The sequence below is a fragment of the Miniimonas arenae genome (assembly GCF_006351005.1).
Classification (GTDB): Bacteria; Actinomycetota; Actinomycetes; order Actinomycetales; family Beutenbergiaceae; genus Miniimonas; species Miniimonas arenae.
In genome coordinates this window covers 1-57,671 of record NZ_VENP01000019.1, presented here as the reverse complement: position 1 = coordinate 57,671, position 57,671 = coordinate 1, and the positions used below count along the sequence as shown (strand labels likewise).

At 74.7% G+C, this 57,671-nt stretch carries 50 protein-coding genes and 1 tRNA gene (1 of these 51 running past the window's edge); 27 read left to right on the top strand and 24 right to left on the bottom strand.

Going from position 1 to position 57,671, the window contains the following annotated elements:
• On the top strand, positions 1-751 hold the 3' portion of the coding sequence (locus FH969_RS06920; RefSeq protein WP_139986596.1) for a hypothetical protein. Its footprint begins 161 nt before the window's first position; 751 of the gene's 912 nt are visible here — the last part of the coding sequence; its start codon lies beyond the left edge, outside the window; it ends in the stop codon at positions 749-751.
• Between the two features lie 199 nt (positions 752-950).
• Here FH969_RS06920 and FH969_RS06915 read toward each other — a convergent pair whose 3' ends face one another.
• The 3 genes from FH969_RS06915 to FH969_RS15215 all read right to left on the bottom strand — a co-directional run bounded on the left by FH969_RS06915 (position 951) and on the right by FH969_RS15215 (position 4,283).
• Entirely contained in the window at positions 951-2,531 is a 1,581-nt protein-coding gene (locus FH969_RS06915; protein WP_139986603.1) for a DUF7059 domain-containing protein, read from the bottom strand.
• Between the two features lie 109 nt (positions 2,532-2,640).
• On the bottom strand, positions 2,641-3,909 hold the full coding sequence (locus tag FH969_RS06910) for a hydroxyacid-oxoacid transhydrogenase (protein ID WP_139986595.1): 1,269 nt from the start codon (positions 3,907-3,909) through the stop codon (positions 2,641-2,643).
• The gene (locus FH969_RS15215) at positions 3,906-4,283 is read right to left on the bottom strand and encodes a hypothetical protein (RefSeq protein WP_180359708.1); all 378 of its coding nucleotides are present in this window, start codon (positions 4,281-4,283) and stop codon (positions 3,906-3,908) included. The genes FH969_RS06910 and FH969_RS15215 overlap by 4 nt, the downstream gene beginning before the upstream one ends.
• A gap of 41 nt (positions 4,284-4,324) precedes the next feature.
• Between FH969_RS15215 and FH969_RS06900 the strand changes: the two genes are divergently transcribed.
• Entirely contained in the window at positions 4,325-5,206 is an 882-nt protein-coding gene (locus FH969_RS06900; protein WP_139986594.1) for a PucR family transcriptional regulator, read from the top strand.
• Between the two features lie 71 nt (positions 5,207-5,277).
• On the opposite strand, the gene FH969_RS06895 is transcribed toward FH969_RS06900, so the two are convergent.
• Complete coding sequence (locus tag FH969_RS06895; RefSeq protein ID WP_108719049.1) at positions 5,278-5,817, bottom strand: hypothetical protein; 540 nt, start codon at positions 5,815-5,817, stop codon at positions 5,278-5,280.
• On the bottom strand, positions 5,814-6,596 hold the full coding sequence (locus FH969_RS06890) for a YpsA SLOG family protein (protein WP_139986593.1): 783 nt from the start codon (positions 6,594-6,596) through the stop codon (positions 5,814-5,816). The genes FH969_RS06895 and FH969_RS06890 overlap by 4 nt, the downstream gene beginning before the upstream one ends.
• 95 nt (positions 6,597-6,691) lie before the next feature.
• Here FH969_RS06890 and FH969_RS06885 point away from each other — a divergent pair, with 95 nt between their 5' ends.
• The 6 genes from FH969_RS06885 to FH969_RS06860 all read left to right on the top strand — a co-directional run bounded on the left by FH969_RS06885 (position 6,692) and on the right by FH969_RS06860 (position 12,767).
• On the top strand, positions 6,692-7,819 hold the full coding sequence (locus FH969_RS06885; RefSeq protein WP_139986592.1) for a sigma-70 family RNA polymerase sigma factor: 1,128 nt from the start codon (positions 6,692-6,694) through the stop codon (positions 7,817-7,819).
• 93 nt (positions 7,820-7,912) lie between these two features.
• Complete coding sequence (locus tag FH969_RS06880; protein ID WP_246071748.1) at positions 7,913-9,253, top strand: MFS transporter; 1,341 nt, start codon at positions 7,913-7,915, stop codon at positions 9,251-9,253.
• 200 nt (positions 9,254-9,453) lie between these two features.
• Positions 9,454-10,026 (top strand): hypothetical protein, encoded by a 573-nt coding sequence (locus FH969_RS06875; RefSeq protein ID WP_139986591.1) that lies wholly within the window; start codon positions 9,454-9,456, stop codon positions 10,024-10,026.
• Complete coding sequence (locus tag FH969_RS06870; protein ID WP_139986590.1) at positions 10,019-10,318, top strand: hypothetical protein; 300 nt, start codon at positions 10,019-10,021, stop codon at positions 10,316-10,318. The genes FH969_RS06875 and FH969_RS06870 overlap by 8 nt, the downstream gene beginning before the upstream one ends.
• Positions 10,315-12,105 (top strand): alpha/beta hydrolase, encoded by a 1,791-nt coding sequence (locus tag FH969_RS06865; RefSeq protein WP_139986589.1) that lies wholly within the window; start codon positions 10,315-10,317, stop codon positions 12,103-12,105. The genes FH969_RS06870 and FH969_RS06865 overlap by 4 nt, the downstream gene beginning before the upstream one ends.
• Positions 12,102-12,767 (top strand): hypothetical protein, encoded by a 666-nt coding sequence (locus FH969_RS06860; RefSeq protein WP_139986588.1) that lies wholly within the window; start codon positions 12,102-12,104, stop codon positions 12,765-12,767. The genes FH969_RS06865 and FH969_RS06860 overlap by 4 nt, the downstream gene beginning before the upstream one ends.
• 148 nt (positions 12,768-12,915) lie before the next feature.
• Here the strand turns inward: FH969_RS06860 and FH969_RS06855 are convergent, their stop codons facing one another.
• A complete protein-coding gene (locus tag FH969_RS06855) occupies positions 12,916-15,216 on the bottom strand; it encodes a sodium-translocating pyrophosphatase (RefSeq protein WP_108719042.1) in 2,301 nt (766 codons plus the stop codon).
• A gap of 180 nt (positions 15,217-15,396) precedes the next feature.
• Between FH969_RS06855 and FH969_RS15210 the strand changes: the two genes are divergently transcribed.
• Entirely contained in the window at positions 15,397-16,479 is a 1,083-nt protein-coding gene (locus tag FH969_RS15210; RefSeq protein ID WP_180359707.1) for a hypothetical protein, read from the top strand.
• Between the two features lie 282 nt (positions 16,480-16,761).
• Here the strand turns inward: FH969_RS15210 and argS are convergent, their stop codons facing one another.
• Positions 16,762-18,507 carry an arginine--tRNA ligase gene (gene argS / locus FH969_RS06840; protein ID WP_139986585.1) on the bottom strand — a complete coding sequence of 582 codons (1,746 nt, stop codon included), beginning with the start codon at positions 18,505-18,507 and terminating at the stop codon, positions 16,762-16,764.
• Positions 18,508-18,645: 138 nt separating this feature from the next.
• On the bottom strand, positions 18,646-19,074 hold the full coding sequence (locus FH969_RS06835; RefSeq protein ID WP_139986584.1) for an META domain-containing protein: 429 nt from the start codon (positions 19,072-19,074) through the stop codon (positions 18,646-18,648).
• A 170-nt stretch (positions 19,075-19,244) separates the two neighbouring features.
• Here FH969_RS06835 and FH969_RS06830 point away from each other — a divergent pair, with 170 nt between their 5' ends.
• Complete coding sequence (locus FH969_RS06830) at positions 19,245-21,950, top strand: DEAD/DEAH box helicase (RefSeq protein ID WP_246071747.1); 2,706 nt, start codon at positions 19,245-19,247, stop codon at positions 21,948-21,950.
• A gap of 176 nt (positions 21,951-22,126) precedes the next feature.
• On the opposite strand, the gene FH969_RS06825 is transcribed toward FH969_RS06830, so the two are convergent.
• The 7 genes from FH969_RS06825 to FH969_RS06800 all read right to left on the bottom strand — a co-directional run bounded on the left by FH969_RS06825 (position 22,127) and on the right by FH969_RS06800 (position 27,119).
• The gene (locus FH969_RS06825) at positions 22,127-22,480 is read right to left on the bottom strand and encodes an Rv3654c family TadE-like protein (protein ID WP_108719037.1); all 354 of its coding nucleotides are present in this window, start codon (positions 22,478-22,480) and stop codon (positions 22,127-22,129) included.
• An 83-nt stretch (positions 22,481-22,563) separates the two neighbouring features.
• Entirely contained in the window at positions 22,564-22,878 is a 315-nt protein-coding gene (locus FH969_RS06820) for a TadE family type IV pilus minor pilin (RefSeq protein WP_108720171.1), read from the bottom strand.
• A 26-nt stretch (positions 22,879-22,904) separates the two neighbouring features.
• Positions 22,905-23,147: a DUF4244 domain-containing protein gene (locus FH969_RS06815; RefSeq protein WP_108719036.1), complete on the bottom strand. Its 243-nt coding sequence runs from the start codon at positions 23,145-23,147 to the stop codon at positions 22,905-22,907.
• Between the two features lie 262 nt (positions 23,148-23,409).
• Positions 23,410-23,940: a type II secretion system F family protein gene (locus FH969_RS15205; RefSeq protein WP_180359706.1), complete on the bottom strand. Its 531-nt coding sequence runs from the start codon at positions 23,938-23,940 to the stop codon at positions 23,410-23,412.
• A complete protein-coding gene (locus FH969_RS15200) occupies positions 23,937-24,701 on the bottom strand; it encodes a hypothetical protein (protein WP_180359705.1) in 765 nt (254 codons plus the stop codon). The genes FH969_RS15205 and FH969_RS15200 overlap by 4 nt, the downstream gene beginning before the upstream one ends.
• A 146-nt stretch (positions 24,702-24,847) precedes the next feature.
• Positions 24,848-26,020, bottom strand: a complete 1,173-nt coding sequence (locus FH969_RS06805) for a TadA family conjugal transfer-associated ATPase (RefSeq protein WP_234417482.1) — start codon at positions 26,018-26,020, stop codon at positions 24,848-24,850.
• Positions 26,021-26,105: 85 nt separating this feature from the next.
• The gene (locus tag FH969_RS06800; RefSeq protein WP_139986582.1) at positions 26,106-27,119 is read right to left on the bottom strand and encodes a CpaE-like family protein; all 1,014 of its coding nucleotides are present in this window, start codon (positions 27,117-27,119) and stop codon (positions 26,106-26,108) included.
• A gap of 378 nt (positions 27,120-27,497) precedes the next feature.
• Here FH969_RS06800 and FH969_RS06795 point away from each other — a divergent pair, with 378 nt between their 5' ends.
• The 3 genes from FH969_RS06795 to acs all read left to right on the top strand — a co-directional run bounded on the left by FH969_RS06795 (position 27,498) and on the right by acs (position 32,079).
• Positions 27,498-28,676, top strand: a complete 1,179-nt coding sequence (locus tag FH969_RS06795) for a hypothetical protein (RefSeq protein ID WP_139986581.1) — start codon at positions 27,498-27,500, stop codon at positions 28,674-28,676.
• A 75-nt stretch (positions 28,677-28,751) separates the two neighbouring features.
• Positions 28,752-29,867 (top strand): hypothetical protein, encoded by a 1,116-nt coding sequence (locus FH969_RS06790; RefSeq protein ID WP_139986580.1) that lies wholly within the window; start codon positions 28,752-28,754, stop codon positions 29,865-29,867.
• Between the two features lie 214 nt (positions 29,868-30,081).
• The gene (acs, locus tag FH969_RS06785) at positions 30,082-32,079 is read left to right on the top strand and encodes an acetate--CoA ligase (RefSeq protein ID WP_139986579.1); all 1,998 of its coding nucleotides are present in this window, start codon (positions 30,082-30,084) and stop codon (positions 32,077-32,079) included.
• Positions 32,080-32,162: 83 nt separating this feature from the next.
• On the opposite strand, the gene FH969_RS06780 is transcribed toward acs, so the two are convergent.
• The gene (locus tag FH969_RS06780; protein WP_139986578.1) at positions 32,163-32,972 is read right to left on the bottom strand and encodes a hypothetical protein; all 810 of its coding nucleotides are present in this window, start codon (positions 32,970-32,972) and stop codon (positions 32,163-32,165) included.
• 129 nt (positions 32,973-33,101) lie between these two features.
• Between FH969_RS06780 and FH969_RS06775 the strand changes: the two genes are divergently transcribed.
• Positions 33,102-33,992, top strand: coding sequence for an alpha/beta fold hydrolase (locus tag FH969_RS06775; protein ID WP_139986577.1), 891 nt, complete (start codon positions 33,102-33,104; stop codon positions 33,990-33,992).
• Between the two features lie 40 nt (positions 33,993-34,032).
• On the opposite strand, the gene nth is transcribed toward FH969_RS06775, so the two are convergent.
• Positions 34,033-34,656 carry an endonuclease III gene (gene nth / locus FH969_RS06770; protein ID WP_139986600.1) on the bottom strand — a complete coding sequence of 208 codons (624 nt, stop codon included), beginning with the start codon at positions 34,654-34,656 and terminating at the stop codon, positions 34,033-34,035.
• Between the two features lie 119 nt (positions 34,657-34,775).
• Between nth and FH969_RS06765 the strand changes: the two genes are divergently transcribed.
• A complete protein-coding gene (locus tag FH969_RS06765; RefSeq protein ID WP_218975276.1) occupies positions 34,776-35,453 on the top strand; it encodes a Crp/Fnr family transcriptional regulator in 678 nt (225 codons plus the stop codon).
• A 100-nt stretch (positions 35,454-35,553) separates the two neighbouring features.
• On the opposite strand, the gene FH969_RS06760 is transcribed toward FH969_RS06765, so the two are convergent.
• The 3 genes from FH969_RS06760 to FH969_RS06750 are packed head-to-tail and all read right to left on the bottom strand — an operon-like array spanning position 35,554 to position 36,610.
• Positions 35,554-36,075, bottom strand: a complete 522-nt coding sequence (locus tag FH969_RS06760; protein WP_139986576.1) for a RidA family protein — start codon at positions 36,073-36,075, stop codon at positions 35,554-35,556.
• The gene (gene sp36 / locus FH969_RS06755) at positions 36,075-36,236 is read right to left on the bottom strand and encodes a Sp36 family protein (RefSeq protein ID WP_139986575.1); all 162 of its coding nucleotides are present in this window, start codon (positions 36,234-36,236) and stop codon (positions 36,075-36,077) included. Before sp36 ends, FH969_RS06760 begins: the two co-directional genes overlap by 1 nt.
• Before the next feature lie 29 nt (positions 36,237-36,265).
• Positions 36,266-36,610 carry a WhiB family transcriptional regulator gene (locus FH969_RS06750; protein WP_139986574.1) on the bottom strand — a complete coding sequence of 115 codons (345 nt, stop codon included), beginning with the start codon at positions 36,608-36,610 and terminating at the stop codon, positions 36,266-36,268.
• A gap of 226 nt (positions 36,611-36,836) precedes the next feature.
• On the opposite strand from FH969_RS06750, the gene FH969_RS06745 reads away from it, so the two are divergent.
• Positions 36,837-39,362, top strand: a complete 2,526-nt coding sequence (locus tag FH969_RS06745) for a transglycosylase domain-containing protein (RefSeq protein ID WP_139986573.1) — start codon at positions 36,837-36,839, stop codon at positions 39,360-39,362.
• The gene (locus FH969_RS06740; RefSeq protein ID WP_370445355.1) at positions 39,359-40,306 is read left to right on the top strand and encodes a metallophosphoesterase; all 948 of its coding nucleotides are present in this window, start codon (positions 39,359-39,361) and stop codon (positions 40,304-40,306) included. The genes FH969_RS06745 and FH969_RS06740 overlap by 4 nt, the downstream gene beginning before the upstream one ends.
• A gap of 21 nt (positions 40,307-40,327) precedes the next feature.
• Here the strand turns inward: FH969_RS06740 and FH969_RS06735 are convergent, their stop codons facing one another.
• Positions 40,328-40,768: a methylglyoxal synthase gene (locus FH969_RS06735; protein WP_108719022.1), complete on the bottom strand. Its 441-nt coding sequence runs from the start codon at positions 40,766-40,768 to the stop codon at positions 40,328-40,330.
• 210 nt (positions 40,769-40,978) lie between these two features.
• On the opposite strand from FH969_RS06735, the gene FH969_RS06730 reads away from it, so the two are divergent.
• Positions 40,979-41,052 (top strand) — tRNA-Pro (locus FH969_RS06730).
• A 387-nt stretch (positions 41,053-41,439) separates the two neighbouring features.
• Here the strand turns inward: FH969_RS06730 and FH969_RS06725 are convergent.
• Positions 41,440-42,297: a formate/nitrite transporter family protein gene (locus tag FH969_RS06725; RefSeq protein ID WP_139986572.1), complete on the bottom strand. Its 858-nt coding sequence runs from the start codon at positions 42,295-42,297 to the stop codon at positions 41,440-41,442.
• 109 nt (positions 42,298-42,406) lie between these two features.
• Here FH969_RS06725 and FH969_RS06720 point away from each other — a divergent pair, with 109 nt between their 5' ends.
• Together FH969_RS06720 and FH969_RS06715 are read left to right on the top strand one after the other, a co-directional pair.
• The gene (locus tag FH969_RS06720) at positions 42,407-43,063 is read left to right on the top strand and encodes a copper resistance CopC family protein (RefSeq protein WP_180359704.1); all 657 of its coding nucleotides are present in this window, start codon (positions 42,407-42,409) and stop codon (positions 43,061-43,063) included.
• Positions 43,060-45,081, top strand: coding sequence for a S9 family peptidase (locus tag FH969_RS06715; RefSeq protein ID WP_139986570.1), 2,022 nt, complete (start codon positions 43,060-43,062; stop codon positions 45,079-45,081). Before FH969_RS06720 ends, FH969_RS06715 begins: the two co-directional genes overlap by 4 nt.
• Positions 45,082-45,099: 18 nt before the next feature.
• Here the strand turns inward: FH969_RS06715 and FH969_RS06710 are convergent, their stop codons facing one another.
• Positions 45,100-46,374, bottom strand: coding sequence for an MFS transporter (locus FH969_RS06710; RefSeq protein WP_218975275.1), 1,275 nt, complete (start codon positions 46,372-46,374; stop codon positions 45,100-45,102).
• A gap of 50 nt (positions 46,375-46,424) precedes the next feature.
• Between FH969_RS06710 and FH969_RS06705 the strand changes: the two genes are divergently transcribed.
• Positions 46,425-47,753 (top strand): MFS transporter, encoded by a 1,329-nt coding sequence (locus FH969_RS06705; RefSeq protein WP_246071745.1) that lies wholly within the window; start codon positions 46,425-46,427, stop codon positions 47,751-47,753.
• Between the two features lie 181 nt (positions 47,754-47,934).
• On the opposite strand, the gene FH969_RS06700 is transcribed toward FH969_RS06705, so the two are convergent.
• Positions 47,935-48,507: a GNAT family N-acetyltransferase gene (locus FH969_RS06700; RefSeq protein WP_139986569.1), complete on the bottom strand. Its 573-nt coding sequence runs from the start codon at positions 48,505-48,507 to the stop codon at positions 47,935-47,937.
• Positions 48,508-48,832: 325 nt separating this feature from the next.
• Here FH969_RS06700 and FH969_RS06695 point away from each other — a divergent pair, with 325 nt between their 5' ends.
• The 6 genes from FH969_RS06695 to FH969_RS06670 all read left to right on the top strand — a co-directional run bounded on the left by FH969_RS06695 (position 48,833) and on the right by FH969_RS06670 (position 57,470).
• Positions 48,833-50,230, top strand: coding sequence for an FAD-binding oxidoreductase (locus FH969_RS06695; protein WP_139986568.1), 1,398 nt, complete (start codon positions 48,833-48,835; stop codon positions 50,228-50,230).
• 76 nt (positions 50,231-50,306) lie between these two features.
• Positions 50,307-52,028 (top strand): ABC transporter substrate-binding protein, encoded by a 1,722-nt coding sequence (locus FH969_RS06690; RefSeq protein WP_139986567.1) that lies wholly within the window; start codon positions 50,307-50,309, stop codon positions 52,026-52,028.
• 30 nt (positions 52,029-52,058) lie between these two features.
• On the top strand, positions 52,059-53,195 hold the full coding sequence (locus FH969_RS06685) for an ABC transporter permease (RefSeq protein WP_139986566.1): 1,137 nt from the start codon (positions 52,059-52,061) through the stop codon (positions 53,193-53,195).
• Entirely contained in the window at positions 53,192-54,064 is an 873-nt protein-coding gene (locus FH969_RS06680) for an ABC transporter permease (RefSeq protein WP_139986565.1), read from the top strand. Before FH969_RS06685 ends, FH969_RS06680 begins: the two co-directional genes overlap by 4 nt.
• Positions 54,065-54,078: 14 nt before the next feature.
• Positions 54,079-55,932: a dipeptide ABC transporter ATP-binding protein gene (locus FH969_RS06675; protein WP_139986564.1), complete on the top strand. Its 1,854-nt coding sequence runs from the start codon at positions 54,079-54,081 to the stop codon at positions 55,930-55,932.
• Positions 55,929-57,470: an aminotransferase-like domain-containing protein gene (locus FH969_RS06670; RefSeq protein WP_246071744.1), complete on the top strand. Its 1,542-nt coding sequence runs from the start codon at positions 55,929-55,931 to the stop codon at positions 57,468-57,470. Before FH969_RS06675 ends, FH969_RS06670 begins: the two co-directional genes overlap by 4 nt.
• Positions 57,471-57,671 lie beyond the last annotated feature (201 nt).

Sequence of the window (57,671 nt, the reverse complement as noted above, 5' to 3'; positions counted from 1 at the left end):
CCTCCGAGCGCTCGCGCAGGTCGTCCCGCCACATGCTCTGGTGGCCGACCACACCGCCGCGTGGGGCTACGGCGTCGACACCCGCCCGCCGCACATGCTGCACGACGACCGCCCGATGATCGTCGTGCCGCACGGCCGCGCGCGACCCGTGAACAGCCGAGCGATCGTGCGCCAGTCCACGGTGCCCGACGCGGACACCGTGGAGATCCTCGGGTTGCGCATGACGTCACCGCTCCGCACGGCCGGGGATCTGCTCAGACTCGCGTGGCGGCCCCACGCCCTGGCCGCCGCGGACGCGATGGTCCGCGCGAGGGTCGTCGCCGTCGACGAGGTCGGCGAGCTCGTCGCGACCTTCCGCCGCCTTCCCGGCACGCTTCAGGCACAGGAGCTCGCGCCGCGGATCGACGCGGCCGCCCAGAAGCACGGCGAGTCCTGGATGCGCTGCCGCATCATGGACGCCGGCCTCCCGCGCCCGACCCTGCAGCACGAGGTGGTCCTGCGCGACGGGCGGTGGAAGTACCTCGACGCTGCGTGGCCCGAGAAGCGCGCCGCCGCGGAGTACGACGGTCGCGAGCACCACACCGCCGACCCCGACGTCGAGCGCGATCGCGCACGGCGCGAGGAGGTGACGGAGCAACTCTACTGGACGTTCGCCGTCGCGCGGTATGAGCGCATCTTCGGCACCGACGACTCGTTCGAGCGCGAGCTCGGCGAGACGCTCAAGGTCCAGGTGCGGCCGCGGCGGTGGTGAACGCGAGCACGACGGCGAGCATCACCTCGCGAGCGCAAGGATCCTCTCGCGAAAGGACAGAAAGCACCTCGCGAAAGGACCAACTTCCTCTCGCGAAAGGACGGAGATCCTCTCGCGAAAGGACGGAAAGTACCTCGCGGACGCCTGGGGCGCGGCGGGGCCAACGAACAGAGCCGGCGAACGGAGCCAGCGAACCGGGTCAGACGCCGGGCGGCAGCAGCAGCCCGTCGACGACGAGCCCCCGCACCTGCGGCGCGAGCTCGGCCGCGAGCGCGTCCGCCGGCGCCTCGAGCAGCGCGGCGAGCGCCGCGACGATCTGCGCACCGGTGAGCTCGCCGTCGCTCGCCCCGACGAACGCCGCGAGCGCGGTGTCGGCGCGCACCGCCCGCGAGAACCCGCCACCGGAGCGCAGGAGGATGACCGACGGCGAGCCCTCCCCCGGCGTGTGGAAGCGCTCCTCGGTGACGTCGCCGGCCACCACCCACGCGCGCGCGAGCAGCTCCGCGTCGCTCAGCCCCCGGACAGCGTCGACCGCCGCGAGCACGTCCGCGATCGCTCCGCCGAGCGGCTGGTGCACCGTGCCGGTGACCTCCTCGACGCGAACCCACGGCGCGAGCCCCGGTCCTGCCCCCGGGTCAGCACCAGCGCCAGCACCAGCGCCAGCACAGGGTCGCCGCAGCGTCACGAACCCGAACCCGACCCCCTCCACGTCCCGCGACGCGAGGTCCGCGAGCCACGCCTCGTACGCCCGCGCGTAGGCGTCGCCCGACCGCTCGGGCGTCTGTCCGCCGTCGCGCAGCCACAGCTCGGCGTACTCCGCCGGGTCCTGCACCTCCCGCTGCACCACCCAAGCGTCCAGCCCCAGCCCGGCCACCCACGAGCGCACCCGCTCGTCCCACGCCTCGCCGCGCCGGTGCTCCCAGTTCCCGAGCAGCTGCGCCACTCCGCCTGGCGCGAGCAGGTCGCCCACGCTGCGCACGAGGTCACGCACGAGGTCGTCGCCGGCCGCGCCGCCGTCGCGGTAGGTGAACTCCGTCAGCCCCGACCCGCGCGGCGTGATGACGAACGGCGGGTTGCTCACCACGAGGTCGAACCGCTCGCCCGCGACCGGCTCGAGCATCGACCCCCGCCGCAGCTCCACCACCGCGTCCGGCGTGTTCAGGGCCGCGTTGAACCGCGCGAACGCGAGCGCCCGCGCGTCGATGTCGGTCCCGACCACCCGCCCCGCGTGTCGCGTCGCGTGCAGCGCCTGGATCCCGCACCCGGTCCCGACGTCGAGCACCGCCTCCCGCGGCGAGCGCACCGTGATCTGGGCGAGGGTCCGCGACGCCCCGCCGACGCCGAGCACGTGCTCCGCGGGCAGCGCGCCACTGTGCCCGGCGCCCGCCCGCGCGACCTCCGTCGGGTCCGAGGCGAGCCACCAGTCCAGCGCACCCTCGGCGTCGACCGCGGCGTACGGCGCGAGCTCGACGGCGGAGCGCACCTCGTCGCTCGCGTCCTCGCCCGCCGCGGTGGCCAGGCCGAGCGCGACCAGGCCGCGGCTCCCCAGGCGCGGCAGCGCACGGTCGAGGGCGGCCCGGGGCACGGGCCGTCCGAGCTGGAACAGGCGCAGCAGGGCGGCGGCTCTCTCGCGGCCGGCGGGCGTGTCGGGTGCGGTGGCGAGCAGCGCGGGCACGGCCTGCTCGCGGTCGAGCGCGTCGGCGGCGACGGGACCGAGGAGCTCCCGCACGCCGTCGACCGTCCAGCCGGACGCCTCGAGATCCTCGTGCAGCGCGGACATCAACGACGGATCGGCCAGCGGGGCCTCGGCCAGGGTCACCGCTCCAGGGTAGGGGCCGCCGCCGCGCCGGGACCCGCCGTCGCCGACGGGCCCCGGGCAGCGGCGACGCTCACCAGTTCTGGATCGACCGGGTGAGGATCCCGGCGACGTCCTCCTCGGTCGGAACACGTGAGCAGGTGGACAGCAGCCGCTGCTGCTTCATGGTGCCGGGGACGAGGTCGGGCACGTCGGCCTCGGTGTAGCCCACGCCGCCGATCCCGTTCGGGATGCCGATGTCGCGCATCAGGTCGATCAGCGCCGCCGGCAGCTGCTCCCGCGGGTCGGGCGTGGGCGAGGCGTCGGGTGCGAGCAGTCGCGCCACCGTGAGGTGGCGCTCCGGCGCACCCTCGAACGTGAACCGAAACGCCTCGGGGGCGGTGAGCGAGACGGAGATGCCGTGCGGCACCATCGGCTCCTCCTGCGGGTACCCGGCCGGGTGGTAGTCCTTGACCATCCCCGCGATCGGGTAGCCGTTGGCGTGCGGGATGTGCACGCCCGCGTTGCCGAACCCTATCCCCGCGAACGTCGCCGCGAGCATCATGTCGGCGCGCGCCGCGGCGTCGCCCGCACGCACGGCACGTCGGAACGAGGACGCGAGCAGCCCCAGGGCCTTCTCGGCCCACATGTCGGAGACGGGGTTCGAGCCGCAGTACGTGACGCGCTGCTCGGGCGTCTTGCGCTCGAAGTCCTCGTACCACCGCGCGGTGTAGGACTCGGCCGCGTGGCACAGGATGTCCATCCCGGCCGAGGCCGTGACGTTCGCCGGCAGGGTGAGGGTGACCGAAGGGTCCACGATCGCCATCGTCGGACGCATCCGCCAGTGGCTGATGCCCGTCTTCACCTTGAGCGAGAGCACGTCCATGATGCAGACGTTCGTGGACTCCGCACCCGTCCCGGCCGTCGTCGGCACCGCGAACAGCGGCTGCAGCGGCCCGGGCGGGACCTGTGCCCGACCGATCGGGGCGTTGAGGTAGTCCATCAGCTCGCCCGGGTAGGTGGTGAGCAGGTTGACGGCCTTGGCGGTGTCGATCGTGGACCCGCCGCCGACGGCGACGAACGCGTCCCACGGACCCTCCTGCGCCGCGTAGGCGATCGCGTCCTCCATCGAGGCGTCCGTCGGCTCGACGTGCACGCCGTCGTAGACCCGGGCCTCGACCCCGTACCGGGCGAGGGACTCCACCACGCGGTGCGGCACGCCGGTCTCGGCCACCCTCGGGTCGGTGAGGACGAGCACCCGGGACACGCCGTACTGCGCGACGTCGAACCCGATCTCGTCGACGGCGCCCGCACCCACCTTCAGCGGCGCGGCACCCCACGTGAAGACGCTCTCCCGGGTCACGACGGCGTTCCCCTCGTCGAGCGGACGGGCGCGGTCGGGCGGGGCACGGTTGGGCGGGGTGGGGTGGTGACGGGCACGGTCGGGCGGGCGGCGGCCGGGCGGGACACAGGTGGGAAGTCCGGCGCCGACGCGTCCACCGCTCCCGCGCCACCCGCGCCCGCGGCTCCTCGCACCTCGGCGATCGCCGCCGCGACGTCGTCCCCGGCCCGCAGCGGCCTCCCGGCGAAGATGCCCTCGTGCGCGAGCACGGGACGCCGGTCTCCGGCAAGCTCGGGGTGGCGCTCCTCGAGCTTCTGCCGACGTGAGGCCTCCCGGTGCCAGTACGCCACGGCGTCGGGGTGCCCGCCCGCGACGGACCGCCAGCTCCGCGGCATCTGCTCGCGCGGGCTGCCGAGGGGACCAGCACCTCGCGACCGTGCTGGTGCACACCGGCACCGACGTGCTCGACGAGCGGTCGCGGCGCCTGCTCGCGCGCGCCGGGCCCGTGGTCGCCGCAGCGGTCGAGGTGCAGCGCCGACTCGTCGACGCCGAGCAGCGCACCCGCACCGACCTGGTCGACGAGCTGGTGCACGCCGAGCGCATCACCGCCGACCTGCGCGCCAGGCTGGCCGCGGTGGGGTTCGCCCGGCGCGGCACGATCGCGGTGTACGTCGTCACCACGCGGGACCGCCCCGTTCCCGGCGTCCCCGCCGTGGCGGAGTCCGTGGCGGGGTCCGTCGCGGAGTCCGCCGCAACGTCGGCGGCGGTGCTGGTCGCGGCGCACCGCGGGGCCCAGTGCGTGATCGCGCAGGTGACCGACCCCGCTCGCTTCGCCGCGCAGCTGCGGGACGCTCTCGCCCCGGCTGGCCCCGTGGTCGGCTGGGCGCTCGCGCCCGGCGGTCTCGCCGACGTCGCCCGCGCCCACGAGGTCGCGCACCGTGCGGCGGCGGCGCTGCACGCGATCGGCACGGTGCCGGCCAGCGCGGACCCGTCGACGCTCGGCCTGGCGGGCATGCTCGCGGCGGGCACCGACCCGGCCGTGGTCGCCGCACTAATCGAGCACCAGGTCGGGCCCCTGCTGTCCTACGACCGCCGGCACCGCACCGAGCTCACCCGAACGGCCCGCACCGTGCTGGAGTCCGGCAACCTGCGGGCGGCTGCCGCACAGCTGCACCTGCACGTCAACACCGTGCGTCAGCGGTGCGACCGGATCGCCGCACTGCTCGGTCCAGACTGGTCAGGTCCTGGGCACGCCGGCGACCGGCTGCTCGCACTGCGGCTCTGGGCAGTGCGCGGCGCCCTCGAGGAGGCAGGCTGAGCTCCGGCGCGCGGCGCCGGACTCGGGCGCCGACGCCACCGAAAGAGCCGTGCCCGACGGCGAGCCCCCGGTCACGCGACCACCTCGCCGCGGGCGCGGCGCCGGTACGCCAGCAGGATCGTCACGGCGAAGCCGGCGACCGCTGCGACGGCGGCGGGGATGGCCGCGAGGATGGCGAGATAGATCGCGCCCTGCGCCACCTGCTCGAGCGCGAGGGCGATGAGCAGGACCGCACCCCACACCACCCCGCCGGCGACGACCGCGCCGACCAGGCCGAGCGCCACGGCCAGCACGGCGAAGCCGCGATCGCTGACGCGGGCGGAGAGTCCGCGCCGCGTCAGCAGGAAGGTCGTGAGCAGCACGAACACCGCGGCAGCGGGCACGAGCCCGACGACCGCGCCCGTCCAGCTCGGGACGTCCAGGTCCGCCTCCCGGCGGACGGCCGAGATGAGGACGGCCACGACGAACCACGTCGCGCCCGTGGCGAGGATGCCCACCAGCACGGGCCCGAGGGCGGCCGACCACGCCGCGCGGGGCGGCACGGCGGGTGAGGTGGGAGCCCCGGGGAGCCCGGGCAGACGGGTGGGGCCGGGGCGGTCGGGCGTGGTCACGGGCCCATCATGCCGTCGGCGTCGGCACCCGCACCGATGCCTGCGTCGGCGCCCGGCTCGGCACCGGTGCCCGCACCGGTGCTTGCGTCGGCACCCGCACCGGTGCCCGCGTCGGCGCCCCGCTCGGCACCGGCACCCGTCCGGGGCCCGAGCACGGCGAGCAGCAGCCCGTGCGCCAGGGCGTAGCCGGCTGGCCACTCGCTCGCACGCGGTCCGGCGACGTTGAGCACCACCCCGGCCGGCCGTCCTGCTGCGACGGTGCGCAGCCAGTCGCGCACACGTGCGACGACGTGGGGCGAGGCGCCCGTGACGCCCGCGCCAGGCTCGTGCGCACCGGGCCGAGCGGCGACCCCGGCACCCGCCCGGGCGCCGGCGGAGACTCCCGCCCGACCGTCGAGTCGACACACGAGCACGGGCCGGCCGGTCGCGGCCGCGAAGTGCAGGGTGAGCTGCGTCCCGGGCGAGCCGACGTCCCCGGCGCTCGCTCCGCCGTCGGGCACGAGGACGAGGGTGGCATCGCCGTCGCGCACGTTCGCGCGGGTGCGCTCCTCGGGGTCGGCCGACGGCGTCTCCCGCAGCCCGGGATAGTCCGCGCGGATCCCGGGCGGGACCGGGCGGTCCTCCGCCCAGCCACCGGCCGGGCACCAGCCGCCGTAGGGCAGGCCGAGACGGACGGCGACGTCGAGCGCGGCACGGTCGACGCCGGTCTGGCCGCCGGAGACGAGGCGAGCGACGAGCGTGTCCGGCGCTGTGGTGGTCGCGGGCGACGGGGTCGGCACCGGGCCGACGGTACGCCAGAGCCCGATGTCGGACCCCGGTGCGATGCTCCCGGCAGTCGGGTGACGAGGCCCGGAAGAGCCAGGGGGTGGCTGAGATGGACGAGTCGAGGCAGGCGTGGTCGGCGGACCCGACCGCGGAGGACGACGGGCCGGCGCCGCGACTGACGCGCGCGGGCGGGACCCAGGACGCGGTGAAGGACTACCTCCGACGCATCGGGCACGTGCCGCTCCTGCACGCCGAGCAGGAGGTCGATCTCGCCAAGCGCATCGAGGCCGGCCTGTTCGCGCGGGAGCGGCTCGCTGCGGCCACAGCGGCAGCGCTGTCGAGGCGCCAGCGGCGGGAGCTGGAGTGGGTCGCGGCGGACGGGCGGCGCGCGAGGAACCACCTGATCGAGGCGAACCTGCGCCTGGTGGTGTCGCTGGCCAAGCGGTACACCGGCCGCGGGATGCCGCTCCTGGACCTCATCCAGGAGGGCAACCTGGGGCTCATCCGCGCGGTGCAGAAGTTCGACTTCACCAGAGGCTTCAAGTTCTCGACGTACGCGACCTGGTGGATCCGCCAGTCCATCACGCGCGCGATGGCGGACCAGGCCCGCACCGTCCGGCTCCCCGCGCACCTCGTCGAGGACATTACCGGCGCCTCCCGCGCGCGCCGCGAGCTGACCGACGCCCTCGGACGTGTTCCGACCGACGGCGAGCTGGCGTCCGCGCTCGGCACCACACCCGCCCGGGTCCGCGAGCTCCGACGCCACGAGCGCGAGCCGCTGTCGCTGGACGCGCTGATCCCCGCGCTCGAGGCCGGCGGCGCGGCCGTGCGCGATCACGACGGCGTGGCGTGGGTGCCGCTGTCGGCGGCGGTCGTCGACAGCGACGCCGAGACGTGCGAGGACCTGTTCGATCGCGCGGAGCTGCGGCGCAGGGTGGTCGCGCTGCTCGGCGGGCTGACCGAACGCGAGGCGGGGGTGCTCGCGATGCGAGTCGGGCTCGACGGCGGGGAGCCGCGCACGCTCGACGAGATCGGCCACGTCTACGGCGTCACCCGCGAGCGCATCCGGCAGATCGAGGCGGCGGTGCTGCAGCGGCTGCGCGCGAGCACGGGCGCGGCCGACCTCCTGGCGTTCGCGCCCGCCTTCGCGCCGCCGACCGGTGAACGTCCCGGCACACGGCCCGGCCGCACCGGGCGTGCCACGCGCTGCGCCACCCAGCACCCGCTCGCGTCGTGACCGCGCGAACTCGCGGTGAGCAGCAGATGACGCTCCGTCGCACGCCCGCCCGGCGTGCGCTCGTCGGTCCTGGCGCGCCGTACCCTGCGAGACGTGGACCACGACGGCGTCATTCTCCCGCCCCCGCACGTACCGCCGGGCGGACACCCGTCCCCCGAGCCGGGGCTCGCCGAGCGACCCGCCAGCCGGGGTGTGGTCGCCGCCTGGGGCCTGTGGGACTGGGGCCAGCAGACGTTCAACACGGTGATGCTGACGTTCGTCTTCTCCGTCTACATCACGAGCGGGATCGCCGCCGACGAGACCTCCGGCAGCGCCGCGTTCTCCTCCGCGCAGACCTGGGCCGGCCTGCTCATCGCGCTGCTGTGTCCCGTGATGGGCCGCTTCGCCGACCGGTACGGCCGCCGTCGCCGTCTCCTGGGCATCTCGACGTTCGCACTCGCCGCGGCGATGGCGTCGCTGTTCTGGGCCGCGCCCGACCCGTCCTACCTCACCTACGCCGTCGTGATGATGGCGGTGGCGAGCGTGCTGTCCGAGATCGCGAGCGTGTTCTACAACGGCATGCTGCTGCAGATCGCGACCCCCGCCACGTTCGGCCGCATCTCCGGCATGGGCTGGGGCCTGGGCTACCTGGGTGGTCTCGTGGCGCTCGTCGCGTGCCTGTTCCTCTTCGTGCTCGGTAAGGACTCCCCGAACCTCCAGCCCGTCGCGCTGTTCTCGGCGGCCTGGACGGCCGTCTTCTGCCTGCCACTCGTCGTCGCCGGTCCGGACTCCCCGCACCCCGACGGCGGGGACCGGTTCTCCTTTCTCGGCGCCTACCGCGACATCGCCCGGCACATCGTCGGCCTCTGGCGCACCGACCGCGCGCTGCTGCACTTCTTCGTCGCCTCGGCTATCTTCCGGGACGGCCTGGGCGCGATCTTCGCCTTCGCCGGCATCATCGCGGGCGGAACGTTCGGGTTCACCTCGCAGGAGGTGATCTACCTCGGGATCGCCGCCAACCTCGTCGCGGGTGCCGCCACGTGGGGGCTCGGCCGGGTGGACGACCGCCTCGGCCCCCGCCTCGTGGTCGTCGCGGGCCTGGTGGCCCTCATCGTCGGCTGCGTCGCGATCTTCCTCAGCGACGGCAAGACCGCCTTCTGGATCTGCGCGATGGTCATCTCGCTCTGCGTGGGACCGGTGCAGTCCGCCTCGCGCTCGATGCTCGCTCGGATGACGCCGCTCGGCCGCGAGAACGAGAACTTCGGCCTGTACGCGACCACCGGCCGCGCCGTCAGCTTCCTCGCGCCGTTCGCGTTCACGGTGGCGATCGCGATCGGGGGGACGCAGCGCGCGGGAATCCTCGGGATCGTCGTCGTGCTCGCGCTCGGTCTCGTCGCGTTCCTGCCGCTGCGGGACGTCCGCACCGAGCCCGTGCGAGCTCTGCCTGTGGCGTGACGGACGCCGACCGGCCCTGGCCGGCCCTGACCGGCCATGCCCAGCACGTCCCTGACGAGCACGCCCGGCCCTGGCGACCCCCGCTCGGCCCGTCCGACCAGCACGTCGACCCACCGGGGCGCCGGCGCCGCGGCCGCACCTGTTGCCGCGGCCACGCGCCGAGGGCTAGGGTGCCAGGTTCGCCTGCCGACGGAGGAGCCATGACCGAACCCGACGGACCGCCGCCCCCGCAGCCCCCGCGGAAGCTCCCCGCCGACCCGTTCTGGCGTCGCTTTCGCGAGCTGAAGCCCGAGGTGACGCTCGTGCTGCTGCCCGAGGCTGCGCCGTCGGGCACCGACGGCCAGGGGCGCGACGAGCGCGCCGAGGCGACCGCCCCGCCGCCCGTCGACTCCGCCACGGTGCTCGCCGAGGCCGAGCAGGCCGGCCGCCACCTGCGGGTCGCCGCCCGCTCGCTCATGCTCGACGGCGAGCCCACGGACACGTGGATCACGCCGGCGCGCGGCCTGATCGCCGCACGGCAGACCCTCGTCGCCACGACGCCGCCGGACCTCCCGGACGCCCGGACGATCGCGTTCCAGCTCTCGCGGCTGGGCTGGGACACCGTGGTGCGCGCATCCCGCCGGCCCCACACCACCTGGGTCGAGGGCACCGGCCGCGGCCGCACGCTGCGGTTCTCGGCGGTCGGGGACACCACCACGCTCGTCGTCACGTCGGCGCCGCTGCCCGTCGCGGCGGACACCGACGCCGAGCTGCGAGGTGAGCCGCGTGGATAGGTTCTCCGTCGACATCGGCATGGTGAACACCGCCAGCTACGCGTGGCGCGAGGAGGCGAACGTCCTCGCGGGTGGGGCCACCACCATGGGAGCCGTCTCGGCGACCGGCGTGGGCGACGGCGTCGAGGACGCGGTGTCGACCTTCCTCACCACCTGGGCCAAGTACGCGAGCGACCAGTCGACGCTCGCCGACTCCATGGCGGACCGGCTCGACGAGGCAGCCAAGGCGTACACCGTCTCCGACTACGCGGCGCAGGACGCCTTCGCGCAGTGGTTGGAGGGCGAGAAGTGACGGTCATCGACCTCCCCCCGACCCTCGACCTCGTCCCGGTCGTCACGGGCGACCCCGAGGGTGTGGACGACATCGCCCGATCCCTGCGCGACGCCTCCGCCGTCTTCGACGACCTGGACTCGACGGCGAGCGCGAACGTCGCGCCGTCGGGGTGGGAGGGCGAGGCCGCGGAGTGCTACGGCGCCCGGGTGCGCGAGGTTGCGGCCGACGCCGGCACCACCTCCCTCACGCTGCGGGCGGCGGCGCTGGCGTTCGACACGTACGCCGACGAGCTCACGTCGATCCGGACCGAGCGCGAGCGGCTGGTCGACGACCGATACGCCTACCGCGCCGCGCTGGTCGACCTGCGCCAGGACATCGAGGCGACCGGCGGCCACACCCCCGCCACCCAGGAGCAGATCGCCGAGTTCCAGTCCCGGGCGAGCGACCTGCGCACCTGGTACGCCACGCACGTGGCCGACGTCGAGGCGATGCTCACGCGCGTGACGGCGAACGACGAGGCGCTGCGCGCGGTGCTCACGTCCTACGCGACCATGGCCGACGCGCGCGTGAACACCGCCGGCGGTGATCCGGCCGACGCGCTCATGCAGCGTCCCGGTGCGCCCGGCACCGGCGGGACCGCCGAGGACACGGCGGCCTGGTGGAACGGCCTCACCGAGGCCGAGCAGGCCGCCGTCATCGCGGCGTACCCCGAGGTCATCGGGGCCGCCGACGGCCTGCCCACCGTCGCGCGCGACGAGGCCAACCGCCTCATGCTCGACAACGACCTCACGGCGCTCGGCCAGGCCGAGGCGAACGGCACGATCACGTTCGAGCAGCAGCGCATCCTCGACAACGCGCGGGCCGCCCAGCGCGGCCTGGACGAGGCGGCCAGCACCGTCGACCCGATCACCGGCGAGACCCTGCCCGCGTTCCTGCACCTCTACCAGCCCGACGCGTTCGACTACGACGGTCGGGTGGCGATCGCGGTCGGGAACCCCGACACCGCCGACAACGTCACGACGCTCGTGCCAGGCATGACCACCACGGCGCAGGACGCGGCCGGGTACGCCGAGGACGCGGGAAACATGGTCCAGTCCGCGCGCCTGTCCGGCGCGGGCAGCACCGCGGCGATCGCGTGGATCGGGTACGACGCGCCCAGCGACTGGGACACCGGATCCGTCCTCTTCGAGGGCAAGGCCACCGAGGGCGGGGAGCTGCTCGCGAACCACGTCGCCGGGCTCCAGGCCGCCCGGGGGGACAACCCGCCCCACATGACGGTCGTCGGCCACAGCTACGGGTCGACGACGATGGCGCACGCCGCGACCGACCACGGTATGGGCAGCATCGTCGACGACCTCGTGTTCCTCGGCAGCCCCGGCGCGGGCAACGCGGAGCACGCCTCGAACCTGGGCCCGGCGCAGGTGTGGGCCGGCAACGCGAGCCGGGACCCGGTGGCGCGGCTCGCGGACGACGGCTGGGTCAACGGCGGCACCTTCTTCGGCGCGGGCATGGGCCGGGACGTCGCCGAGGACACGTTCGGCGCCATCCGGTTCCAGGCGGAGGACGTCGACCGCAACGCGTGGCAGGACGACGGGTTCATCACGTCCATGCACTCCCACTCCAGCTACTGGGAGCCCGGCTCGGAGTCGCTGTACAACCTCGGTCTCATCGTCGGGGGGAACGACGCCGCGGTGGTGCAGGCCGGCCACACGTACGACCCCTGGTACGCCAGAGTTCAGGATCCCGAGTACGACCGCACGCCAAACACCTACCCCGATCGCGTGGCCGCGGAGGGCGACGGATGACCGCGCGACGCGGCGCCGGCGACGACGGCGTGCGCCGGCGCCGCGGTCGGCGCGGCCCGGTCGCGGCCGCGGTCGCCGCCCTCGTCGCCTCGTCCTGCCAGTCGGGCACGACGGCGAGCGACACCCTCGACGACCTCGTCGCCACCCGCGCCGCGGTGCTCGAGGCGGCCGAGCGCGACGTCCCTGCGGTGGCCGACGCCGTCGGCGGCACGGTCCGGCACGCCTACGGTGAGGCGTCGTTCGACGAGGCGGTCCTCGGCGGACCGTTCGACGTGTCGTACGCGGCCTCGGGCTGGATCGACGCCGATCCCGTCGCCACCGACGAGCTCGAACGCCTCGTCGCTCAGCTGGGGTACACGGTGTCCGAGCCGACGGCGACCCCGAGCCGCGTCTCCGCGCTCACCGTGGTCGGCAGCGCGAGCGGAGTCTCCGAGGACGGCGCGCTCGTCCTCACCGTGCGCTCGATCGACCGGGTCGAGACCGACAGCCCGACGACCGGGGACCCCGTGAGCGTGCCGCCGCGCGTGGAGGTGACGGTGGCCGCGACCCAGGTCCCGCGGATCTCCCGCGAGGACATGGACTCCTATCTCGACGAGTACGGCGACGCCGACCGGGACCTCGGGTGGGCTCCCCCGCCGTCGGCCGCTCCGAGCGGCGGCTGACCGGCGGCTGCTCGGAGACCGCCTCGCAGGCGGCCGAGAACCTCTCGCAAAAGGACCAACTTCCTCTCGCAAAGGACTGACATCCTCTCGCGAAAGGACCGACTTCCTCTCGCGAACGGGGTGCGCGCGCGCTCGGCGGGCAGCGCGGTCAGTGCACCGCGGCGCTCTCCGCCTCCGCGGTGTTCGCGCGGTCGGTGCGCGTGGCCCGCAGCCGCGAGGCGAGCACCGCACCGCCGGCGATGAGCGCGGCGACCACCGCGACGGCGACCCGCAGGGTGTGGTTCGCGTCCGCCGTCGCGCTCATGGTCACCACGGCCGGCGCGACGAGCACCGCGACGAGGTTCATCACCTTGATGAGCGGGTTGATCGCCGGGCCGGCGGTGTCCTTGAACGGGTCGCCCACGGTGTCACCGATGACCGCGGCGGCGTGCTCGGGCGAGCCCTTCCCGCCGTGCTGACCGTCCTCGATGATCTTCTTCGCGTTGTCCCACGTGCCGCCGGAGTTGGCGAGGAACACGGCCATGAGCACGCCCGACGCGATGGCCCCGGCGAGGAAGCCGGCCAGCGGCCCGACGCCGAGTCCGAAGCCCACGGCGATCGGCGCGAACGCCGCGAGCAGGCCCGGCGTGGCGAGCTCGCGGAGGGAGTCGCGGGTGCAGATGTCCACGACCCGGCCGTACTCGGGCCGCTGCTCGCCGGTCATGATGCCCGGCATGGTGCGGAACTGGCGCCGCACCTCCAGCACGATCGCGCCGGCGGCACGCGTCACGGCGTCGACGGCGAGCCCCGAGAACAGGAACACGGTCGCCGCCCCGAGGATCACCCCGACGAGGGTGATCGGCGAGATCACCTGGTACGTCATCATCGAGGCGACGAGGGCGTCGGAGGCGTCCGCGACGTTGTCGCCGAGCGACGTGAGCGAGTGGCTGACGGCGTCGGCGTAGGAGCCGAACAGCGCGGTCGCGGCGAGCACCGCCGTCGCGATCGCGATGCCCTTGGTGATCGCCTTGGTCGTGTTCCCGACGGCGTCGAGCTCGGTGAGGATCGCCGCGCCGTTCTCGCTGACCTCGCCGGACATCTCGGCGATGCCCTGCGCGTTGTCGCTCACCGGCCCGAACGTGTCCATCGCGACGATGACGCCGACCGTGGTCAGCAGGCCGCAGCCGGCCACCGCGATGAGGAAGAGCGAGAGCCAGATCGAGCCGCTCGCGAGCAGGAAGACCCCGCAGATCGCGGCCGCGATGACGCCCGCGGTGTAGACGGCCGACTCGAACCCGACGCCGATGCCGGACAGCACCACCGTGGCCGCACCGGTCCGGGTGGTGGCGGCGACGTGCTGGGTGGGCCTCGTCGTCGTGCCCGTGTAGTAGCCGGTGATCGCCAGGATCACGCCCGCGAGGACCACGCCGATCACGACGGCGCCGGCGATGACGAGCCGCGGGTCGCCGCTCACGTCGCCGATGTCCGCGGTGCCCTGCAGCGCGTCGAACGAGCTGGGCAGGTAGAGGAACGCGGCGATCGCGGCAAGCACCACGCCGGCGACGGCGGAGAGCGCGAACCCGCGGTAGATCGCGCGCAGGCCGTTCTCGTTCGCGCGCATCCGGGTGAGGTAGACGCCGACGACGGCGACGAGCGCGCCGATCGCGGTGACGATGAGCGGGAACACCATGCCCTGCTCGCCGAGGGCCGCCTTGCCCAGGATGAGCGCGGCGACGAGGGTCACGGCGTAGGACTCGAAGAGGTCCGCGGCCATCCCGGCGCAGTCGCCGACGTTGTCCCCGACGTTGTCGGCGATCGTGGCCGCGTTGCGGGGGTCGTCCTCCGGGATGCCCTGCTCGACCTTGCCGACCAGGTCGGCGCCGACGTCGGCGGCCTTGGTGAAGATTCCGCCGCCGACGCGCATGAACATCGCGAGCAGCGCGGCGCCGAAGCCGAAGCCCTCGAGCACAGCGGGCGCGTTGGCGCGGAACACGAGCACCACCAGGCACGCTCCGAGCAGCCCGAGGCCGACCACGCTCATCCCCACGACGCCGCCGGTGCGGAACGCGATCCGGGCGCCGGTCTCCTTGCCGCCCGGGCGGTCGGCCGAGGCGGCGACCCGCAGGTTCGCGCGCACCGCCAGCGACATGCCGAGGTAGCCGATCGCGGCGGAGAACGCCGCGCCGAGGAGGAAGGCGACCGAGCGGCCCACGCGCACCCCGCCGTCGCCCGGCAGGAGGAACAGGAGACAGAAGACGAGCGCCGCGAACAGGGCGAGGGTGCGCAGCTGGCGGGTGAGGTAGGCGCTCGCGCCCTCCTGGATGGCCGCGGCGATCTCGCGCATCCGGGTCGATCCCTCGTCGGCCTCCAGCACCTGGCTGCGCAGGCGTGCGGCGAGCAGGAGCGCGCCCACGGCGACGAGTGCGATGACGGCCACGATGACGAGGCTCGAGGTTCCCAGCTGGGGCATGTGCGGTGTCCTCCTCGACACGACCACGCGAAGCGCGTGCTGTCTCCCCCGATCCTCCACGACCGGGCGTCCGGCAACCATAGTCGAGCGTGAGATGCGCGACGCCGGCTTGACGCGCCACGTCCCCGTCCGGTGCCATGGACGCACGGCCGGGGGGCCACGAAGCACCAGAGGATCACGATGCGCACAGCCCTGATGCGCCGGACCGGTGCGGCGATCGTCATCGTCGCGGCCTCCGGCGCTCTGGTCGCGTGCACCTCGAGCGCCGAGCTCCCCAGCGAGCCCGCCGTGATGGAGCCGGCCTACCCCGCGTACACCCCGCCGGCCTCGGACGAGGACGCCACCGAGGCCGCCGCGCCCGGTCCGGCGCCGAGTGCGTCCGCCGCGCCCTCGCCGAGCGCATCGCCCACGCGGCGGCCCGTCGCCGGCGGTTCCCGGCCCGCGCCCGCGCCGGGCGCGCCGGCGTCGTCGTCGGCCCCGGAGGCCAGCGCCGCACCCTCCCCCGGTGCGCCGGTCGAGCCCGCGCCGACGACACCCACCGCATCGCCCCGGCCGACCACGCCCACGCCGGGTCCGACGGCGAGCCCCACCCCCGCGGTCACACTCGCCTCCCGGTCGTGGTCGCCCCGGTGCGGGCAACCCGCGACGCCCCCGACGCCGAACGCGGTGCTGTCGCTCGCCGTCGACCCCCTGCCCGCCACGCCGAGCGGAACCGCACTGCGCGGGACCGCCGTGCTCACGACGACGGCGAGCATCGCCCCGGAGCAGTACTTCGCCACCGTCACGGTGCTCCAGAACGGCGTGGTCGTCTCCCGGCCGCCGGTCGGCACGGACGCCGGTCCGGTGCTCGCGCTGACGCCGGGTGAGAGCATCGTCGTTCCCCTGAGCCAGGACCTCGCGGCCGACTGCGGCACGGCGCTGCCGACCCCGGCTGCCACCGCCGCGGCGGGTGGCTCCCTGCTCACTCCTGCGGCTCCGGACGGTGCTGTGGAGGCGGCCTCGGACGAAGCCGAGGTGAGGGCCGCGGACGCCGCCGCGCCGGACACGGCCGGCGGGGTGGGCGGGGGTGACGGCGGCGGCGTCGGAGGTAGCGGCGGTGACGGCGGGGGCGACGGCGTCGGCACCCCGGGGACAGGCTCGGCGACGCCCGCCCCGAGCATCGGCGACCTGCCGCCCGGCGAGTACGTGGTCGTCGTCGCCGTGCACGTGGTGCGCGACGGCGGCCTCGTCGTCGCGGCCACCGCGCCGCTCACCATCACCTAGTAGCGCGCGCTCTCGACCGGTCGCCCACCGCGTCTCGGCGAGGACGGCACGCCCAGAACGGACTGAGGCGACGAGAACGGCCCCCCGCGAGCGACCCACCCGAACACGCCTCGCCGAGAACGGCCCGAGGCGACGAAAACGGCCCGCAGCGGGCCGTTTTGGTCGCCACGGGCCGTTCTCACGGTGAAGCGCCGACCAGGCCGGGCGCGCAGCCCTCGATCCCGGGCGCGCAGCTCCGACATCCGCCCGGGCGCGCAGCCGCCGATCCCGGGCGCGCCGCCCCTACATCCGCTCGGGCGAGGCGATCCCGAGCAGGTCGAGCCCGTGCACGAGGACGCGCAGCGTGGCCGCGGTGAGCGTGAGCCGCGAGGACCGGGTGGCCTCGTCGTCGGCCGTGAGCACGGGGCACGCGTCGTAGAAGCTGGTGAACGCCTGAGCCAGCTCGAAGAGGTAGCCCGCGAGCCGGTGCGGCGCCTGCTGGTCGCCGACGTCCGCGACGACCGCGCCGTAGCCGAGCAGCGCGAGCGCGAGCGCCCGCTCGGTGGGCTCACCGAGCACGACGGGCGCGGACTGGGTAGCGGGGTCGAGCTCCGCCTTGCGGAAGATCGACCGGATCCGCGCCGCGGCGTACTGCAGGTACGGCCCGGTGTTCCCGGTGAGCGCGAGCATGCGGTCGAAGTCGAAGACGTAGTCCGTGTCGTGCGCGACCGACAGGTCGGCGTACTTCACGGCGCCGACGCCCACCTGGCGCGCGATGTCGGCGCGCTCGGCCGGCGTGAGGTCCTCGCGGGACTCCTCGACCACGGCGCTCGCCCGGTCCACGCCCTCCTGCAGCAGCGCCGCGAGCCGGAGCGGCGCGCCGGAGCGGGTGCGCAGGATCTTGCCGTCCTCCCCCAGCACCGAACCGATCTGGACGTGCACGGGGACGGTGCGTTCGCCGTCGGGCCGGGTGAGCCACCCGGCCTTCTCCGCGGCGGCGAAGACCATCCGGAAGTGCAGCGCCTGCGAGGCGCCCACGACGTAGAGGATTTGGTCCGCGTGCAGCTGCTGCGCGCGGTAGCGGATCGCGGCGAGGTCGGTGGTGGCGTAGCCGAAGCCGCCGTCGGACTTGCGGATGATGAGCGGCAGCGGCTTCTCGTCGCGGCCGGTGAACCCCTCGGGGAAGACGCACAGCGCGCCGTCGCTCTCGACGGCGAGCCCGAGCCGCTCGAGCTCGTCGCACACGTCCTGCAGCATCGGGTCGTAGAAGGACTCCCCGGCGAGGTCGTCGTCGGTGAGCGTGACGGCCAGCGCGTCGTAGATCGCGTGGAAGTACTCGGTCGAGTGGCCGATCATGCCGCGCCAGATCTCGATCGACTGCGGGTCCTTCGCCTGCAGCAGCACCACCCGCTCGCGCGCGCGGGTGGCCCAGGCGCCGCCGTCGGAGTCGTCGTCGAACTTCGCGCGCGCGGCCTGGTAGAAAGCGTTCGGGTCGGTGCGCAGGAGATCGGCCTCGGCCGACTCGCCGCCGACCTCGAGGTAGTGCTCGATGAGCATGCCGAAGGGCGTGCCCCAGTCGCCGATGTGGTTCTGCCGGATCACGCGGTGGCCGAGCGCCTCGAGCGTGCGGGCGAGCGCGTCGCCGACGATCGTGGTGCGCAGGTGGCCAACGTGCATCTCCTTGGCCACGTTCGGGGCGGAGTAGTCGATCGGGATCACGCGCGCCGGCTGCACCGGGACGCCGAGGCGGGGGTCGGCGACGAGCGCCGCGATCTGGCGAGCGATCCAGTCCTTGTTCACGGTGACGTTGAGGAACCCCGGCCCGGAGACCTCGACGGTGCCGACGTCGGACAGGTCGAGCTCGGCGAGGATCGCCGCAGCGGTCTCGCGCGGGTTCCGGCCCACCTTCTTGGCCAGGGCGAGGGCGGCGTTGGCCTGCGTGTCGGCGAACTGCGAGGGGCGCAGCACGGGGTCCACGTCGGTGAGGCCGAAGGCCGCCTCGATGGCGGCGGAGACACGGTCACCGAGGACCGAGGCGGCATCGAGCATGGGGTCCAACCTACCGTCGCGGGCTGTGCCGAGACCCCGCGGCGACCGTGGCTTGCGGCACGCGAGGGCCCGACGGCGTCGCTCGCCGTCGGGCCCTCTCGTACGGTGGGAGGTGGGGCGGTCGGAGGTGGTGTCGCGTCAGGCGGCGACGAAGACCTGGCTCACGCCGTCGCCCGTGGTGAGGGTGAGGGTCGCACCGGCGACGTCGGCCTGCACGACGCCCTCGAGGAACATCAGGAACGCGTGCTCGGCGGCCATCACGTCGTTCGGGCCGCCCATGAGCGTCGTCATGAACGGGGCGAAGTCGACGGTGCCGTCGGCGTTCACGACCATCGTGGTGGCGTACCGGTTGAGGCCGCCCGAGCCGCTCACGTGGCCGTCGGGCGCGACGTCGAGCGTGATGGCCGGGTTGCTCTCGAGCACCCACGAGCCGACCGGGAGCTGAGCGGCGGGCGCGGCGTCGACGCGGCCGGCGACGCCGAACGTGAGGACCGTGGTGAGCAGCAGCAGCGCGACGGCGAGCGCGGCAGCGACGCGGGGACGGACGACGGTCTGGGTGCGGGTCATGACGAGTCTCCTTGGTGAGATCGGGTCAGGGCCGGGCGGCTTCCTACTCTCTCTGTGTCGAGGGGCGGAGATCTCTTGCAGCGACAACGAAGTTCTTTCCGGCGCTTGGCCGGGGCTTGGTCACGGCTTTGCCGATCGGTGGTGTCGCACCCGCGGGGGAGGATGGGACGGTGACGGCGGGGAGTGTGGTGAACGACGTCCCGCGCGGTGGTGCCCCGAGCGCGCTGGACGCGCTGCTGACGACCCCCGCGCGCCGCGCGAGCCTCCTGCACGTGGCCGAGCTCCCGCCGCGCGAGGGCGAGCGCGCCCTCTGGCCTGACTGGGCGCCGTCGCGCCTCGTCGAGGCCTACCGCGCCAGCGGTGTGAGCGCGCCGTGGCGGCACCAGGTCGAGGCGGCGCAGGCGGTGCACGACGGCGCGCACACGGTTCTCGCGACGTCCACCGGTTCCGGCAAGTCGCTCGCGGCATGGCTGCCGGCGCTGACCGCGGTGCTCGCGGCGCCCGCCCCGACCGGCAGCGTGGCGTCGATCCGACGACGCGCGAGCGTGTTGTACCTGTCCCCCACCAAGGCGCTCGCCGCCGACCAGGCGTCCGCGCTCCACGCGCTGCTGGCCGCGGGCGGCCTGGATCGCGACGTTCGTGTCACCACGTGCGACGGCGACACCCCGCCCAACGAGCGCGACTGGGCCCGCGCGCATGCGGACGTCGTGCTGAGCAACCCCGACTTCCTGCACTTCACGCTGCTGCCGGGACACGAGCGGTGGTCGCGGTTCCTGCGCGGCCTCACGCACGTCGTGCTCGACGAGTGCCACGCGTACCGGGGCGTGCTCGGGGCCCACGTCGCGCTCGTGCTGCGCCGCCTGCTCCGGATCGCGGCTCACCTCGGCGCGACCCCGGTGGTCGTCGCCGCGTCCGCCACGGCGGGCGAGCCGGGCGAGACGCTCGCGCGACTCATCGGCGTGCGCGCCGAGGACGTCGTCGCGGTCACGCGCTCGACGGCGCCCCAGGGCCGCCGGCACGTCGCGCTCTGGGAGCCGCCGCCGGTCGATGCGCCCGACGGCGAGGACTGGGCCCTCGAGGCACCCGGCGGCACGCCCGCGAACGACGGCTACCCCGCCTCGCCGGGGTGGGCGTCGTCCCCGGGCTCGCCGTCCGATGCGGCGTGGGCGAGAGGTGGCGACCCCTCGGATCGGACGACGGACGACGCTCCGCCGGGTCCGCACCCGGTCGACGCACGGTCGTCGCCTCGCGAGCCCACGCGGTCGGGCGAGCCCACGCCGTCGAGCGCGCCCACGCCGTCGGGTGCGCCGCAGGACGTGGTGCGCCGCAGCGCGCTGCGGGAGACGACCGACCTGCTCGCCGACCTGGTGCTCGCCGACCGGCGCACGCTCGCGTTCGTCCGCTCGCGGGCGGGGGTGGAGTCGGTGGCGACCGAGACCGCGCGCACGCTCGCCCGGCGCACGGGCGGCGGGCTCGACGCGCTCAGCTCGCTGGCCGCCGACGACGTCGTCGACCCCGTCCCCACGCTGGAGGCTGGCGGGTCGGTCGCCGTCGCCGCCTACCGCGGCGGCTACCTGCCGGAGGAGCGGCGGGTGCTCGAGCGCGCGCTGCGCGAGGGGCGCCTGGGCGCGCTCGCGACCACCAACGCGCTCGAGCTCGGCATCGACGTCTCGGGCCTGGACGCGGTGCTCATGGCCGGCTGGCCGGGCACGCGCGTGTCGTTCTGGCAGCAGACCGGCCGTGCCGGGCGCGCCGGCGCCGACGGCGTCGCGGTGCTCGTCGCCGGCGCCAACCCGCTCGACACCTATCTCGTCCACCACCCCGAGGCGATCTTCGACGAGGCGGTCGAGGCGACCACGTTCGACCCGTGCAACCCCTACGTCCTCGCGCCGCACCTGTGCGCGGCGGCGGCCGAGCTGCCGCTCACCGCCTCCGACGTGGACCTGTTCGGCCTGTCGGACGACGCGCTGCTGGTGGAGCTCGGCCAGCGCGGTCTGCTGCGGCGCCGCCCGGGCGGCTGGTACTGGAACTTCGCTCGGCCGGAGTCGCCGTCGCGCCTCACGGACCTGCGAGGGGGTGGGGCGCCCGGCGTCGCGGTGGTCGAGACCGCCACCGGCACCGTCCTGGGCACGGTCGACGGCGGGCGGTCCGACGCCGTCGTCCACCCCGGCGCGGTGTACGTCCACCAGGGGCGGACGTACGTGGTGGACGAGCTGACCGAGGACGCCGCGCTCGTGCACGCGGAGGTCGCGGCCCACCGCACGGCGGCGCACGCCGCGCACCACGCGACGCTGCTCGACGTCCGCTCCCGTGCCGTGTGGGGACCCGTGACCTGGGCGTACGGGCCGGTCGAGGTCACCTCCCAGGTCCAGTCCTACGACGTGCGCCGGCCGCCGTCGATGGCCGTGATCGGCACGGTGCCGCTCGAGATGCCCGTGCGGACGCTGCCGACCACCGGTGTGTGGTGGTCCTGCCCCACCGACGTGCTGACGGCCGAGACTGGCATCGCCCCGGGCGAGGTCCCGGGGGCGCTGCACGCCGCGGAGCACGCCGCGATCGGCGTGCTGCCGCTGCTGGCGACGTGCGACCGGTGGGACATCGGGGGTGTCTCAACGGCGCTGCACCCCGACACCGGCGCGCCGACGGTGATCGTGCACGACGGCTACCCCGGCGGCGCGGGGTTCGCCGAGCGCGGGTTCCGCGCGGCGCAGCGCTGGATCGAGGCGACGTACGAGGCGGTGGCGTCGTGCGGGTGTCACCGCGGCTGCCCGCGGTGCGTGTTCTCGCCCAAGTGCGGCAACGGGAACCACCCGCTGGACAAGGGCGCCGCACTGCGCGTGCTCGCGTTCCTGCGGGCGGTCGCACCCTCGAGCTGACACGGCCGTCCGAACGCCCGACCCGGATCCGTCCCTCGCAGGCGCTGCGAGTGCCCGCGAGCGCCGGCGGTCGGCACGCGATCGTCGCCGCGATGCGGCCGGGCAGAGCGTGTGCCCGCGAGCACCTGCGTCAGCACGACGGACACCACCAGGACGTGTGCTCGCCGAGCAGCCGGTCAGCGGTCAGCCGGACCCGCCCGCGCCTGCGCGAACGCCGCTCCAAGCGGCGTCGGCACCGTCGCGGACACCGTTGCCTGGCCGTCGTTGACGGCACACGCGACGAGGGCCGCACCGCTCTCCGCAGCGACGCGACGGGCCAGCATGCACGGGTCGCCGCGCACCGGGTCGAACCACGCCGTGGCCGCCGCGACCGCGGCCAAGTCGGCGGCCGTCTGCGCCTGTGCGCGAGCGCGCACCACGCCGACGAGCAGCGCGATCATCACGAGCAGCACCAGACCGGCGCCCACCACGCCGAGGACGAGGACCGTCCCGGATCCGCGCTCCCGGTCCGCTCGCCCGCCGTTCCCCACGGCCGCCCCGACCCGCCGAAACGCACCCGTTAGGGTCTCGCAGGCCGCCGTGGCCGCCCCGACCCGCGGGGCCGCGCCGGACCTCACGGGTCCCCCGGCTCGTCCAGGGCGGCCGCTCGTCCGACCACCGTGACCTCGGCCCCGAACGGCAGGGCGACCTCGCGAGAAACGACCACGTGCACCCACCCGTCCGCGCTGCTCACGCTGACGTCGGCCCCCACACCCGCGACGGCGAGCGCGGCGGCGACCGGGTCGACCTCACCGATCGCCGCCGCGCGGGCGGCCACGCGGGCGGCGTCTGAGCACCGCAGCTGCGCGACACCCGCCGAACCCGCGGAGAGCACCGCGACGAGCACGAGGACGACCGCGGGCAGCACGACGGCGGTCTCGGCCGTCACGCTGCCGCGCTCGCTCGAGCGCACGGCTACACCGACAGGGCGTCGCGGATGATCCCGAGCAGCAGGTCACGCACCTCCCCGCCCCGGAAGATCGCGAGCAGCAGACCGGCGAACGCCACGGCAGCCAGCGTGACGATGGCGTACTCGGCCGTCGCCATCCCCGCCTCGGCACGCGCCGTCACGAGCCGCCAGCGCCGCCCGAACCCGACCGTCACCAGCTCCTGCCAGCCGCGCAGGCGCCGGGCCACGCGCTTGGTCACATCGCTCATCGTCGAACCTCTTCCCGAGCCGTCCCTCGGCTCCTGCACCCGACCATCCGCCTCGCCGCCGAGGGCCGCCACGGGGGGTGTGCACGCTCCCGGGACGGCGCGCGTGTCGGCACGGTGGGGACAACACGAGGGGGAGGCACGGCCCCTCGGAGAAGATCGGGTGACGACCGAGCGGGACGCTCCTGCGCCGGGTGCCGGCACGGCGGCGCCCGCCGCGGCCCGCTCGGGCGGCGCCGGCCACCACCGAAGGCACGCGCCCGGATCACCACGCGCCGAGCAGGTCCCCGCCCGTCGCGACCACGACCGGGACGAGTCCGAGGAGCACGAACGCCGGGAGCAGGCAAAGCCCCAGCGGCAGCACGAGCCGCACCGCGAGCCGCTCAGCCTCCTCCCGCGCGCGAGCCGTGCGCTGCGCGCGCCAGGCCGCGGCGGCCGCCGCGAGCGACGGGCCGGGGTCCACACCGTGCTCCCACGCCGTCGCCAACGGCGCGAGCACCAGTCCCCAGGCCGAGGGCACCCGGTCGAACGCTTCCGTCCAGTCCGCACCGAGGCGCAGCATCCGCGCGCCGACGGCGAGTTCCTCCTCCCCCGCCGCCTCGCCGAGCGCCTCGAGGGCGGCTGGCACCGACGCGCCCGCCGCGAGCAGGCTCGCGACCAGGTCGCAGACGAGCGGCGGGTCGAGCATGAGTGAACGCCGCCGGTGAGGCGCGGCCACCACGGTCGACGGCGCGGGCTGCGGCAGGACGGCGAGCGCACACGCCACCGCGAGCAGTGCCGCAGCCAGCGCGATCACGCGCCCTCGCGGTGGACGACCCCGACGGTGCGCGGACGCACCGTCGGTTCTCGGGCAGCGGCCCGGACCAGCGCACGCGTCCACGCGTGCCCGAGGGCCAGCAGCACCGCACCGAGCCCGACGGCGAGCGCCGGCCACCCGCCGGCGCGCACCACGCCGACGACGTCGGCGCCGAGCAGGGCCCCGAGACCGAGCGCGGCGAGCGGGAGCCAGGCGAGCATGCGCGCCGTCGTCGCCGGCCCCGCTCGAGCTCGGCGACGTTCGGCGTCGGCGGCCGCGGCCTCCGCGACGCCGGCTGCACACGCGTCGAGCACGTGGGCCAGCGGCGCCCCGCATCGTGCGGCCACCGCGCACGCCACCGCGGCCCCGTCCGCCGCAGCCGAGCTCCCCACGAGCGCGAGCAGCGGCTCGGGCACGCCCTCCAGGCCCGCAGGCGCCGCGGGCGCCGCGCGGCCGGTCGGCCCCGGCCCGTCGAGACCGAGCCCGAGGCCGGAGCCGAGGCCGAAACCGCTGACGCCGTCGAGCGGCCGTCCCGCACCGGTGACGGTCCTCGACAGCGCGTGACCTGTCCGACCCGGCCAGCCAGCCGCGTCCCCGACGGTCGGCCGCTGGACGGGGCGGTCACCCGGCCCGAGCTCGGCCGCCCACGCGTCGGCGGGCGAGGCCCCGGCGCGGAGCCGGCTCGCCGCACCCGTGCACGCGAGCGCGAGCGCCGTCGCATCGAGCGGGCGCGCTCGACGGCGCCCGCGGGCTCGCCTCACCCACGAGGCCACACGATCTCCGCCGCCCCTCGCACGCGCCCGCGCCCTCTCCCGACCCGCCCCACCGCGGCGCCGCCGAGGGACGCCCCACACGGCGAGCGCACCACCCGCGCCCGCGAGCAGCGCCGCCAGCAGCACCGACCCGGTCACGTCGCGCCCCGCTCGAGCCGCCGCGCGAGCACGTCCCACGCCGCGGACGGCACCAGATCCCCCGCTCCGGTCGGCCGTACGAGCGCGAGCCGCGCGCGCAGGCGCCCCTCGTCGAGGTCGAGCACCGCGATCTGCTCCACGAGTCGCACGCCGCCACGCCGCACCACGTGGACCACGGCGTCGAACGCGCTCACCGCCTGCACCGCGACGGCCGCGGGGGTCATCCCCGCCAGCGACCCGAGCGCCTGCAACCGCGCCGGGACGTCGGGGGCCGCGTTCGCGTGCACGGTCGCCATGCCGCCGTCGTGCCCGGTGTTCAGCGCGAGCAGCACCTCGCGCACCTCGGCGCCGCGGCACTCCCCCAGCACGAGCCGGTCGGGTCGCATCCGCATCGCGGCCCGCACGAGGTCGGTCAGGCTCACGCCGCCCGCGCCCTGCACGTTCGCCGCGCGGGCCTGCAGGTGTACGACGTGCGGATGCCGGGGTGCGAGCTCGCGCGCCTCCTCGATGCACACGATCCGCTCGGTGCCGGGGGCTCGGGACAGCATCGCGGCGAGGAGCGTGGTCTTGCCGGTCCCGGTGCCACCGCTCACGAGCACGTTCGCGCGGCAGTCGACGAGGGCTCCGAGCACCTCGTGCGCCAGGGGTCCGAGCCCGCCCGACGCGTGCCACTCGGCCAGGCCGAGCGCCCGGGTCACGTGCCGCCGGAGCGACACGCACGCGCCGCCGGCGGCGATCGGCGCGAGCACGGCGTGCAGTCGGACGCCGTCGGGCAGCCTGCCGTCGGCGACCGGCGCCGCGTCGTCGAGCCGTTGGCCGGCAGCGGCCGCCAGGCGGGTCGCGAGGCGGCGCACGTCCCCGACGTCGAGCTCGACCCTGCGCAGCCCCTCGCCCCGGTCCACCCACACCTCCGTGGGGCCGTTCACGAGCACGTCCGTGGTGGCCGGATCCCGCCACAGCTCGCGCAGCGCCGCGCCGGAGCCGGCGAGGTCGGCGGTCACGTCGGCGAGACCCGCGACGGCGGAGCGCACCCCCAGCGCGTCGCCGGAGCCGACGATGACGTCGCGACAGGCGACGCGCAGCCGGTCTCCGCTCGCGCTCGCCGCCCGCGCGGCCTCACGGCGCACGAGCGCCACCCCGGCAGGGGTGTCCACCGCGGGCCGGGTCACGCGAACCCCAGCTCCCGGACGACGGCGCGAGCGAACCCCTGGTCCACCCTCGCCGGCGGGTCAGGAGTCGCCGACACTGGCCAGGTCACGCGAGCCCCAGCTCCCGGACGAGGCCGCGCACCGCGCGCGTGAGTCCCGCACGCCGACGGTCACCCGGCGTCACCCCGCGCGCGAGGTCGACGGCCATCCCCCGCGTGTGGGGCAGCACCGCGCGCACCGGGAGGCCGCACGCCTCCTCCACCTCGCCCCGCGGCAGGTCCAGCCCGCGCACGCTGCGCACCACGAGGTGCAGCCGGGGCCCGTCCACTCGGCCGTGCAGCTGGCCGACCTCCGCCCGCACCGCCGCCACCGCCCGGACCTCGGGGCTGGTGAGCAGCACGAGGTCGTCGCAGAGCGCCGCACTCGCGAGGTCGCCCGGCGCGGCCCCGAGATCGAGGACCACGAGCCGGACCACTCCCGCCAACGCTCCCGCTACCTGGTCGCGCACCCGCGGGTCGGCGCCACCGCGCGCGTCGGACGTGAGCACCCGCACGCGCTGCCAGGTCGGCAGCGCCGCCACGAGCTGCTCGCCCACGTACGGGCCGCCCGCCGCCGGCAGGTCCGCCCACCGCGGACCCGGCTCGTCCTCGAGCGAGAGCAGCAGGTCGATCCCCCCGGCCAGGTCGAGCAGCGCGGTGGACCGACCAGCGTCGGCTGCGCAGCGTGCCAGGAGCGCCGCCGTCACGGACGTCCCGAGTCCGCCGCACGCACCCAGCACGCCGACCGTGCGGGCGGTGCCGACCGAGAGCGCCAGCGCGACGGCGTCCGCGAGGTCCTCGGCCCCGGCCGGCAGCACGATCGCACCCGCCACGGGCTCGCGCGAGACCGCGATGCTCGTCCCGCGGCCCCACGACGGGTCTCCCGGCAGTCGCTCGGATGCGCTGTCGACATGGACGTGCGCGGGCGGCGGCGGCGTGCCCGGCGGCCGCACGAGCACCTGTGCGCCCCACCACGCCACCACGTCCCGCACCAGGTCGATCAGGACCTCGTCCGCGCTCCGAATCGCGACGAGCGTCTCGCCGCCCGCGACGACCGGCCCGCCGACCCGCCTGCGCACCATGTGCCTCACCTCCGCCACGAGCATGCGGCGATGCGCGCGCCAGGCGCTCGTGCCCTGGGGACGGCGCCGAGCAGACCCACCTCGCGCCGGGCTGGGGACAACCCGCCCGCTACCCAGCCGCGCACGCCAGGCACGCTGCCCGTCGGACACTCGCCCGCTACCCAGCCGCGCACGCCAGGCACGCTGCCCGTCCCCGCGTCGCGCGACGACACACCCGCCCGCAGCCTGACGTGCACGCCAGGGCACGATGCCGGGCCACGCGTCGCGCGAGGGCACCCGCCAGGGGGATACTCGAACGCGTCACCACCCGCCGAACGGATCGCGACGCCGCACCGACCCCGCGGGCGCCGCACCGCCCCACGCAGCGAAGGAGGACCGTTGACCACGACGCCGTCCGACCCTCCCGCCACGTCGGCGCTGCCGGCGGCGACCGCCACCGCAGCACCGACCGCCCCAGCGCCGGCAGCCGCGAGCACGGCCACGGCCACCACGCCCCCCGGGCCACCGACCACCCCGCGCGCGCCCGACGAGGCCGGTGCGCCGCTGCCTCGCCCCGTCCCGCCGCGCTCGCGCGCCCGCTGGCACCTCGGTGGCGTCGCCCTCGCCCTCGTCGGCGGGACGGCGGCGTTCCTCACGTTCGCCGTCGCGGCTCCCGACCTCGTCCAGGCGCCGGCGCGGGGCGGTGCTCCCGGGTGGGCCTGGGCCGCGCTCGCCGCGGCGATGCTGCTGCTCTCCGCACACGGCGGATGGGCGGCGCGCTCCTCGGCGGCCGCCGGAGCGGCGGGCGGCATCTGGGCGGTCTCGGGCCTCGCCGGTCTCCTGTGGCCCGATCTCGCGGCCCGGTTCGCCGAGCTCCTGCCCGGCCCGAGCGTCGAGGCGAGCGTCACGTCGGGTGCCGACGCCGGCGTCGACCTCGCGCTCGGCGCGCAGACGCTCCTGACCACGGGGGGCGTGCTCGCCGTCGGGGTCACGCTCCTCGGGGTGGCGATCGCGGCGACGATCGCACGACGCCGCGGGCGCCACACCGAGCGCTCTGAGCAGGTCACCGAGGATGCCGGCGACGTCACGGTGCCGCCCCGCTCGAGGCTCGGCGCCCACATCACCTCGCTCGTGCTCGGCGTGGTGCTGGCGGTGCTCGGCGTCGCGCTCACGAACGGCCTGGAGCTCTGGGGTGCCAACCGGGACGTGACCGACAGCTCGATCTGGCTCGCCGGCCTCGCCTTCGTCGTGGCCCTGCTCCTGCCCGCCGCCCTGGGCGCCACGTCCTCCCTCGGGCCCGGGATCGCGGGGCTCGTGTGGCTCGCGTCCGCCGTCCAGACGCTGCTCTCGCACGCGGTGCCGTCCGCCGTGTCAGCGCTCGGCTCCCCGCTCGTCGCCCCGCTCCTGGACACCCTGGACACCTCGTTGTGGTGGTTCGCGGACGGCTTGGGCACGACGGCGGTCGTCGCCGCCGCGCTGCTCGGCGGCGCCCTCGGGGCACACCTCGCGCGACGTGACGGCCGTGCCGTGCAGCGCCGCGAGCGGCGCATCGCGCGTGGCGCCGCGCGACGCGCCTGACGTCCTCCTCGGCGCGTATCCCCCGATCCGCGGCCCCGTGCGCCTAGCGTGGGCCGGGACGCAAGGAGGACCGCCATGACCACGCCCGACCAGCCCGACGAGAGCACGCCTCGCCCCGCCGCGGACGAGACGCCCGAGTCGGCGTCGACCGGGTCGCACTCGGCGCCCCGCCCGGTGCCGCCGATCGACGACGGCAGCACGCCGCCCCCACCCTCCGGCCCGGCCGAGCCGGCCTTCGGCGGAGCGACCACACCCGAGGGCGCCGGAAGCGGCGCACACCCCACGTCCGACGGCGGACGTGGGCTCGGCGCGACCGACGCCACCGCGGCGGGCACGGCGCCCGCCCGGGTCAGCGCGTTCGGCGGCGCGGCACGCCCGTCCGCCGACGGCGCGTCCGCGGACACTCACTCAGGCGCCGGGGCGACGACGAAGCTCCCCGTCGCCGAGACCGAGCCCACCGGGGCGACCGTCGGCGCGACCACCCCGATCGCGACGACGGGCTCGACGACCGCCGCCACGACGACGGGCACGGAGACCCGGCCGGTGGAGACCTCCACCACGCAGGTCGTGCCGCCGGGCCGCACGGTCCCGCTGGCCGACGAGGCGGCGCTGGCCGGCTCGACGGGCGGGCGGCTGCGCGAGCAGGCCGCGGAGAAGGAGCCCTACCCCGAGGAGGAGTGGCACGAGCCGCCCGTGAAGCGCACGGCCGCGCACCTGTGGAGCGTGCTCGGCATCCTCGTCGCCGCGCCGATCGCCTGGTTCCTGCTCACCGACGGCGCCCTGCGCACCTTCTGGAGCCTGCAGGCGATCGACGACAAGGTGAACGTCGCGGGCCTGCTCAGCCTCGCGGGCGGACTGGTCACGCTGCTGGTCATCGCGCTCGTCACCCGCGCCTCGAGCCTGGGGACCTGGATCTGGGGCGGCGTCATCGCGCTCGCCGGCATCGGCTTCCTCGTCTTCCCGCGCGAGGCGATGCAGTGGCTGCGTGACCACCGGGACACGTTCACGGGCCTCAACGAGGGCTTCGGCACCAACGTGTACAACTACCTGCTCGACACGGGCCGGTCCGGGCTGCTGCTGACGTTCGGCGTCGTGCTTCTGCTGCTCGCGCTCGTCGCCCACACCACCCGGCGCAGCGGCCGGAACGAGGGCCGGATCAAGGCCGAGCGGGCGGCGCGCGGCCTGGACTGACCCGACCGATCGACGCCTGAGCAGTCGCGCGGCCGCCCACTTGCCACCCGCGAGGACCCGCGGCCGCATCCCGACGCACCACCCTGAGCCCCCCGAGCCTCGCTCGGGGGGCTCAGAACTTCTCGCGTTCTTCTCGCCGGACACCGGCCCGCGCGGCCGCGACGCGTGCGTAGAGTGACGGACGTCACCCATCGTCGACGCCGCCGGAGCTGACATGACCGACGTCCAGTCCACCCCGGACTCCCCTGCCCTCGAGAACCTGCTGCACGAGACGCGCACGTTCCCCCCGACCCCCGCGTTCGCCGCGCAGGCGAACGTCCAGGCCGAGGCGTACGAGCGCGCCGACGCCGACCGGCTCGGGTTCTGGGCCGACAACGCCCGCGCCCTCCTCGACTGGCAGACCCCGTTCGAGACCGTCCTGGACGACTCCGCCGCGCCGCGGTACGGCTGGTTCACCGACGGCCGGCTGAACGCCGCCTACAACGCCGTGGACCGGCACGTGGCGGCCGGGAACGGCGACCGCGTCGCGATCCTGTGGGAGGGCGAGGACGGCGAGCAGCGCCGGATCACCTACGGCGAACTCGCTGCCGACGTCGCCCGGGCCGCGAACGCGATCAGCGCGCTGGGCGTCGGCACCGGCGACCGGGTCGCCATCTACCTGCCGATGATCCCCGAGGCCGTCGTCGCGCTCCTGGCCTGCGCCCGGATCGGCGCCCCGCACTCGGTCGTGTTCGGCGGCTTCTCCGCCGAGGCGCTGCACAGCCGCATCCTCGACGCCGAGGCCAAGCTCGTCATCACGGCCGACGGCGGGTACCGCCGCGGCGGTGCGAGCCCGCTGAAGCCCGCGGTGGACGACGCGCTCGCGAAGGGTGGGACCGCCGTCGAGCACGTGCTCGTGGTGCGCCGCACCGGCGGCGACGTCGCGTGGACGCCACAGCGCGACGTGTGGTGGCACGACGTCGTGCCGCAGGCCTCCGCCGAGCACGAGCCGGTCTGGGTGGACGCGGAGCACCCGCTGTTCATCCTCTACACGTCCGGCACCACGGGGAAGCCGAAGGGCATCTTCCACACCACGGGCGGCTACCTCACGCAGGCCGCGTACACCCACCACGCGGTCTTCGACCTCAAGCCCGAGACCGACGTCTACTGGTGCACCGCGGACATCGGCTGGATCACCGGGCACAGCTACGTCGTCTACGGCCCGCTCGTCAACGGCGCGACCCAGGTCATCTACGAGGGCACGCCCGACACCCCGCACAAGGGCCGCTGGTGGGAGATCGTGCAGAAGTACGGCGTGACGATCCTCTACACCGCCCCGACGGCGATCCGCACCTGCATGAAGTGGGGCGAGGACATCCCGGCCGGGTTCGACCTGTCCTCGTTGCGCCTGCTCGGCAGCGTCGGCGAACCGATCAACCCCGAGGCGTGGATGTGGTACCGCCGGGTGATCGGCGGCGACCGCGCGCCGATCGTCGACACGTGGTGGCAGACCGAGACCGGCGCCATCATGATCAGCCCGCTGCCCGGCGTCACCGCGACCAAGCCCGGCTCGGCGCAGACCCCGCTGCCCGGAGTCGTCGCGGAGGTGCTCGACGACGCCGGTCACGCCGTCGGGAACGGCCAGGGCGGCTACCTCGCGCTCACCGAGCCGTGGCCCTCGATGCTGCGTGGCATCTGGGGCGACGAGAAGCGGTTCGCGGAGACGTACTGGTCCCGGTTCCCGGGCGTGTACTTCGCCGGCGACGGCGCGAAGAAGGACGAGGACGGCGACATCTGGCTGCTGGGCCGGGTGGACGACGTGATGAACGTGTCCGGGCATCGGCTCTCCACTACCGAGATCGAGTCGGCGCTGGTGTCCCACCCGTGGGTCGCCGAGGCCGCCGTCGTCGGCGCCGCGGACGAGACCACCGGTCAGGCGGTCGTCGCGTTCGTCATCCTGCGGGGCGGCGACGAGGCGGCCGACCGGCCCGACGACGACGCCGAGGTGGTCGCCACGCTGCGCGGCCACGTCGGACAGGCGATCGGACCCATCGCGAAGCCGCGGTCGATCCTCGTGGTGTCCGAGTTGCCGAAGACGCGGTCGGGCAAGATCATGCGCCGCCTGCTGCGCGACGTGGCCGAGAACCGCTCGGTCGGCGACGTCACGACGCTCGCGGACTCCGGCGTCATGAGCCTCATCCAGCAGGGGCTCGCCAAGCCCGCCGCCGACTGAGCGAGCTCGCCGGGGCGGACGTCGGATCGGTCCGGTCGGTGCCGCCGCATCAACCGGGCCGACGTCGCCCGGGCCGAGGTGAGTCAGGCCGACGCGGCCTCGGTGGCGGTGTTGGCGGGACTCGCGCTGAGCAGCACGCACCCGCCGAGGGCGACGGCGATGCCCAGGACGAGCGGCACGCCCCACCCCGACCGGACGCCGTCGCCCAGCACCGCGATCCCGATCACGGACGGGATGACGACCTCGATCACCGAGACGACGGAGGCGGCGATCGCGACGCTGCCCCTCTCCAGGGCCCGGATGTTGCCCACCACGCCGACCGCGCCGCCGCCGAGCACCACGAGGGCGATCGGGCTCAGCACCATCTGCCAGAACGACGTCCCGTCCTCGGCCGCCCGCGCCCCCACCGCGACCAGGGAGAAGCCCAGTCCGGCGAGCACCGCCATGAGCCACGACGGCGCCCACCGGTAGCTCGCCGCGGTCGCCACGACGAGCACGCCGGTGAGCACCAGGAGCACGGTCACGAAGCCCGACGGGGGCTCGACGGAGGCGTCCGGACCCGCGGCGGCAGCCACGACGACGAGCCCCAGCACCACGACGGCCGCGCCGACCAGGTCGACGCGGCGCAGGGCGACGCCGGGCAGCACCCGCGGGGCGCCGAGCACCGAGACCACGACGGCCGCGGCGATGATCGTCTGCACCTCGAACAGCGGGGCCTTCTCGTACGCGAGGAGCGAGACGCCGAACGCGAGCCCGTCGATCACGAGTCCGACGACCACCAGCGGCTGGACGAACGCCCCCAGACCCTCGGCTCTTCTGGTCCCCGCGGCCTGCAGCAGCGTGGCCCCGCCGTACATCAGGCACGCGACGAGCGCGAGTGTCGGTCCGAGCATGTGCGCCCCTTCTCCGCCCGACGGTGGCTCGACGGTGACTCAACGGCGGCTCGACGACGCCCCGAGGTCGCGTCGAGCCGGCGAAAGCGGAGTCGGTCTCCGGATCCTACGGCCCGGTAGCCTCGTGGCGTGAAGGTGGACCCGGCAAGCCTGCTCGTCGCCGGACCGTGGGAGCACCGGTTCGTCTCCGCGAACGGAGCGCGCTTCCACGTCGCCGTCGCCGGGGACGAGGACGCGCCCCTGGTGGTGCTGCTGCACGGCTTCCCGCAGACCTGGTACGCGTGGCGTGCGCAGATCCCCGCACTCGCCGACGCGGGGTACCGCGTCGCCGCGATGGACCTGCGCGGCTTCGGCAGCTCCGACAAGCCGCCGCGCGGACACGACGCCCGTGCCCTGGCGACCGACGTCTCGGGTGTCATCCGCTCGCTCGGGGCGAGCTTCGCCGTCGTGGTCGGGCACGGCTACGGGGCCCAGATCGCCTGGTCGATGCCGGCGCTCGCACCGCGCGTGACGCGGGCGATCGCGACCCTGTCGAGCCCGCACCCGCTGCGGCTGCGCCAGTCCCGCAGCGTCCCGACCGGCACGCTCGCCGCCCTCGCGTTCGCGCAGCTGCCCTCCCTGCCCGAGCGCCGCCTGCGGGCGGACTGGGTCGGTCATCTGCTGCGCGCCTGGGGCGCCCCCGGCTGGCACTGCGAGGCGGCGGGTCTCTACGCCGACGCGATGCGCCAGCCCGCCGCGGCCCACCACGTCATGGAGCAGGCGCGGTGGCAGGTCCGCTCGAGCCCGCGTCCCGCCGGCCAGCGCTACCTCGCGGCGCTGCGCGAGGACATCACCGTCCCGGTGCTGGGGCTGCACGGCAGCGCCGACCGCTGCCTGCCGGCGTCGGGCCGGCGCTACGACGCCGCGTACGTGTCGGGGCCGCACGAGCTGCGCATCGCGCCGGGCGCCGGGCACTTCCTGCCCGAGGAGGCGCCGGAGGCCGTGACGCACCACCTGCTGGAGTTCCTCGCGCCGCTCTGAGGCGCCGTCGCCGCGTCCGGTTCGGATGCGGGCACACGGCTCACACGGCGAACGCCGACGGGCAGACGTCCGCGAGCACGCACTCCCCGCACGCGGGCCGCCGCGCGTGGCACACGCGCCGCCCGTGAAAGATCAGCCGGTGGCAGAGCATGACCCACTCCGACGGCGGCACGAGCGCCGCGATGTCGGCCTCCGCCCGCACGGGGTCGGTCTGCGTCGTCCACCCCAGCCTCCGCGCGAGGCGTCCCACGTGCGTGTCGACCGTGATGCCGGGGATGCCGAACGCGTTGCCGAGCACGAGGTTCGCCGTCTTGCGCCCGACGCCCGGGAGCGCGACGAGCGCGTCGAGGTCGGGCGGCACCTCGCCGTCGTGGTCGCGCACGAGGCCCTGGGCGAGGCCGACCAGCGACCGCGCCTTCGCGCGGAAGAACCCCAGCGGGCGAAGGACGTCCTCGAGGGCGGCGAGGTCCGCCGTCGCGAGCGCCGCAGCGTCCGGCCAGCGGCCGAACACCTCGGGGGTGACGGTGTTGACGCGCTCGTCGGTGGTCTGCGCGGAGAGCACGGTCGCGACGAGCAGCTGGAACGCGTCGGCGTGGTCGAGTGCGCAGCGTGCGTCGGGGTGCGCCAGCGCGAGTCGCGCGTTCACGACGGCGGGGTCCGCCATCCGCGTCTCCGGGCCGCCCGCCGCACCCTCGGCAGGACTCGTCGGCGGCGCGCTCGGCTTCACGCCCTCCACGCTACGACGTGGGTGGCAGACTGTCCGCGAAGGACAGGAGGCCATCAGTGACCGATGACGTCGTACGGACCGTCCCCCTCTTCGCCGACCTCGACGACGAGACCTATGCCGCCGTTCGTGCCGCCATGACCGCGACCAACGTGCGGCGTGGCGACGTGCTGTTCCGCGAGGGAGAGCAGGGCGACCGGTTCTGGGTCATCCTCGCGGGCAAGGTGAAGCTCGGCCACACCGCGGTGGACGGGCGCGAGAGCCTGCTCGCCGTGCTCGGGCCGGGTGAGATCGTGGGCGAGCTCTCGGTCTACGACCCGGGTCCGCGCACCGCGACGGCCACGATCCTCGCGCCGACCACGTTCCTCGAGCTCGAGCACACGCGGTTCGTCCGCCTGCTCGAGGAGCACCCGGTGCTCGGCCGGCAGCTCCTGCGCTCGCTCGCCCAGCGGCTGCGGCGGACCAACAGCGCGCTCGCGGACCTGGTGTTCTCCGACGTGCCCGGCCGCGTCGCCAAGGCGCTGCTCGACCTCGCGGCCCGCTTCGGCCGGCCCGTCTCCAACGGGGTGCGGGTCCCGCACGACCTCACGCAGGAGGAGCTGGCGCAGCTCGTCGGCGCCTCACGCGAGACCGTGAACAAGTCCCTCGCCGAGTTCTCCAGCCGCGGCTGGATCCAGCTCGACGGGCGCGCGGTCGTGCTCCTGGACCTGCAGCGCCTGGAGAAGCGCGCGCGCTGACGCGGCAGTTCGCCGTCGCGCCACGGTGCGCGACGGCGAACGAACCCTGGGCGCCCGGGTGCGCTGCGCCGTCGGGCGCCTCGCGCGTCAGGCGAGCTCGTCAGGCGAGCTCGACCGTGATCTCGACCTCGACGGGCGCGTCCAGCGGCAGCACCGCGACGCCGACCGCGGAGCGGGCGTGGCCGCCGGGCAGCACCGCGCCGAGGAGCTCGCTGGCGCCGTTGGCGACCGGCGGCTGGCCGGTGAACGTCGGCGCGGACGCGACGAACACGACGACCTTCACGACGCGCGCGATCCGGTCGAGTCCGCCCGCGACGTCGGCGGCCGCGGCGAGCGCGTTGAGCGCCGCGACCTGCGCGAGCTCGGCGGCGAGCGCCGGGGAGACCAGACCGTCGCCGGTGCCCTGCCCAGCCCCGCGCTCGGCGGCGTCCCCGACCTTCCCGACGGCGAGCAGCGCGCCGGCGCGGAACGGCAGCTGGCCGGAGGTGTGCACGAGGTTGCCGGTGCGCACCGCCGGCACGTAGGCGGCGACGGGCGCGGCGACCGGGGGCAGCTCGAGGCCGAGTGCGGCGAGGCGCTCGGACGGCGACGCGGGAGACGCAGCCGACGCGTCGGAACCCATCACTTCTGACCGGTGGGGCGCTTGAGGTAGGCGACGAGTCCGTTGCCGCCGGGACCGGGGACGACCTGAACGAGCTCCCACCCGTCGGCGCCCCACTGGTCGAGGATCTGCTTCGTGCTGTGCACGATGAGCGGGATGGTCGCGTACTCCCAGGTCGTCATGGCGGCCATGCTACGCAGGACGAGGCCCCCTAGTCGGTGCCGGTGGCGCTCGCCCACTCCTCCTCGAACCGGGCGGCCAGCGCGGTGTCGGCTGCGACTCGAGCGCGCCAGTCGACCCCTATCGGGGCGGCGCGCACCATCGCACGCCGCTCCCGCTCGGTGAGGCCTCCCCAGACCCCGAACTCCATGCCGGCCTCGAGCGCCTCGACGAGGCACGTCGTGCGCACCACGCACGCGAAGCACACCTGCCGGGCATCGCGCTGGGCCGCGCCACGGACGAACATCGCGTCGGGATCGACGCTGCGCCGCGCACCGCCGCACGCAGCGGCGGCGGTCCAGCTCTCGACCTCGCCGTGGGGTGTCGTCGTCGTCATCGCGGTCCTCCCGAACTCGGTTCGAGCCAACACCCTCCGAGCACCGCTCACCTGGGACCTCCGGCCCGTGCGCAGGCGCCAGGCGGGCCCTCTCGAACACACGCCGGACACCGGTCGGACCCCGCTGCGGCCCACGTCACAGCGGGGCCGCATCGCCACAGGATCGCCACATCGCCGCACCCGCCGCGCCACAAGCGTGCGTGGCCCGCCACGTACCCTGGGAGCCATGCCGTCTGCCCCACGCGCACCCCGCCACCGTGTCAACGTGTTCCAGGCGATCGCCCTGCTCATGGCCTTCCTGCTGCTCGCCGCCGTCGGTGGAGTGCTCTCCGCCGGACTGCTGATGCCGGCGGTCGCCGCGATCGGGACCACGTCCAACGCGGCGCAGCAGCTGTTCGACGACCTCCCGACCGACCTGGAGATCCAGCCGCCGTCGGAGCAGTCGCGCGTCCTGGCCTCCGACGGCAGCACGCTGGCCACGTTCTTCGTGGAGAACCGCATCGTCGTGCCGCTCACGGAGATCTCGCCGTACATGCAGCACGCGGTGATCGCGACGGAGGACCAGCGGTTCTACGAGCACTCGGGGGTCGACCCGGAGGGTCTCATGCGGGCGGCGCTCCAGACGCTCCAGGGCAACACGCAGGGCGCGTCGACGCTGACGCAGCAGTACGTGAAGAACGTCCTCATCGAGGCCGGCGTGGTCTCGGGCGACGACGAGGCGATCGAGGCGGCCCGCGAGGCGGACGGCGCCGAGGGCATCAACCGCAAGCTGCGCGAGATGAAGCTCGCGATCTCGCTCGAGAAGGTCTACACCAAGGACGAGATCCTCCAGGGCTACCTCAACATCGCGCAGTTCGGCGCGAGCCGCCTGTACGGCGTCGAGGCCGCGTCGCAGTACTACTTCGGGCACAGCGCGAAGGACATGACGCCGGCCGAGGCCGCGCTCGTCGCGGGCGTCACCAAGAGCCCCGGCCTGTACGACCCCACGCGCGGCGCGGACGACGGCTACCTGCAGGCGACCAACCGCCGCGACACGGTGCTCGGCCAGATGCACGCCCAGGGCTACATCACCGACGACGAGTACGCGACGGCGCTCGCGACCCCCGTCGCCGACATGCTGCACGTGACGCCGACCCCCGTGGGGTGCGCCACCGCCGGCATCAGCGCCTACTTCTGCGAGTACGTGACGAAGGTCGTGCTGCTCGACGGCTACCTGTCCGACGATGTCGACGAGGCCCGCCAGCTGCTGCAGCGCGGCGGCTACACGATCACGACGACGATCGACCCGGTGCGTCAGCAGCAGGCGTTCGACTCGCTCACGGCGCAGATCCCGGAGAACGACCCCTCCTACATCAGCAAGAAGGGCGAGGAGGGCATCTCCGGCTCGATCGTGACGGTCGAGCCGGGGACGGGCAACGTCGTCGCGATGGTGCAGAACACCACCTACGGCGACGCCACGGCCGAGAACCCGAGAGCCACGAAGGTCAACTTCAACGTCGACGCCGCGTACGGCGGCGGCCAGGGATTCCAGACGGGCTCGACGTTCAAGGCGTTCATCCTCACCCAGTGGCTCATCGACGGGCACTCGCTCAACGAGACGGTGAACGCCGCGAACGGCCAGACGTTCCCGGCCAACACCTGGAACATCTCGTGCTCCCCCGAGTCGGCGGCCACGTACGAGCCGAAGAACCTCGAGCCGGGTGGTGGCCAGATGACCGTGCTGCAGGCGACCGAGAACTCGGTCAACACGGCGTTCGCCTACATGGCGAACAAGCTCGACCTGTGCGCCGTCCGCAACACCACGAGCGCGATGGGCGTGCACGTCGGCGCCGGGACGATCGACCCGAACGACGTGCGTGGCACCGGCGTCGAGTCGCTGTACGAGGCACAGGCCGGCTCCGACATCCTCGCGATCCCCTCGATGGCGCTCGGCTCGAACACCATCGCGCCCCTCACGATGTCCGCGGCGTTCGCCACCTACGCCGCCAACGGCGTCTTCTGCGAGCCCCGGTCGATCACCTCGATCACCGATCGCGACGGGGCGCAGCTGGAGATCCCCGGCTCCCAGTGCTCGCAGGCGATCGACCCGACCATCGCCGCCGGTGTGACGTACGCGCTGCAGAACGTCGTCTCGAGCGGGACCGCGACCGCCGCCCAGATCGGCCGTCCCGCGGCAGGCAAGACCGGAACCGCGAACGAGGACTACAACGCGTGGTTCGTCGGGTACACGCCGCAGCTGTCCACCGCCGTGTGGATGGGTCACAGCGAGGGCGACATCCCGATGACCCGCACCGTGCTCAACGGGCGCTACTACTCCCAGATCTACGGTGGCCGCATCCCGGCGCCGATCTGGGGCGACTACATGAAGAAGGCCATGGACGGCCTCGAGGTGAAGGGTTTCGCCGAGGCGCAGGAGAAGCAGATCTGGGGCGACCGGATCGCCGTCCCGAACGTGATCGGCCAGTCGATCGCCCAGGCGACCGCGACCCTCCAGGGCGCCGGTTTCACGGTGACCGTCGGCGAGCAGCGTCCGAGCGACAACATCGCGGTGGGCAGCGTCGGTGCGCAGTCGAGCACGGGTCGTATGACCAAGGGCTCCGTGATCACGCTCTACCCGAGCTCCGGCCCCGCTCCCGTGGAGACCCCCACCACGGACCCGAACGCCCAGCAGACCGCACCCGCGGCCGACACCGGCGGCGGCAACAACGGTGGCGGCGGCAACGGTGGCGGCGGCGGCCGGGGGGACGGCTGAGCACGTCAGCGGCGCTGCGCACGACGGCGGTCCTCGCCGCGGGCGCGGCGGCCGGGTTCGCCTACGCCCTGCTGGAGGCGCACGCCTTCACGGTGCGTCACGCCGTCGTGCCGGTGCTCGACCCCGACGCCGAACCGGTGCGCATCCTGCACGTCTCCGACCTGCACCTCGTGCCGTCGCAGACGGACAAGATCGCGTTCGTCCGTGACCTCGCGACGCTCGAGCCCGACGTCGTGGTGGACACCGGCGACAACCTCGCGCACCGCGAGGCGCTGCCTCCCCTGCTGCACGCGCTCGAGCCGCTCCTGGCGCTGCCCGGGGCGTTCGTGCTCGGCTCGAACGACTACTACGCGCCCGTGGCCAAGTCGTGGTCGCGCTACCTGCGCAAGGACCCGCGCGACGCGGACACCCCCCGCGCGCTGCGCCGGCGCGACACCGAGTCGCGCGTGCTCCCGGCGGGTGAGCTCGCGGCCGAGCTGCGCCGGGCGGGCTGGAAGGACCTCACCAACCGGCGCGACGCCGTGATCACCCGGCACACCCACCTCGACCTCGTCGGGGTGGACGACCCGCACCTGGACCGCGACGAGTTCCCCGCCCGCGCTCCCCTGCCGCGGGGTGCGCTGCGGGTCGGCGTGGCGCACGCGCCGTACCGTCGGGTGCTCGAGGCGATGCGGCACGACGGCGCCGAGCTCGTCCTCGCGGGCCACACGCACGGCGGCCAGCTGGCCGTCCCCGGCTACGGCGCCCTGGTCACGAACTGCGACCTCGACCGCGGGCGCGCCAAGGGCCTGCACGGCTGGCCGGGGCCACGACCCGACGCGCGCGGCGGGCAGGGCTCGTACTGGCTGCACGTCAGCGCGGGCCTGGGCACCTCGCCGTTCGCGCCGGTGCGGTTCGCCTGCCGGCCCGAGGCGACGCTGCTGGAGCTCGTGCCCGCGGACTGACGCCGGGCGCGCAGGCGGCGCTCAGCCGACGACCTCGCCCGCCCACTCCCGCGCGGAGATCTCGGGGCGCGACGTCCACTCCTCCTCGAGCATCGGCGAGGAGATCAGCAGGTCGGCGGTGGCGACGTTGCAGGCCATGGGCACGTTCCAGACGGCGCCGAGCCGGAGCAGGGCCTTGACGTCGGGGTCGTGCGGCTGGGGCTCGAGCGGGTCCCAGAAGAAGATCAGCATGTCGATCTCGCCCTGCGCGATGCGCGCGCCGATCTGCTGGTCCCCGCCGACGGGGCCGGACAGCAGCCGCGTGACCGGAAGGCCGAGCTCGTACTGGAGCATCGTGCCGGTGGTGCCGGTGGCGTACAGGAAGTGCCGGGCGAGCGTGCCCCGGTTGAACTCGGCCCAGCGCAGGAGCTCGACCTTCTTGTTGTCGTGGGCGACCATCGCGATGTGGTGCACGGCGGACATCTCTCACCTCGTTCCATGGGGGATCTGGACCACTCCACCGTGCGGCCTCGACCTGGCTGTCGCCTGTGAGGGGCGTGAAGGCGGCGTGACGATCGGGCGTGATGCCGGTCACCGCGCCGAAGGACGCGCCGATTCGTGATCCGGGCCGGAGTCGGGCTATTCTGGTCCGCGGCCCGTTCGCGGGCCGAGTCCCCCGTCGCGAGGCGGGTTCGGGGTGTGGCGCAGCTTGGTAGCGCGCTTCGTTCGGGACGAAGAGGTCGCAGGTTCAAATCCTGTCACCCCGACATGACGAGAGGCCCGTCGGCGTCAGCCGACGGGCCTTCGTCATGTCGACGGTGACGGGATGCCGGGAGGAGCCGCGCCCGGCGAGGAACGAGCCGGTCGCTGCGACGGTTCCTGTCACCCCGACAGCAGGAATGGCCCGCCGGCGTCAGCCGGGCGGGCCGTTCTGCTGTCGGGGGCGGCTGAGGACGCGCCGCACGACGCCACAGCGACTGGCCGCTTCGTCACAGCGACTCAGCCGGCTCACGCGAGCACGCGCATGTCCCCGACCTGCGCCGATGCTGTCGACGCCGATGGCCGCCGCTCGGTCGGTCGCTCTCCCGTCACGACCGGTCGCTCCTGCGTGACGGAGCTCGCGGCGCGACGCGACCGCGACGCGACGGAGACGCTCAGGCCCCGTCGTCCGGCCCGGCCTGCCGCCGCAGGTACTGCGCGTCGTCGTTGACGTACGCGTAGTACAGCCCGATCAGCAGGCCGCCGCCCACGAAGTTGCCCACAAGCGCGATCGCGATGTTCCCCAGCGCGAGCCCCACGTCGATGCCCTCCCGCAGGCCGACCATGAGGAACAGCACGGTGTTCGCGACCGAGTGCTCGAACCCGAGGAACGCGAAGATGAAGACGCTCATGATCATCACGAGGCTCTTCATCACGTCCTCCTTGAGGAGGCCGTTGTAGACCAGCAGCATCGCCAGGTTGATCATGAAGTTGCACAGCACGGCCCGCACGAACAGGTCGCCCCAGCCCGCCAAGCCCTCGGACAGGTACGACAGCTTGTGGTCGACGGCGGCGCTCATCTGGTCCCCGACCGCGCTCGAGGAGACGGTCGAGAACCGCAGCAGGATGGCGACGAGCAGCCCGCCGAGCGCGTTGCCGAGATAGCACAGGCCGAGGATCCGCAGCGCCTTCATCGTGCTGGTGCGGTGGTGGTAGGCGCCGATCGCGACGATCATCATGTTCGACGTCAGCAGCTCGGACTTGGTGTAGTAGATGAAGACGAGCGCGAACCCGAACAGCAGCGCCCCGACCATCCGCCCGATCGCCGTCCAGTCCCCCAGGCCGACGTTGCCGAACGCCGCGATGACGGCGTAGTTCGTGCCGTACATGATCCCGATGACGATGCCCGCCATGCCCGCGCGCATGAGGTAGCGCCGGGCGATCTCGCCGCTCATCGCGGTCTTCGTGTCGAGCGCCTCGAGCACCGTGGAAATGAACTGCTTCCCCGGGAAGAGGCCAGCCGCGTCCGCCATGGCGCCCACGTTCCCACACCGCGCCCGGTTCGGGCAGGATTCCGAACGGCCGGATCCGGCCCGTCCGGTTCGTACGATGGGGACCGAAGCCCTTCGGAAGGAACTCGCTGTGCCCCTGCGCGCCCGCACGTCCACGTCCCGCTCGATCGTCCCAGCCCGCAGGCGGTCGCTCACGCGCGCGGGCGCTGTCGCCGCCCTCGTCCTCCTGCTGGGCTCGATCGCGGGCCCGGCGCTGGCGCACGACCGCCTCCTCACCTCCACCCCCGCCGACGGCGAGACCCTCACCACCGCGCCGACGCAGCTCGTCCTGACCTACAGCGACGAGATCGCGCCGATCGGCGTCGAGATCACCGTCACGGGTCCGGCCGGCGAGGCGCGCAGCGGTGACCCACAGGTCTCGGGCACGGACCTGATCGTCCCGCTCGCCGCGGACCTCCCCTCGGGCAGCTACGCCGTCGCGTGGCGCGTGACGTCGTCCGACGGTCACCCCATCGACGGCACCTTCGCCTTCACGCTCGACGTCCCCGCGCCGTCGCCCACGGCCGAGCCCACCACGGAGCCGACGACGGCGCAGCCCACCACCGCGGCACCCTCACCCACCGCGTCGGCCGAGTCGTCGGCCTCGGCCGAGTCGACGGCGAGCCCCGCGCCGTCGGGCGTCTCTGGCCTGCCGGGCTGGGCGATCGGCGTCATCGCGGTCGGGATCGTCGGGTCGATCGTCGCCGTCCTCATGCGCCTGCGCCGCGGCTCGCGGCTCGGCGAGTGACGGCTCCGGGCGGGGGAGCAACCTCGCAGCCGACCGAAAGCCTCTCGCAGACGTCCGAAACCCTCTCGCAGAGCACGATCGACAGCCCGGCCTGGGAGCTCCGCTTCCGTGCCGCCACCGTCTCGCTGCCGGACTGGGCCGAGCACGCGCCCGGCCGCGCCGTCGCGATCGCGCCGGCCGACGGCGTGCGCCAGGTGCACTCGCTCGACGTCGCGACCGGCACGCTGACCCCGCTGACGGACCGGCCCGCCGGCACTACCGACGCGACCATCTCCCCCGACGGCGCCTGGGTCTGGTGGTTCGACGACTCCGACGGCGACGAGTGCGGCGTCTGGCGCCGCCAGCCGTTCGGCGCCGCACCCGGCGAGGGCCTCGAGACGCCCACCCCGCTGCCGCCCGCCTACTCCTCTGGCCTCCTGCTCGGCACGCTCGGCGGCCCCGGCGGCCCCGGCGGGCGCGACCGCGTCGTGGTCGGCTCGAGCGACGACGACGGCAGCCGCATCCACGTCGTGCTCGACGGTGTCGCCCACGAGGTCTACGCGCACGCCGAGGACGCGAGCCCGGCCGCGCTGTCGCACGACGCGACCCTGCTCGCCGTCGAGCACTCCGAGCACGGCGACTCCCGCCATCCGGCGCTGCGCGTGCTGCGCCTGAAGGAGGAGACGCGTCGGTACGGCGCGCACGGCCAGCGGATCGTCGGGGCGGACGCCGTCGCCGAGCTCTTCGACGGGCCGGGCCGCGGGCTCGGTGCGAACGCCTTCGCCCCCGTCGCGGGCGACACGCGGCTGCTCGTCACGCACGAGCGCGAGGGCAGCCCGGCCCTGCTGGTCTGGGACGTGCGCACGGGCGAGGAGACCCGCGTCGACCTCGGCCTGCCGGGCGACGTCGCCGACGCCGACTGGTACCCGGACGCGAGCGCGCTGCTCGTCGCCGTCGACCACGAGGCCCGCACCCGGCTGTACCGGGTCGAGCTGGCGAGCGGCGCCGTCGTGCCGGTCGGTCCCGCGAGCGGGACGGTGAGCGGCGCGACCGTGCGGCCCGACGGCGGCCTGTGGGCCGCGTGGTCCTCGGCAGCGCAGCCGCGCAGCATCCGGGCGTTCGCGCCGCAGGGCGCGTCAGCGGACAAGGGTGCCGACGACGCCGCCACCCGGCCGGAGGGCGTCGTGCTCGTCACCCCGCCCGGCCCCGCCGCACCGCCGTCGGTCCCGGTCGAGGACGTGTGGGTGGACGGTCCCGGCGGACGGATCCACGCGCTGCTGCGCCGGCCCGCCGACGCGCCGGAGGGAGAGCCGCTGCCCGTCGTCGTCGACGTGCACGGCGGGCCGACCTGGCACGAGTCGGACTCGTTCGCGCCCGACCTCGCCGCCTGGGTCGACCACGGCTTCGCGGTGCTGTGCGTGAACTACCGCGGCTCGACCGGCTACGGCTCCGCCTGGCGCGACGCGCTCGAGGAGCGCGTGGGGTTCACCGAGCTCGCCGACGTCGCCGCCGTGCACGCCGCGCTCGTGGCCGACGGCGTGCTCGACCCCGCGCGGTCGGTGCTGTCGGGCGCGTCGTGGGGCGGGTACCTCACGCTGCTCGGCCTCGGCACGCAGCCCGAGCGGTGGACGCTCGGACTCGCCGGCGTGCCCGTCGCGGACTACGTGCAGGCGTACGAGGACGAGATGGAGGGCCTCAAGGCGTTCGACCGCTCGCTGTTCGGCGGGTCGCCGCAGGAAGTGCCGGACGAGTACCGGGTCTCCTCGCCGATCACCTACGTCGACCAGGTCCGCGCCCCCGTGCTCGTGCTCGCGGGCGAGAACGACCCGCGCTGCCCCATCCGGCAGATCGACACCTACCTCGCGGCGCTCGCCGCCCGCTCGGCCGCCGAGCCGGACGCGCCCGCGCACGCCGTCTACCGGTTCGAGGCCGGGCACGGCTCCTACTCCGACGACGAGCGCATCGCCCAGGTGCGTGCGCAGCTGGCGTTCGTCGCCGAGCACCTGGCTGGGGCGCCCGAGGCGCTGGCGGCGGGCTGAGGTCGGGCCGAGGGCGACTCAGCCTTCCTCGGCGCGGACCTCCCCCGCCCGGTGCAGCGCCCGCGCGGCCCAGAGCACGCCGAACGCCATGGCGCCGACCAGCCACGCCAGGTGGCCGAAGCCGGCCCACGCCATCAGCGGTCCGGACAGGCCGGCGGCGACCGCGGCGACGACGTTCATCACCGTGTCGGAGGCGCCCTGCACGAGGGTGCGCACGCCGTCGGGCGCCCCGTCCGAGACCTCGGCCGCGGCGGGGATGAGGACGCACGACCAGCCCACGCCGAGCAGGAACAGCGAGACGCTGATCCCGACGGTGGACCCCGAGGCGAGGATCGCGACGGCGGCGCTCGCCAGCAGGATCACCCCGCCCAGCGCGATGCTCACGGCGCGACCGAACCGGTCCGCGAGCAGGCCGACTAGCGGCGAGAACGCGTACATCCCCAGCACGTGGCCGCTGATCACCAGGCCGACGAAGGTCACGGTCCAGCCGTGGTCGTGCATGTGCACCGGCGTCATCGTCATGAGCAGCACCATCGCCGCGTGCGCCAGCACGAGCGCCACCAGGGCGTGACGCGAGCGCTCGACGTCGAGCATCGCCCGCACACCCTCCGGAACCCCGCGCCAGCCGCGCGCGCCGGCCGCGGGCCGGACGCCGTTCGCCGCCGCGACGTGCATGGGGTCGGGCCGCAGACCGACGAGCACGACGGCGAGCGCGGCCACGAGCGCGACGGCGGCGATCACGAACGCGCCGACCAGGTGCGGGGTGCCCAGCCGCTCCGACAGGAGCTCGCCCGGCCGGCCGAGGTTCGGGCCGAGCACCGAGCCCACCGTCCCGGCCCACACGACGAGCGCGAGCGCACGCGAGCGGTGCTCGGGCCGCTCGACGTCGGTGCCGGCGAACCGCGACTGGAGCCCGACCGCGCTGCCCACGCCGAACAGCAGCATGCCGAGCACGAGCAGCGGCACGTTGAGCCAGGTTCCGGCGCCGACCAGCGCCAGGGCACCGAGCGAGGCGAGGGCCCAGCCCGTCGCGAGCGCGGTGCGGCGTCCGGCCCGCACGGCGAGCATCGCGAGCGGGAGCGCGGCGAGCGCGGCGCCGACGGTCGAGGCCGTGCGGGCGACACCGGCCCACGTCGGTGAGGCCGTCACCTCCTCCGCGAGCAGCACGCCGACCGAGAGGCTCGCGCCGACGCCGATCGAGCCGACGACCTGGGCGAGGGAGAGGGCGATCAGGGTTCGCCGCTGGACCCGGCGGACGGCAGGGGCATCCGTCCAGGCGGTCACGTCCGTCACCCGGTCATTCTGCCCGCCCGCAACCTCTCGCCCGGCAATGAGTTCGCCCGATGTCAGAGGTCTACCGCACCATGGACCCCATGACCCGGCCCGACGGCACCGCCGACCTCGACGCCTCGTCGAGCCACGCGGACTGGCCGCAGTGGCGGCGCGACGTGACGTTCTTCCTGTCCGGCCAGACCGTGTCCCTGTTCGGCTCGATGCTCGTGCAGTACGCGGTCATGTGGTACATCACGCTCGAGACCAAGGACGGCACGCTGCTCGCGCTGTCGACCGTCTTCGGCTTCCTGCCGCAGGCGATCGTCTCGGTCTTCGGCGGGGTGTGGGCGGACCGGCACAACCGCAAGCTGCTCGCCATGGGAGCCGACGCCGGGATTGCGCTGGCCACGCTCGTCCTCGCGCTGCTCATGCTGAACGGCAGCACGAACATCTGGCTCATCTTCGTCGCCATGGCCGTGCGCTCCACGGGTGCCGGGATCCAGACGCCCGCCGTCGGCGCGCTGATCCCGCAGATCGTGCCCCCGGACCAGCTGCTGCGGATCAACGGCCTCAACCAGTCGATCCAGGCCGGGATGATGCTCGTCGCACCGGCCGTGGCGGCCCTGCTGTACGCCGCGATGCCCATCGAGCGGATCTTCTTCATCGACGTCGCGACCGCGATCATCGGCATCGGCCTGCTCGCGCTCGTGCCGGTCGGGAAGGTCGTCCGCAGCGCGGGCGACGAGCAGGTCAGCTACGTGGCGGACCTGGTCGCCGGGGTCCGCTACACCAACGGCCACCGGCTGGTGCGCTGGCTGCTCGGCCTCAACGCCGTCGTCATGGTGCTGGCCGCGGCGCCGTCGTTCCTCACGCCGCTGCTCATCGTGCGGACCTTCGGGGAGGAGCTGTGGAAACTCACGGTGCTGGAGCTGTCCTTCTCGATCGGGATGATGCTCGCCGGCGCGACGATCGGCTTCTGGGGCAACAAGGTCGCGCGGGTGACCCTGGTGCTCGGCTCCTCCGTCGCGTTCGGCCTCCTGACGGTGGGGATGGGCCTCGCGCCGTCGTTGATCGTCTTCTACCTGTGCATGTTCCTCGTCGGCGTCGCGATCCCGGCCTTCACCACGCCCGTCATGACGGTGGTCCAGGAGACCGTGGAGCCGGAGTGGCAGGGCCGCGTGTTCGGCTTCCTCGGCGTCGTGATGGCGGTGGCGATGCCGCTGGGCATGGCGGTGTTCGGGCCACTCGCCGACGTGTGGAGCGTGCAGACCGTGCTCGTGGTGGCCGGCGTCGGCACGCTCGTGGCGACTGTCGTGGCCGTGCTGGTGCCGACCGGGCGCGCCTCGCTCGGCGCGGCACGCGACCGGACCTCGGCGCTCGCGTTCGGGTCCGCCGGCTGACCTCCGGCTGAGCTCCGGTTCCGGTCAGCGCCGCGGCCCGTCTGCGAGCTGCCCTCGGTCGGCAGGTGCTCGCGCGTCAGCGCCGCGGCCCGACCGCGAACTGCCCTCGGTCGGCAGGTGCTCGCGCGTCAGCGCCACTTCTCGAACGCGAGCGGACCCTCGGTCGGCAGGTGCTCGCGCGTCAGCGCCACTTCTCGAACGCGAGCGGACCCTCGGTGGGCGGGTGCTCGACGTCGAAGAGCGGCGTGTAGCCCGCGCGGCGGTAGAGCGCGGCGGCCTCGGGCTGCCGCGGCCCAGTCGTGAGGTAGATGCGGGGGTAGCCCACAGCCCACGCGTCGCGCTCCAGCTCGGCCAGCACCCGCCGAGCCAGGCCGCGGCGGCGGTGCTCCGGGTGCGTCCAGATGCGCTTGAGCTCGGCGGTGGCGACCGCCGGAGTGCCGTCCTCCCGGCGCGCCCCGGGGCGGGCCCTCGCGGCGTCGCCCGCCTCCGGCTCGGTGCGACGCCGGAACGCACCGCCCGCCACGACCGCGCGCCTGCCGGCACGCTCCTCCACGAGCACGAGAAGCACGCCCCCGGGAGCCAGGAACTGCTCGGGCGGGTACTGCGCCATCTCCCCGCGCAGGTCGTCCTCGGTGAGCACGTCGCTGTACCGCGCGCGGTACTCCCGGGCCAGGTCGGCCAGCAGCGGCTCGACGAGCGGATCCGTCACCGATGTGCGCAACGCCACGAGGTCGTCCGCCGCGATTGCCGTCATGTCAGACCTCCACACCTCGAGCGGGGCCGAGCCCCGCGGTCGCCGGACCATCGGGATCCGACACGCTGCGGGGCACGGTAGGCAGCACAGCCACCGGTCCCGCACGGCCGGGTGCACGTCTCACCATGTGGTCACCGGACGCCGGCGTCGTCGTCGCACCCCCCGCCGTCCGCCGGTGCCCGTCCCGCATGGCGAGACCCGGACGGCCCGCGGATCGGGCCGTCACGCCGGCTTTCTACCGTCCCGGCAGTCACGTTCCGCACGTGCCCGCGCTCGCACGCCGACGCGGAGACCACGGCGGGACCCCACGAACCGGAGAACGACCATGTCGCTGATCGACGCCCTCACCCGGGCGCACCCCGCGCTCGAGGTGCTGCCCGCGTCCGCCGCCACCGCGCCGTACGCCTATGACGCGGGCACCCGGCGCACGCCGGTGGAGCACGGCCCGGTCGTCGCGTTCCCCGCCACGGCCGCCGAGGTCGCCGCCGTGGTGCGCACGGCCGCCGACCTCGGGGTGAGCGTCGTCCCCCGGGGTGCCGGCACCGGCCTGTCGGGTGGTGCGTCCGCCGGAGCCGACCAGCTCGTCGTCTCCACCGAGCGCCTCACCCGGATCGTCGAGATCTCCCCCGCGGACGAGCTCGCCGTCGTCGAGCCCGGCGTCATCAACGCCGACCTCAACACGGCCCTCGCGCCGTACGGCCTCTTCTACGCGCCGGACCCCGCGAGCTACGCGATCTCGACGCTCGGCGGCAACATCGCGACCAACGCCGGCGGCCTGCGGTGCGCCAAGTACGGGGTGACGCGCGAGTCGGTCCTGGCGCTCGACGTCGTGCTCCCCGACGGCGCCCTCGTGCACGTCGGCCACCGCTCGATCAAGGGCGTCACCGGGCTGGACCTGGTCTCGCTGTTCGTCGGCTCCGAGGGTGTGCTCGGCATCGTCGTCGGCGCGACGCTGCGGCTGCGGCCGCTCCCGGTCGCCCGCCGCACCCTCACCGCGTTCTTCGACTCCACGGGCGAGGGGGCGCGCGCCCTGGGCGCGATCACCGCCTCGCGGGTCCGCCCCGCCGTCGTGGAGTTCCTCGACGAGCCCACGCTGCGCGACATCGACGCGCACTCCGGCTCCGACCTGCGCCGCCGGGGCGCGTCGCTCGCGCTCGTCGAGCTCGACGGCTTCGGCATCGACGAGCAGACCGCCGAGCTCATCACCGCGCTCACCGCAGCGGGCGGGCGCGTCGCCGTCGTGCCCGACGGCGAGGCTCCGCTCCTGTGGGAGCTGCGGCGGTCCGGGCGTGGGCTGGGCCAGGGCGCCCCGACCTGGTACGTCGGCGAGGACATCGCGGTGCCGCGATCGGCGCTGCCCGCGGTGTTCGACTACTTCCCGGTGCTCGAGGCGCGCTACGGCGTGCGCGTGTCCGCCGTCGCGCACGCGGGCGACGGCAACCTGCACCCGCTCTTGAAGCTCCCGATCCCGCCCGGCCTCGAGGGCACGCCCGCGCCGCCCGCGCTCGGCGCCGCCGCGACCGACCTCGTCGCGTTCGCGCTCTCACGCGGCGGCACCGTGTCCGGCGAGCACGGCATCGGCACGGTGAAGCTCGACTGGGCGGCGCTCGAGCTCGACGACCGCGTCCAGCGGCTCTCGCACGCGATCAAGGACGCCGTCGACCCCGATGACGTCCTCAACCCCGGCAAGGCGCTGCCCGCGCCCGTCCTCCAGCCCGCCTGAGAGTCCGTCCGACAGCCCGCCCGACCCAGCCCTTCCGCTCGGTCTCCCCGCCTCACCGTCACCCCCCGGAGCACCCATGTCCCGCACCACCGCCAGCCCGACCCGCCTCACCGCCCTGCGACGACGCGCGCGCGGACTCGCCACGACCGCCGTCGCCGCGCTCGCCGCCACCGGTCTGCTCGCCGCGTGCGCCACCGCGTCCGGCGATGCTGGCGCCGCATCCTCCGGATCGGCCGGCGACGCGTCGGCCGACGCCGCCGGCGGCGAGCCGCAGCAGGGCGGCGACCTCGTCTTCCTCATCGACTCCCTCGGCGACACCTGGATCCCCAACAACAGCGCCATCTCCAGCTTCCAGGGCCAGGTCTGGGGGCACGTGACCGACAAGCTCGTCTACGTCGACGACGCCGGCCAGGTCAGCCCCTGGGTCGCGGAGAGCTGGGAGCAGAACGAGGACGCCACCCAGTTCACGCTGCACCTGCGGGACGGCGTCACGTTCTCCGACGGCACCCCCGTGGACGCGGCCGCCGTCGTCGCGAACCTCGACGTGTGGGCCAAGGGCGACCCCGACAAGGGCATCAACCCGATCGGCCTGTTCCCCAAGACCTACCAGAGCGCGACGGCGCAGGACGCCTCCACCGTCGTCGTCACCTTCTCCGCGCCGACCCTCGGGTTCATCCCGACGCTCGGTTACCACGGCTCGATCCTCATCTCGCCCACGACCCTCGCGCTGTCGGGCGAGGAGCAGGCCGACCTCAGCAACGACATCGGCTCCGGCCCGTTCGTCGTGAAGTCGTGGAAGGAGGGCGACAGCGTGGTCCTCGAGCGCCGCGACGACTACGACTGGGGCCCCGAGGCGCTCGAGCACACCGGGCCGGCCTACCTGGACACCATCACGTACAAGATCGTCGCCGAGTCCTCGCTGCGCACCTCCTCGGTCACCGCGGGCCAGGCGGACGTCGCCTACAACGCCCCGCCGCAGGAGCTCGACGGCCTCGCCGCGCAGGGCTTCGTCATCGCGACGCCGCGCTACCTCGGCTTCGTCAACGGGTACGCGATCGACGCGACCGTGGCGCCGTTCGACGATCCCAAGGTCCGCCAGGCGTTCCAGCACGCGATCGACCGGGACGAGATCCTCTCCACCGTGTACACCTACGACTGGCTCCCGGCCGAGTCGTTCATCCAGTCCAACGTGCCCGAGGCGACCGACCACTCGGCCGACTTCGCCCACGACGCCGACCTCGCCGCCTCGCTGCTGGACGAGGCGGGCTGGACGCTCGGGTCGGACGGCGTGCGCAGCAAGGACGGCACACCGCTCGCGGTCACGCTCTACCCGAACCCGTACCTGGCGACCTCGAAGGCGGTGGACGAGCTCGTCGCGCAGCAGCTGACCGACCTCGGCTTCGCCGTCGACATCCAGGCGTACGACGTCGTGACGTACGGCGAGAAGGTCATCAAGAACACGACGCCGATCGCCCTGACGGAGATCACCCGCAGCTTCATCGACGTCGGCACCGTGGCGAGCATCCTCACGAGCGCCAACAAGGGCGAGGACTGGTTCGGCGTGGGCGAGACCGACACCGAGCTGAACCGGCTGCGCGACGAGGTGGCGGGCGCCGTCGACACCGACTCCCGCGCGGCGTCCGTCGACGAGCTGCAGGGCTACGTGCTGCAGCAGGGCTACTTCGTCCCGCTCACCCAGATCGTCCAGCGCATCTACGTCCAGAACCCGGCGCTGCACGGCGTGACCTACAACGGCATCGCCTACGCCAACTACTCGGCCGCGTGGCTCGAGCAGTGAGCGTGGCGGGACAGTGAGCGGACACCAGCCATGAGACATCTCTACCTCGCCTACGCGGGCCGACGCACCGGCCAGGCGATCGTCGTCGTGCTCCTCACGTACGTCGTGACCTTCCTCGCCATCAGCGTGCTGCCGGGCGACCCCGTGACGAGCACGCTGCGCAACCCGGAGAACGGGTTCAGCGAGGAGGAGATCGCCCGGATCGTCTCCTACTACGGCCTCGACCAGCCCGTGGCCGTGCAGCTGTGGCAGGCGCTGTCCCGGTTCCTCGTCGGCGACCTCGGAGTGTCGATGCGCACCAACCTGCCGGTCGCGCAGCTCGTCGGGGCCGTCGTGGGCTCGACGCTGGTCCTCGCGGCCAGCGCGCTCGCCGTCGCGCTCGTGCTCGCCGGCGCGATCGCCTACGGCGCGCACCGCTTCCCGTGGGCGCCGGGACGCAGCCTGCTGCGGTCGCTGCCGTCGTTCTTCCTGTCGGTCCCGACGTTCGTGATCGGGCTCGTGCTCATCTACGTGTTCGCGTTCGACCTCGGGCTCTTCCGGGTGATCGAGCCGGACTCGGCGTGGGCCACGTTCTTCGCGGCGCTCACCCTGGGCGTCCCGGTGTCGGCGCAGCTCGCGGAGGTCCTGATCGCGGGCCTGGACCACGAGGCGCAGCAGGAGTACACGTCGGTGGCCCGCTCGCGCGGGCTCGGCGAGGCGCGCCTGTACCTGCGGCACCTGCTCAAGCCGTCCTCGCTTCCGGTCGTCACGGTCCTCGCCCTCACGGTCGGGGAGCTGCTCGGCGGCGCGGTCATCACCGAGACGATCTTCGGTCGCACCGGGATCGGCTCGCTCGTGCAGCGCTCGGTGAGCACGCAGGACCTGCCCGTGCTGCAGGCGGTGGTGGCGCTGGCCGCCGTCGTGTTCGTCGTCGTGAACCTCGCGGCCGACCTGCTCTACCCGCTGCTCGACCCGCGGGTGCGCCGCGTCGGGTCGGCGCGTTCGGGCGCCGGGGTCGGCGCGGTCGGAGCCGGCTCGGCCGGAGTCGGCTCGGTCGGAGCCGGCACGCCCGACGGCGAGCTCGAGTCCGCCGACGTCCTCGCCGCGTTCGTGGCGGACGAGCAGCTAGCGGCGGTGGGCGACAGCGCCATCGAGGTACCGCTCGAGGAGAGGGTCCGGGTCTCATGACCGTCGTCTCGCTTCGTCTCCCGCGCCGCGCCGCGGCCGGGGACCGATCGCCCGCGACGGCGAGCCTCGCCGTCGCCCGTCGTCGCCCCCCGGTCGACGTGCTGGTCTCGATCGGGGTGCTCGCCGTCGTCCTCGTGTGGTCGGTGGCGCCGGGCCTGGTGACGAGCCAGGACCCGGCCGACGGCGTGCCGGCGGACAAGCTGCTCGGCCCCTCGGCGGCGCACTGGTTCGGCACGGACCACCTCGGCCGCGACGTGTTCACGCGCGTCGTCTACGGCTCGTCCTCCTCCGTGCTCAGCGCGCTTGTCGCCGTGGCGATCGGCCTGCTGGTGGGCGGGCTGATCGGCCTGATCGCCGGCTTCATCGGCGGCTGGGTGGACTCCACGCTCAGCCGGCTCGTCGACGTGCTGCTCGCGATACCCGGGTTCCTGCTCGCCGTCGTGATCGTCACGGCGCTCGGCTTCCAGACGATCAACGCGGCGATCGCGACCGGGGTGTCCGCCGTCGCGGTGTTCGCCCGGCTCATGCGTGCCGAGACGATCCGGACGCGTCAGTCCGTGTTCGTCGAGGCCGCGTACCTGCAGGGCGGGAGCGCGACGCACGTGCTCACGCGGCACGTGCTGCCGAACGCGTCGCGCTCGGTGGTCGCGCTCGCGGTGCTGCAGTTCGGCGTGTCGATCCTCGTCATCGCCTCGCTCGCGTTCCTCGGCTACGGCGACCCGCCACCCGCCTCGGACTGGGGGCTGCTCGTGTCCGCGGGCAAGGACTACCGGACGGCGCCGTGGCTCGTGTACACGCCTGCCGTCGTCATCATCGCGACCGTGCTCGCCCTCAACCGCGTCAGTCGCTGGCTGCGCAAGACCGACTGATCCCAGGAGCTCCGATGACCCTGCAAGCACTGCGATCCTCCGGCGCGGCCAGGGCCGGCGCCGACGCCGCCGTGGGTGGCGGCACGACGGCCACCACGGTCGCCGAGGCCACGGCCCCGCCGTCGCCCGCCCTCGACCAGCCCGCCCCCGACCAGCCCGCCCCGGTCCTCCAGGTGCACGACCTGTCGGTCGCCTACGGCGCGCGACGCGTCGTCTCCGGGGTCGACCTCACGCTGCGCCGCGGGACGAGCCTCGCCCTCATCGGCGAGTCGGGATCGGGCAAGTCGACGATCGCCCGGTCGGTGCTGCGTCTGCTCCCCCGCGGGGCGTCGACGCCGCAGGGACGGATCGAGGTGGACGGGCGCGACCTGCTCGCGCTGTCCGACCGCGCCTTCCGGCCGCTGCGCGGGCGGACCCTCGCGTTCGTGCCGCAGGACCCCGCGAGCTCGCTCAACCCCGTCCGCCGGATCGGCGCCCAGGCGCAGGAGGCCGCGGCGCTGCTCGGCGAGCGTGACGCCGGGCGCCGGCGCGAGCTCGCGCTCGAGGCGTTCGCCGACGTCGGACTCCCCGACCCCGAGCGCGTCTACGACGCCTACCCGCACCAGCTCTCCGGCGGCATGCTGCAGCGCGTCCTCATCGCGCTCGCGGTGCTGCCCCAGCCGCGCGTGCTCGTCGCCGACGAGCCGACCTCCGCGCTCGACGTCACCGTCCAGCGCCGCATCCTCGACCTTCTCGAAGAGCTGCGCCGCACGCGCGAGCTGAGCCTGCTGCTCATCACGCACGACCTCGCCCTCGCCGCCGAGCGGGCCGAGGAGATCGTCGTGCTGCGGGACGGCCGGGTCCAGGAGGCCGGCCCGGCCCGCCAGGTGCTGCACGCCCCGACGTCGGACTACGCCCGCGCGCTGCGCGCCGACGTCCCCGCTCTCAACCCCGACCGGCTGCGGGAGCTGCGCGCCTCGCTCGAGGTGCGCGACGCCGTCGTGCCTGCGCCCGAGGACCGGCCGGACCAGGCCGCGCCCGACGGCGAGCACCGGTCCAGCGGCGACGTCGCCTCGGCGGCGGCGTGGGCGAGCACCGCGCGCGCTGCGACGCCGCGGATCGCGTTCGAGGGCGTGCACCGCACGTTCGGCGGTGGCGCCGCGGGGCGGGCCGGAGTGGTCGCGGCCGAGGACGTGACGTTCACGGTCGCGCCCGGTACGACCCACGCGCTCGTGGGTGAGTCCGGCTCCGGCAAGACGACCGCCGTGCGGATGCTGCTCGGTCTCGAACGGCCCGACGCCGGGCGCATCCTCGTCGACGGCGAGCCCGTGCCGACCTCCCCGCGTGCGCTGCGCGGCCTGCGTCGCCACCTGCAGCTCGTCTACCAGAACCCCTTCACGTCGCTCGACCCGACGTGGCGCGTGGGGCGGCTCGTCTGCGAGCCGCTCGACCGGTTCGGCGTCGGGCGGCGGTCCGAGCGGGCCGACCTCGTGGTCGCCGCGCTGGACGACGTCGGACTCGGCGCCGCGTTCCTCGCGCGGTCGCCGCACGAGCTGTCCGGCGGGCAGCGCCAGCGCGTCGCGATCGCGCGGGCGCTCGTGACGCGGCCGGACACCGTGGTGCTCGACGAGCCGACCTCCGCGCTCGACGTCTCCGTGCAGGCCGACATCCTCGACGTCCTCGTGCGGCTGCAGGCCGAGCACGGGCTGACCTACCTGTTCGTGTCCCACGACCTGGGCCTCGTGCGGCAGCTCGCGGACACCGTCACGGTGCTGCGCAACGGCCGGGTCGTGGAGCAGAGCTCCGCGGCGGACCTGTTCGCCGGGCCGCGCGAGGCGTACACCCGCGCGCTGCTCGCCGCCGTTCCTCGGGCGGAGGAGCTGGCGTGAGCGCCACCGTGACCCGGGCTGCGACCGGAGTTGTGACCGGCCCTCTGGCCAGCAGTGCGAACGGTGCTGCGGCCGGCGCTCTTGCCGGCACTGCGACCGGTGCTGCGGCCGGCGCTCTGGCCGGCAGTGCTTCCGGTGCTGCGGCCGGCGCTCTGGCCGGCAGTGCTTCCGGTGCTGCGGCGGGCGCCGCGACCGGCACTCTGGCCGGCACTGCGACCGGCGCTGCGGCGGGCGCCGCGACCGGCACTCTGGCCAGCGCTGCGGCGACGTCCGGCGGCGAGGCGAGCCACGCCGTCGGGGGCGCTCCCTCGCGCCCGGACCGTACGACGCTCGTGCGCGCGTTCACCGCGCCAAAGGGCTTCGGCGACGCGACGCTGCGCGATCGCGTCCCGGACGCGATCGCGCTGATGGGCGGGGTGCCGGACCCGTCGGTGCTGCCGGCGGCCGAGGTCACCGAGGCGACGGCGCGCGTACTGGCGCGACCCGGCCTGCCCGCACTGCAGTACTCGCGCACCGAGGGCGACCCGGCGCTGCGCGCCTGGATCGCGACGCGCGAGGGCGTGGACCCCGCGCGGATCGTCATCACGAACGGCGGCTTCCACGGGCTCGCCCTGACGATCCAGACGGTCCTCGAGCGCGGTGACCTCATCGCGGTGGACAACCCGACCTTCCCGCTGTTCCTGCGCGGTCTGGAGCTCGCGGACGCCCGCATCGCGCCCGTCCCGGTGGGGTGCGAGGGCCTTCGGGTGGACGTCCTTGCGGACCAGCTGCGGCGCGGTCTCCGCCCGACGGCGCTCTACACGGTGCCCGACTTCCACAACCCGTCGCAGGGCACGCTGCCGCTGGAGCAGCGGCACGAGCTGGTGGCACTCGCCGAGCACTACGGGTTCGTGGTGCTCGCGGACAACCCGTACCGGGAGCTGCGGTTCCGGGCGCCGGACGGCGAACTGGAGCGGCCGAGGTCGGGGGCGGGGCTCGACGCCGGGCCGCGCGACGAGCCGTTCAACCACTCCCCGTGGGTGGTACACGTCAACACGTTCACCAAGACGCTCGGCCCCGGCTTGCGACTGGGCTGGCTCGTGCTGCCGGAGTGGCTCGTTCCGGACGTCGTGGCGCTGCGGGCGCGGCAGGACTCCCACTCCTCGACGTTCGTCCAGGCTGTGGTCGCGGAGCTGCTGACGTTGCGGCCTGGGCTGTTCGACGAGACGCTGACGAGGGCGCGGGCGCTGTACCGCGAGCGGTCCGACGCCCTCGCGGGGGCGCTGGCCGAGGCGGCACCCGGAGCGTTCGACGTCGACCTGCCTGAGGGCGGACTGTTCCTGTGGCCTCGGCTGCGCGACGACGCCGTGGACGCCGACCGGCTCGCGGAGGACGCCGCGCGGGCGGGCGTGCTCTACCAGCGCGGGTCGTTCTTCGCGTCCGGGCCGGGCACCGACGCCGACCGGCACCTGCGGCTGTCGTTCGGGGACACGTCCGCCGAGCGGCTGCGTGAGGCCGGGCGCAGGCTGTCCGGCGCGCTGGCGCAGCAGCAGCGCTGACCGGCCGCCGCCGAGGGCACCGCGGTCGCGCGGTGGCGCTGACTCAGCAGCAGCGACGGGCCGCCGCCGTCGGGCGGCGCGAGCAGACCTGCGGACGACCGCGCACAACTGCGGACGACCGCCTGCACTCCTCGGCGCGTCGCACGCGACACGCCGGGCGCCAGGGTCGCGGGCGCCCGCCTGTCCGCAGTTGTGCACCAA

Coding starts and splice junctions, on each gene's coding strand:
- FH969_RS06735 (WP_108719022.1), bottom strand. CDS start 40,768: ATGTCCGCCGTGCACCACATCGCGATGGTCGCCCACGACAACAAGAAG.
- FH969_RS06780 (WP_139986578.1), bottom strand. CDS start 32,972: ATGCTCGGACCGACACTCGCGCTCGTCGCGTGCCTGATGTACGGCGGG.
- FH969_RS06745 (WP_139986573.1), top strand. CDS start 36,837: ATGCCGTCTGCCCCACGCGCACCCCGCCACCGTGTCAACGTGTTCCAG.
- FH969_RS06875 (WP_139986591.1), top strand. CDS start 9,454: ATGACCGAACCCGACGGACCGCCGCCCCCGCAGCCCCCGCGGAAGCTC.
- FH969_RS06685 (WP_139986566.1), top strand. CDS start 52,059: ATGAGACATCTCTACCTCGCCTACGCGGGCCGACGCACCGGCCAGGCG.
- acs (WP_139986579.1), top strand. CDS start 30,082: ATGACCGACGTCCAGTCCACCCCGGACTCCCCTGCCCTCGAGAACCTG.
- FH969_RS06705 (WP_246071745.1), top strand. CDS start 46,425: ATGTCAGAGGTCTACCGCACCATGGACCCCATGACCCGGCCCGACGGC.
- FH969_RS06860 (WP_139986588.1), top strand. CDS start 12,102: ATGACCGCGCGACGCGGCGCCGGCGACGACGGCGTGCGCCGGCGCCGC.
- argS (WP_139986585.1), bottom strand. CDS start 18,507: ATGCTCGATGCCGCCTCGGTCCTCGGTGACCGTGTCTCCGCCGCCATC.
- FH969_RS06815 (WP_108719036.1), bottom strand. CDS start 23,147: ATGAGCGATGTGACCAAGCGCGTGGCCCGGCGCCTGCGCGGCTGGCAG.
- FH969_RS06700 (WP_139986569.1), bottom strand. CDS start 48,507: ATGACGGCAATCGCGGCGGACGACCTCGTGGCGTTGCGCACATCGGTG.
- FH969_RS06750 (WP_139986574.1), bottom strand. CDS start 36,610: ATGACGACGACGACACCCCACGGCGAGGTCGAGAGCTGGACCGCCGCC.
- FH969_RS06835 (WP_139986584.1), bottom strand. CDS start 19,074: ATGACCCGCACCCAGACCGTCGTCCGTCCCCGCGTCGCTGCCGCGCTC.
- FH969_RS06855 (WP_108719042.1), bottom strand. CDS start 15,216: ATGCCCCAGCTGGGAACCTCGAGCCTCGTCATCGTGGCCGTCATCGCA.
- FH969_RS06885 (WP_139986592.1), top strand. CDS start 6,692: ATGGACGAGTCGAGGCAGGCGTGGTCGGCGGACCCGACCGCGGAGGAC.
- FH969_RS06675 (WP_139986564.1), top strand. CDS start 54,079: ATGACCCTGCAAGCACTGCGATCCTCCGGCGCGGCCAGGGCCGGCGCC.
- FH969_RS15210 (WP_180359707.1), top strand. CDS start 15,397: ATGCGCACAGCCCTGATGCGCCGGACCGGTGCGGCGATCGTCATCGTC.
- FH969_RS06800 (WP_139986582.1), bottom strand. CDS start 27,119: ATGGTGCGCAGGCGGGTCGGCGGGCCGGTCGTCGCGGGCGGCGAGACG.
- FH969_RS06915 (WP_139986603.1), bottom strand. CDS start 2,531: ATGTCCGCGCTGCACGAGGATCTCGAGGCGTCCGGCTGGACGGTCGAC.
- FH969_RS06695 (WP_139986568.1), top strand. CDS start 48,833: ATGTCGCTGATCGACGCCCTCACCCGGGCGCACCCCGCGCTCGAGGTG.
- FH969_RS06680 (WP_139986565.1), top strand. CDS start 53,192: ATGACCGTCGTCTCGCTTCGTCTCCCGCGCCGCGCCGCGGCCGGGGAC.
- FH969_RS06690 (WP_139986567.1), top strand. CDS start 50,307: ATGTCCCGCACCACCGCCAGCCCGACCCGCCTCACCGCCCTGCGACGA.
- FH969_RS06725 (WP_139986572.1), bottom strand. CDS start 42,297: ATGGCGGACGCGGCTGGCCTCTTCCCGGGGAAGCAGTTCATTTCCACG.
- sp36 (WP_139986575.1), bottom strand. CDS start 36,236: ATGACGACCTGGGAGTACGCGACCATCCCGCTCATCGTGCACAGCACG.
- FH969_RS06760 (WP_139986576.1), bottom strand. CDS start 36,075: ATGGGTTCCGACGCGTCGGCTGCGTCTCCCGCGTCGCCGTCCGAGCGC.
- nth (WP_139986600.1), bottom strand. CDS start 34,656: ATGGCGGACCCCGCCGTCGTGAACGCGCGACTCGCGCTGGCGCACCCC.
- FH969_RS06790 (WP_139986580.1), top strand. CDS start 28,752: ATGACCACGCCCGACCAGCCCGACGAGAGCACGCCTCGCCCCGCCGCG.
- FH969_RS15215 (WP_180359708.1), bottom strand. CDS start 4,283: ATGCCGCGGAGCTGGCGGTCCGTCGCGGGCGGGCACCCCGACGCCGTG.